This window comes from Actinopolymorpha pittospori, from assembly GCF_014873875.1.
Taxonomy (GTDB): domain Bacteria; phylum Actinomycetota; class Actinomycetes; order Propionibacteriales; family Actinopolymorphaceae; genus Actinopolymorpha; species Actinopolymorpha pittospori.
Map to the genome: position 1 here is coordinate 685,840 of NZ_JADBEM010000001.1, position 56,113 is coordinate 741,952.

57 protein-coding genes and 1 pseudogene (2 of these 58 running past the window's edge) are annotated in these 56,113 nt (G+C 67.1%); 31 read left to right on the forward strand and 27 right to left on the reverse strand.

All coding sequences use genetic code 11. From position 1 onward, the window contains the following. The 3 genes from HEB94_RS03105 to HEB94_RS03115 all read right to left on the reverse strand — a co-directional run. Positions 1 to 253, reverse strand: partial view of a FadR/GntR family transcriptional regulator gene (locus HEB94_RS03105; RefSeq protein WP_238361398.1) — the beginning only. 704 nt of this gene lie to the left of the window's left edge; only the first 253 of its 957 coding nucleotides appear in the window; its start codon is at positions 251 to 253; its stop codon lies beyond the left edge, outside the window. 48 nt (positions 254 to 301) lie between these two features. After that, positions 302 to 910, reverse strand: a complete 609-nt coding sequence (locus HEB94_RS54240) for an alkaline phosphatase family protein (protein ID WP_420481509.1) — start codon at positions 908 to 910, stop codon at positions 302 to 304. Positions 911 to 1,069: 159 nt separating this feature from the next. Continuing rightward, positions 1,070 to 3,151 carry an outer membrane protein assembly factor BamB family protein gene (locus tag HEB94_RS03115; protein WP_192748549.1) on the reverse strand — a complete coding sequence of 694 codons (2,082 nt, stop codon included), beginning with the start codon at positions 3,149 to 3,151 and terminating at the stop codon, positions 1,070 to 1,072. Between the two features lie 344 nt (positions 3,152 to 3,495). Here HEB94_RS03115 and HEB94_RS03120 point away from each other — a divergent pair, with 344 nt between their 5' ends. Further along, positions 3,496 to 3,810, forward strand: coding sequence for a hypothetical protein (locus tag HEB94_RS03120; RefSeq protein WP_192748550.1), 315 nt, complete (start codon positions 3,496 to 3,498; stop codon positions 3,808 to 3,810). Positions 3,811 to 4,134: 324 nt separating this feature from the next. Here the strand turns inward: HEB94_RS03120 and HEB94_RS03125 are convergent, their stop codons facing one another. Next, entirely contained in the window at positions 4,135 to 4,473 is a 339-nt protein-coding gene (locus HEB94_RS03125; protein ID WP_192748551.1) for a hypothetical protein, read from the reverse strand. A gap of 91 nt (positions 4,474 to 4,564) precedes the next feature. Here HEB94_RS03125 and HEB94_RS03130 point away from each other — a divergent pair, with 91 nt between their 5' ends. After that, on the forward strand, positions 4,565 to 5,749 hold the full coding sequence (locus tag HEB94_RS03130) for an IS630 family transposase (RefSeq protein WP_202896081.1): 1,185 nt from the start codon (positions 4,565 to 4,567) through the stop codon (positions 5,747 to 5,749). A 596-nt stretch (positions 5,750 to 6,345) separates the two neighbouring features. Here HEB94_RS03130 and HEB94_RS03135 read toward each other — a convergent pair. The 7 genes from HEB94_RS03135 to HEB94_RS03165 all read right to left on the reverse strand — a co-directional run bounded on the left by HEB94_RS03135 (position 6,346) and on the right by HEB94_RS03165 (position 18,141). Then, a complete protein-coding gene (locus HEB94_RS03135) occupies positions 6,346 to 9,120 on the reverse strand; it encodes a bifunctional YncE family protein/alkaline phosphatase family protein (RefSeq protein ID WP_192748552.1) in 2,775 nt (924 codons plus the stop codon). 806 nt (positions 9,121 to 9,926) lie between these two features. Further along, positions 9,927 to 10,355, reverse strand: a complete 429-nt coding sequence (locus HEB94_RS03140) for a dihydrofolate reductase family protein (protein ID WP_202896082.1) — start codon at positions 10,353 to 10,355, stop codon at positions 9,927 to 9,929. A gap of 583 nt (positions 10,356 to 10,938) precedes the next feature. Beyond that, positions 10,939 to 11,268 carry a hypothetical protein gene (locus HEB94_RS03145; RefSeq protein WP_202896083.1) on the reverse strand — a complete coding sequence of 110 codons (330 nt, stop codon included), beginning with the start codon at positions 11,266 to 11,268 and terminating at the stop codon, positions 10,939 to 10,941. Positions 11,269 to 11,423: 155 nt separating this feature from the next. Beyond that, positions 11,424 to 12,578 carry a hypothetical protein gene (locus tag HEB94_RS03150; RefSeq protein ID WP_192748553.1) on the reverse strand — a complete coding sequence of 385 codons (1,155 nt, stop codon included), beginning with the start codon at positions 12,576 to 12,578 and terminating at the stop codon, positions 11,424 to 11,426. Between the two features lie 518 nt (positions 12,579 to 13,096). Beyond that, on the reverse strand, positions 13,097 to 13,597 hold the full coding sequence (locus HEB94_RS03155) for a hypothetical protein (protein ID WP_192748554.1): 501 nt from the start codon (positions 13,595 to 13,597) through the stop codon (positions 13,097 to 13,099). Positions 13,598 to 13,642: 45 nt separating this feature from the next. Then, on the reverse strand, positions 13,643 to 15,436 hold the full coding sequence (locus HEB94_RS03160; protein WP_192748555.1) for a substrate-binding domain-containing protein: 1,794 nt from the start codon (positions 15,434 to 15,436) through the stop codon (positions 13,643 to 13,645). A gap of 14 nt (positions 15,437 to 15,450) precedes the next feature. Further along, on the reverse strand, positions 15,451 to 18,141 hold the full coding sequence (locus HEB94_RS03165; RefSeq protein WP_192748556.1) for a P-loop NTPase fold protein: 2,691 nt from the start codon (positions 18,139 to 18,141) through the stop codon (positions 15,451 to 15,453). Between the two features lie 777 nt (positions 18,142 to 18,918). Here HEB94_RS03165 and HEB94_RS48915 point away from each other — a divergent pair. From HEB94_RS48915 to HEB94_RS03180, 4 genes are all read left to right on the forward strand, one after another. Beyond that, positions 18,919 to 19,368 carry a hypothetical protein gene (locus HEB94_RS48915; protein WP_202896084.1) on the forward strand — a complete coding sequence of 150 codons (450 nt, stop codon included), beginning with the start codon at positions 18,919 to 18,921 and terminating at the stop codon, positions 19,366 to 19,368. After that, positions 19,365 to 19,898 carry a hypothetical protein gene (locus tag HEB94_RS48920; protein WP_202896085.1) on the forward strand — a complete coding sequence of 178 codons (534 nt, stop codon included), beginning with the start codon at positions 19,365 to 19,367 and terminating at the stop codon, positions 19,896 to 19,898. The genes HEB94_RS48915 and HEB94_RS48920 overlap by 4 nt, the downstream gene beginning before the upstream one ends. A gap of 300 nt (positions 19,899 to 20,198) precedes the next feature. Continuing rightward, a complete protein-coding gene (locus HEB94_RS03175; RefSeq protein ID WP_192748557.1) occupies positions 20,199 to 20,933 on the forward strand; it encodes a dienelactone hydrolase family protein in 735 nt (244 codons plus the stop codon). A gap of 343 nt (positions 20,934 to 21,276) precedes the next feature. Beyond that, positions 21,277 to 21,621: a Tn3 family transposase gene (locus HEB94_RS03180; RefSeq protein ID WP_202896991.1), complete on the forward strand. Its 345-nt coding sequence runs from the start codon at positions 21,277 to 21,279 to the stop codon at positions 21,619 to 21,621. A 136-nt stretch (positions 21,622 to 21,757) separates the two neighbouring features. Here HEB94_RS03180 and HEB94_RS03185 read toward each other — a convergent pair whose 3' ends face one another. The 7 genes from HEB94_RS03185 to HEB94_RS03215 all read right to left on the reverse strand — a co-directional run bounded on the left by HEB94_RS03185 (position 21,758) and on the right by HEB94_RS03215 (position 26,047). Beyond that, positions 21,758 to 22,189 carry a VOC family protein gene (locus HEB94_RS03185; RefSeq protein ID WP_337917449.1) on the reverse strand — a complete coding sequence of 144 codons (432 nt, stop codon included), beginning with the start codon at positions 22,187 to 22,189 and terminating at the stop codon, positions 21,758 to 21,760. Between the two features lie 23 nt (positions 22,190 to 22,212). Beyond that, complete coding sequence (locus HEB94_RS03190; RefSeq protein ID WP_192756202.1) at positions 22,213 to 23,493, reverse strand: IS701 family transposase; 1,281 nt, start codon at positions 23,491 to 23,493, stop codon at positions 22,213 to 22,215. A gap of 166 nt (positions 23,494 to 23,659) precedes the next feature. After that, positions 23,660 to 23,935 carry a VOC family protein gene (locus HEB94_RS03195; RefSeq protein ID WP_337917450.1) on the reverse strand — a complete coding sequence of 92 codons (276 nt, stop codon included), beginning with the start codon at positions 23,933 to 23,935 and terminating at the stop codon, positions 23,660 to 23,662. A gap of 227 nt (positions 23,936 to 24,162) precedes the next feature. After that, positions 24,163 to 24,480, reverse strand: coding sequence for an MmcQ/YjbR family DNA-binding protein (locus HEB94_RS54245; RefSeq protein ID WP_202896086.1), 318 nt, complete (start codon positions 24,478 to 24,480; stop codon positions 24,163 to 24,165). Beyond that, complete coding sequence (locus HEB94_RS03205) at positions 24,477 to 24,929, reverse strand: TIGR03618 family F420-dependent PPOX class oxidoreductase (RefSeq protein ID WP_192748558.1); 453 nt, start codon at positions 24,927 to 24,929, stop codon at positions 24,477 to 24,479. Before HEB94_RS03205 ends, HEB94_RS54245 begins: the two co-directional genes overlap by 4 nt. Continuing rightward, positions 24,922 to 25,443, reverse strand: coding sequence for a protein kinase family protein (locus HEB94_RS03210; protein WP_192748559.1), 522 nt, complete (start codon positions 25,441 to 25,443; stop codon positions 24,922 to 24,924). Before HEB94_RS03210 ends, HEB94_RS03205 begins: the two co-directional genes overlap by 8 nt. Before the next feature lie 40 nt (positions 25,444 to 25,483). Then, entirely contained in the window at positions 25,484 to 26,047 is a 564-nt protein-coding gene (locus HEB94_RS03215) for a TetR/AcrR family transcriptional regulator (protein ID WP_202896087.1), read from the reverse strand. A gap of 161 nt (positions 26,048 to 26,208) precedes the next feature. Between HEB94_RS03215 and HEB94_RS03220 the strand changes: the two genes are divergently transcribed. The 7 genes from HEB94_RS03220 to HEB94_RS03250 all read left to right on the forward strand — a co-directional run bounded on the left by HEB94_RS03220 (position 26,209) and on the right by HEB94_RS03250 (position 33,641). Further along, positions 26,209 to 27,129: an alpha/beta hydrolase gene (locus tag HEB94_RS03220; protein WP_202896088.1), complete on the forward strand. Its 921-nt coding sequence runs from the start codon at positions 26,209 to 26,211 to the stop codon at positions 27,127 to 27,129. A gap of 13 nt (positions 27,130 to 27,142) precedes the next feature. Continuing rightward, a complete protein-coding gene (locus tag HEB94_RS03225; protein ID WP_192748560.1) occupies positions 27,143 to 27,556 on the forward strand; it encodes an LLM class flavin-dependent oxidoreductase in 414 nt (137 codons plus the stop codon). A 251-nt stretch (positions 27,557 to 27,807) separates the two neighbouring features. Then, positions 27,808 to 28,668: a hypothetical protein gene (locus HEB94_RS03230; protein WP_192748561.1), complete on the forward strand. Its 861-nt coding sequence runs from the start codon at positions 27,808 to 27,810 to the stop codon at positions 28,666 to 28,668. A gap of 256 nt (positions 28,669 to 28,924) precedes the next feature. After that, complete coding sequence (locus tag HEB94_RS03235; RefSeq protein WP_202896089.1) at positions 28,925 to 29,278, forward strand: Lsr2 family DNA-binding protein; 354 nt, start codon at positions 28,925 to 28,927, stop codon at positions 29,276 to 29,278. A gap of 11 nt (positions 29,279 to 29,289) precedes the next feature. Then, positions 29,290 to 31,587, forward strand: coding sequence for an SF1B family DNA helicase RecD2 (gene recD2, locus HEB94_RS03240; protein ID WP_238361400.1), 2,298 nt, complete (start codon positions 29,290 to 29,292; stop codon positions 31,585 to 31,587). Positions 31,588 to 32,292: 705 nt separating this feature from the next. Then, positions 32,293 to 33,036 (forward strand): SDR family NAD(P)-dependent oxidoreductase, encoded by a 744-nt coding sequence (locus HEB94_RS03245; protein ID WP_192748562.1) that lies wholly within the window; start codon positions 32,293 to 32,295, stop codon positions 33,034 to 33,036. Between the two features lie 176 nt (positions 33,037 to 33,212). Then, a complete protein-coding gene (locus HEB94_RS03250; RefSeq protein WP_192748563.1) occupies positions 33,213 to 33,641 on the forward strand; it encodes a hypothetical protein in 429 nt (142 codons plus the stop codon). A gap of 556 nt (positions 33,642 to 34,197) precedes the next feature. Here HEB94_RS03250 and HEB94_RS03255 read toward each other — a convergent pair. The 4 genes from HEB94_RS03255 to HEB94_RS03270 all read right to left on the reverse strand — a co-directional run bounded on the left by HEB94_RS03255 (position 34,198) and on the right by HEB94_RS03270 (position 38,246). Next, a complete protein-coding gene (locus HEB94_RS03255) occupies positions 34,198 to 34,866 on the reverse strand; it encodes a hypothetical protein (protein ID WP_192748564.1) in 669 nt (222 codons plus the stop codon). Between the two features lie 1,103 nt (positions 34,867 to 35,969). Then, entirely contained in the window at positions 35,970 to 36,341 is a 372-nt protein-coding gene (locus HEB94_RS52170; RefSeq protein ID WP_192748565.1) for a DoxX family protein, read from the reverse strand. A 127-nt stretch (positions 36,342 to 36,468) separates the two neighbouring features. Then, positions 36,469 to 37,326, reverse strand: a complete 858-nt coding sequence (locus HEB94_RS03265) for an NAD(P)H-binding protein (protein ID WP_192748566.1) — start codon at positions 37,324 to 37,326, stop codon at positions 36,469 to 36,471. Between the two features lie 71 nt (positions 37,327 to 37,397). After that, a complete protein-coding gene (locus HEB94_RS03270) occupies positions 37,398 to 38,246 on the reverse strand; it encodes an NAD(P)H-binding protein (RefSeq protein ID WP_192748567.1) in 849 nt (282 codons plus the stop codon). 277 nt (positions 38,247 to 38,523) lie between these two features. On the opposite strand from HEB94_RS03270, the gene HEB94_RS03275 reads away from it, so the two are divergent. Continuing rightward, positions 38,524 to 39,021 carry a MarR family winged helix-turn-helix transcriptional regulator gene (locus tag HEB94_RS03275; protein ID WP_192748568.1) on the forward strand — a complete coding sequence of 166 codons (498 nt, stop codon included), beginning with the start codon at positions 38,524 to 38,526 and terminating at the stop codon, positions 39,019 to 39,021. A 464-nt stretch (positions 39,022 to 39,485) separates the two neighbouring features. On the opposite strand, the gene HEB94_RS03280 is transcribed toward HEB94_RS03275, so the two are convergent. After that, positions 39,486 to 39,962, reverse strand: a complete 477-nt coding sequence (locus HEB94_RS03280; protein ID WP_192748569.1) for a hypothetical protein — start codon at positions 39,960 to 39,962, stop codon at positions 39,486 to 39,488. Positions 39,963 to 40,334: 372 nt separating this feature from the next. Then, positions 40,335 to 40,730, reverse strand: coding sequence for a CBS domain-containing protein (locus HEB94_RS03285; RefSeq protein WP_273374824.1), 396 nt, complete (start codon positions 40,728 to 40,730; stop codon positions 40,335 to 40,337). Between HEB94_RS03285 and HEB94_RS50095 the strand changes: the two genes are divergently transcribed. The 16 genes and pseudogenes from HEB94_RS50095 (at position 40,729) to HEB94_RS50105 (ending at position 50,810) form a co-directional block, all read left to right on the forward strand. Next, a complete protein-coding gene (locus HEB94_RS50095; protein ID WP_238361401.1) occupies positions 40,729 to 41,706 on the forward strand; it encodes a CBS domain-containing protein in 978 nt (325 codons plus the stop codon). The genes HEB94_RS03285 and HEB94_RS50095 overlap by 2 nt on opposite strands. Before the next feature lie 195 nt (positions 41,707 to 41,901). Continuing rightward, complete coding sequence (locus HEB94_RS03295) at positions 41,902 to 42,150, forward strand: DnaB-like helicase C-terminal domain-containing protein (RefSeq protein ID WP_192748571.1); 249 nt, start codon at positions 41,902 to 41,904, stop codon at positions 42,148 to 42,150. 1,587 nt (positions 42,151 to 43,737) lie between these two features. Next, entirely contained in the window at positions 43,738 to 43,929 is a 192-nt protein-coding gene (locus HEB94_RS03300; protein WP_192748572.1) for a hypothetical protein, read from the forward strand. A gap of 8 nt (positions 43,930 to 43,937) precedes the next feature. Further along, positions 43,938 to 44,210 (forward strand): hypothetical protein, encoded by a 273-nt coding sequence (locus tag HEB94_RS03305; protein WP_192748573.1) that lies wholly within the window; start codon positions 43,938 to 43,940, stop codon positions 44,208 to 44,210. Between the two features lie 933 nt (positions 44,211 to 45,143). Further along, on the forward strand, positions 45,144 to 45,449 hold the full coding sequence (rpsN, locus tag HEB94_RS03315; RefSeq protein WP_192756208.1) for a 30S ribosomal protein S14: 306 nt from the start codon (positions 45,144 to 45,146) through the stop codon (positions 45,447 to 45,449). A gap of 655 nt (positions 45,450 to 46,104) precedes the next feature. Then, the gene (locus HEB94_RS03320; RefSeq protein ID WP_192748575.1) at positions 46,105 to 46,707 is read left to right on the forward strand and encodes a TetR/AcrR family transcriptional regulator; all 603 of its coding nucleotides are present in this window, start codon (positions 46,105 to 46,107) and stop codon (positions 46,705 to 46,707) included. Positions 46,708 to 46,892: 185 nt separating this feature from the next. Further along, positions 46,893 to 47,138, forward strand: a complete 246-nt coding sequence (locus tag HEB94_RS03325; RefSeq protein WP_192748576.1) for an RNA polymerase subunit sigma-70 — start codon at positions 46,893 to 46,895, stop codon at positions 47,136 to 47,138. A gap of 6 nt (positions 47,139 to 47,144) precedes the next feature. Next, positions 47,145 to 47,801, forward strand: a complete 657-nt coding sequence (locus HEB94_RS03330) for a Clp protease N-terminal domain-containing protein (protein ID WP_192748577.1) — start codon at positions 47,145 to 47,147, stop codon at positions 47,799 to 47,801. A gap of 68 nt (positions 47,802 to 47,869) precedes the next feature. Further along, the gene (locus HEB94_RS03335) at positions 47,870 to 48,445 is read left to right on the forward strand and encodes a TetR/AcrR family transcriptional regulator (protein WP_192748578.1); all 576 of its coding nucleotides are present in this window, start codon (positions 47,870 to 47,872) and stop codon (positions 48,443 to 48,445) included. Then, the gene (locus HEB94_RS03340; RefSeq protein ID WP_192748579.1) at positions 48,436 to 48,795 is read left to right on the forward strand and encodes an MmcQ/YjbR family DNA-binding protein; all 360 of its coding nucleotides are present in this window, start codon (positions 48,436 to 48,438) and stop codon (positions 48,793 to 48,795) included. The genes HEB94_RS03335 and HEB94_RS03340 overlap by 10 nt, the downstream gene beginning before the upstream one ends. Next, on the forward strand, positions 48,792 to 48,938 hold the full coding sequence (locus HEB94_RS03345) for a hypothetical protein (protein ID WP_192748580.1): 147 nt from the start codon (positions 48,792 to 48,794) through the stop codon (positions 48,936 to 48,938). The genes HEB94_RS03340 and HEB94_RS03345 overlap by 4 nt, the downstream gene beginning before the upstream one ends. A gap of 65 nt (positions 48,939 to 49,003) precedes the next feature. Next, on the forward strand, positions 49,004 to 49,279 hold the full coding sequence (locus HEB94_RS03350; RefSeq protein ID WP_238361402.1) for a YciI family protein: 276 nt from the start codon (positions 49,004 to 49,006) through the stop codon (positions 49,277 to 49,279). 123 nt (positions 49,280 to 49,402) lie between these two features. Next, a complete protein-coding gene (locus tag HEB94_RS54250) occupies positions 49,403 to 50,053 on the forward strand; it encodes an ATP-dependent DNA ligase (protein ID WP_420481573.1) in 651 nt (216 codons plus the stop codon). Beyond that, entirely contained in the window at positions 49,968 to 50,294 is a 327-nt protein-coding gene (locus tag HEB94_RS03360; RefSeq protein WP_192748581.1) for an ArsR/SmtB family transcription factor, read from the forward strand. The genes HEB94_RS54250 and HEB94_RS03360 overlap by 86 nt, the downstream gene beginning before the upstream one ends. Positions 50,295 to 50,365: 71 nt before the next feature. Beyond that, a pseudogene (locus tag HEB94_RS54255) lies at positions 50,366 to 50,503 on the forward strand (SRPBCC domain-containing protein); the annotation flags it as partial. A 151-nt stretch (positions 50,504 to 50,654) separates the two neighbouring features. Continuing rightward, complete coding sequence (locus tag HEB94_RS50105) at positions 50,655 to 50,810, forward strand: hypothetical protein (RefSeq protein WP_238361404.1); 156 nt, start codon at positions 50,655 to 50,657, stop codon at positions 50,808 to 50,810. Positions 50,811 to 52,413: 1,603 nt separating this feature from the next. On the opposite strand, the gene HEB94_RS03370 is transcribed toward HEB94_RS50105, so the two are convergent. Next, positions 52,414 to 52,713: a hypothetical protein gene (locus HEB94_RS03370; protein ID WP_192748583.1), complete on the reverse strand. Its 300-nt coding sequence runs from the start codon at positions 52,711 to 52,713 to the stop codon at positions 52,414 to 52,416. Positions 52,714 to 52,727: 14 nt separating this feature from the next. Next, a complete protein-coding gene (locus HEB94_RS03375) occupies positions 52,728 to 52,940 on the reverse strand; it encodes a hypothetical protein (protein WP_192748584.1) in 213 nt (70 codons plus the stop codon). Positions 52,941 to 53,379: 439 nt separating this feature from the next. Here HEB94_RS03375 and HEB94_RS03380 point away from each other — a divergent pair, with 439 nt between their 5' ends. Beyond that, entirely contained in the window at positions 53,380 to 54,333 is a 954-nt protein-coding gene (locus HEB94_RS03380) for an alpha/beta fold hydrolase (RefSeq protein ID WP_192748585.1), read from the forward strand. 27 nt (positions 54,334 to 54,360) lie between these two features. On the opposite strand, the gene asnB is transcribed toward HEB94_RS03380, so the two are convergent. Further along, positions 54,361 to 56,113: the 3' portion of an asparagine synthase (glutamine-hydrolyzing) gene (gene asnB, locus HEB94_RS03385; protein WP_192748586.1), read on the reverse strand. Its footprint extends 98 nt past the window's final position; only the last 1,753 of its 1,851 coding nucleotides appear in the window; its start codon lies beyond the right edge, outside the window — the gene reads right to left on this strand; the stop codon is at positions 54,361 to 54,363.

Genomic DNA, 56,113 nt, shown 5'->3' on the forward strand with positions numbered 1-56,113 from the left:
GAATGTCGGCGTCGAGCAGGTTCCAGTCTGTCCGCGGCCGGACGAAGGTGCCGCGCTTCTGCCGTGCCCCGACCAGCCCTTTGGCCTCGAGCACGCGCAGCGACTCCCGAACGACGGTCCGACTGATACCGAGCTCGCCCTCGAGCGCGGCGACGTCGATCGTCTGGCCCTCGCGCAGCGCTCCGGCGAGAATGCGGCGGCCGACGAACTCGACCATCTGGCCGTGAGCGCCACGCCCGTCGTATACGGCCATCGCTTGGCTCCGCAGGTTCTGGAGTGGGTTTCGTCAGAACCTATCCCGTCATCCATCTGCTGAGCTATCTCGTTCAGGGCTCGTACCCGATGTTGAGCTCCGCCGCGGAGACGTAGCCGCCGCCGCCGCCGTTTCCAGGGAACCGGATGCCGGAGTAGCGACGCGAGCGCCAGTCGCGCGCAGTGCATCGAAGAGCTCCCTCGCAACCTCCGGCTCGCTTTGCCACAGGTTGTTGCGTTCGCCCGGGTCGCTGGTCAGATCGTAGAGCTGGCCGCCCCGGTCCGGAGGGTAGACGTCTTGCCCAGCGGGGTCGGAGAATCCGCCTGAGCCGGTCGTGAACAGAGCCTTGTACTCTCCGCGGCGCACCGCGAACGCACCGTTCGCACTGTGGTGCACGAGTTCCCGTTGAGGCAGTCGAGTCGCCTCGTCCGACTCAGCGACGTCTTCGGCCGCTGTGTCACTGGTGCTACTCGGCTCGCCGGTGAGATGGTCGAGAACGCTCCGGCCGTCCTCGGCGGCGGCGGCGATCGTCGGGAGGAGGTCCGTGAGGCACACAAGGTCGTCGACGACCCGGCCGGGCCGAATCCTTCGCGGCCAGCGCGCCACGAGCTGCTCGCGGTGGCCGCCCTCCCACGCAACCCATCGATCACCGCCCACTGCCCATCAGTCGTATCCGAGGGATTCCGAGATGGTCAACGCCCTCACCCGCCGCCCCAACGAACCCCAGGCAGGCGGCGTTGGTGACGGCGGCGGTTACGAGGGGGCACCCCATGCCAGACCGGTGCGGCGACTAGCGGCGTGCGGTCGCCATCGGACTCAGTACCACTTGACCTCGAGGAGTATGCCGTTCTGCACGTAGAACTTGTTCGGTCCCGGTGAGATCGCGGCGAACCCGGTCGCGTAGTTCGGGCCCATGTCGATCAGCGTGTCCGGGTCGATCCTGCGAGTCCGGCCGTTGGTCGCGTAGATCGCCCCATCGCCCGGGTCGTACTCCATGTTCACCGCGCGCGGCTGGAATCCCGTCACCACCGACCAGTTGTAGTCGAACTCCTTCACCGAACGGATCAGCGAGCCGTCGGTCGGTGAGATCTCGAACACGGTCCCGTACGTCATGCCGAACAGCCGGCCCTGGCCGTCGAACGTCAGCCCGTTCACGCCCTGCTCCTCCGGCAACGGCGTCGACCGCCAGAGCACCGAGCCGGTCGCGGCGTCGAGGGCGAACACCTGCCCCGGATGCTTGGAGTTGTCCGAAGGGTTGCAGCAGCCGAGCGAACCGCCGTAGATGATCCCGTCGTGGTAGGTCACCGTCGAGATCTGGTTCGCGCCCTCGACCAGGCCCGAGTTCCAGGTCCGACGCTGTCCCGTAGCGGGGTCGTACAGCGTCAAGGCGCCGTTGTCCTGGCTGTTCTTGGGCGACGTGCCGATCGCTACGTACGGGCCGGCGCTCACGACGGCCCACGGACGTTCCTGCCCCTCGTCCTTGAGCTCGAACAGCTTCTTCGGGTTCGAGTCGCCGAAGGGCTGGGCCGGGTCGTACTCCCACAGCTGCGCGTTCGGGTAGACGCCGAAGTACATCTTCCCGTTGTGCGCGCTCATACCCTCGATCTGGTGCTTGAAGGCGTACTCAGTCCACTTGGTCGTCGCCGGGTCGTACGCGACGAGTCCGCCCTGGAAGTAGCCGCCGCCGTAGATGCGGCCGTCGGGGCCCTTCGCCAACGACCGCGGGGCGGTCGGCGTCCCGACGAGGCCGTCGGCGTAGGCAAAGGTGCCCTGCTTCGTGGCCGGGTCGTAGGTCCACATGTCACCGCCGCCGGTCGAGCCGTAGATCAGCTCGTGCCCGACGCGCTTGTCGACAAGCCGCGCGAGGGCCTTGCCGGCACCGAGTCCGCCCTTGTCGGCCTGCTCGGCTCCACCCTGGAACCCGGTCGGCGTCAGCGAGCCGTCCCGAGGGTCGAACAGCGTCAATTCGCTGTTGATGTTCAGGTAGACCCGTCCCTGCTTGTCGGCCTGAGTGATCGTCTGCCCCATGTAGCCTGGGATCCGCCACTTCCACTTCAGGGTCTTCAGGTCCAGAACCCAGCCGACCTGCTCGGTCGTGCCGCCGGCGAACAAGATGTACAGGTACCCGGCCTCGTCCTCCATCTGATACGTGTACTTGTCTGTCGGCATCCCCGGAGGTGGCGGGATCTCGACCCGCTTGCCGGTCCGTGGATCGACCTGGAAGAGCGCGGTTGTCTGCCCGAGACCGGCGTAGATCTTGCCGCCGCTCACCTCGACCGACCGGACGTAGAGGTACTTCGAGCCGAAGTCACCGTAGTCGCGGTACTGCCGCGTCGCCGGGTCCCAGGAGAACAGCCGTCCCGGAGGCAACGGCGCCGTGCCGAAGCCCTCGGTGGTCCCGAAGTAGAAGACCCCGCGCTGGTCGGTGTCGCCCTCCCAGGTGAAGCTCGTGCGCGGCGAGGGGCGGCCGAGGTCCTCGACCACGTTCGCTCTCCAGGGAAGGCGATACACGTGGCCGTAGCCGTAGGTGCTCACGTACACCGTGCCTCGCTTGTCGATCGACACGCCCCACGCGCCCTGCGCACCGAGGTCGGCCGGCACCTCCCCGGAGGGAGGCCCGGGCACGTAGAGCGGCAGCATGCGCATGACCCGCTTGGTGGACGTGTCGATCTCAGCGAGGTACCCGGGCTTGCCGCTGAACGCCAGGTAGGTGCGGACGGTGCCGTCCGGCATCCGCGCCGTTTCCCCGCCCGCCGCGGTCGTCGAGTACAGGGGGATCGTGCCGCGGTTCCACCACTGCGGCGTGGTCGGAGTGGAGGCGGCCGTCGCCGACAGACCGGCCACGACGGCCAGTCCCGCGATCAGCAACCGGCGCCAGAGACGGGTTCGCATGTGCATGCCCACCACCTCGGGAAGTCTTGTGGTCCTGACCGTAAACAGGTCTCGCGTGGACGTCAACGGCGATGCACGGAACTGATGTGGACCAGTTATGGACACGGACCGCGAGGGCACCTACCCACTCGGTTACGGCCCCGTCCGTAATAGCCGTTGCGATGGATTCGGTCGCTGTCCCTCGTTGAGCCCCGGAGAGGATTCCCCGTGAGGCACGGCAAGACTCTGCTCGTCCTGGTCGCGCTCGTCGCGGCCGTACTCTCATCCACTGCCGCGGTGGCCGCGCCAGCTCCACCCGCTCCCGTCGGCCCGCGGTCGGGTCGCTGGGGATTCCCTTGCAGGACGTGCTCATGATCGGCGGAACCGTGGGTTCGCTGCCGGACGGACGCCGGGTGATCTGGTCCGCCGTGTCCGGCACGCCCGCGTACCTCAACGCCGTCGACACGTCGACGGGCGCTCCGCTGCTGTCCGTCCCGCGGACGGGAGCCAACGGCGCCTACGGCGCCGAGCAGGCGCCCGACGGTTCGGTGTACGTGGGCACCTACGGCACCGGACGGCTGTACCGGCTCGCGCCCGGCGCAACACAGGCCGAGGACCTCGGCGCGCCGATCGCCGGCGAGGCGTACGTGTGGAACATCGTCGTCGCGCCCTACGGCACGGTATAAGAACCTCGCCGGGCGGCAAGGTGTTCGCCTGGAGTCCCACCACGAGGACGTTCCGCGACTTCGGCACGATGGTGCCCGGGTCAGACGTACGTGAAGAGCATCGCCTACTCCCACGGCAAGATCTACGCCGGCACCCGATGCCAAGGGTCCCACACCTGCTCAGCCCTGCGAGCCGGCCGCCTGTGGGTCGTCGAAGGCTGGCCCAAAGTGACAAACAACGATCAACGGCGACCGTTCGACCCCCGGCCAGCTGCTCGGTGCTGGCTAGACGAGCTAGAGCGAGGCTGGACGACTTAGTGGTCGACGTCGTAAGTTCGTCGGGGGTTAGTCGGTGGTCCAGGCGGTCGGGTCGTTGAGGTAGAGGCCGCAGGCGCAGTCGAGGGCTTCTTCTGCGGTGCCGGCAGGGTTGCCGTCGGGCAGGAACGAGTCTTCGTATTTGTCTTTGCTGGCAAGGTAGATGGCGAAGCCCCACTGGTTGGCGTAGCCGCCGTAGCGGAGCCTGCATAGCGGCTGGGTGGTGCCGTCGGGGAGTTGGCCGGTGATGTAGGCGAAACTGCCGTGGAAGCGGACATCGACGCTTGTGAGGGCGGGCCAGCGTTCACGGGCACGGGCGTGGACCCGGTAGGACAGTGACGCTTTGGTCGATTCCGGCGGTGTCGGCATGGGATCTATCGTGCCGTAGCCGCTTGTTTCGACGTGCCCGGCGTGTCGTACCGGCTCACGTAAGCCCCTGCAACATGATCGACGAATTCTGTTGTCGATCACGAAGTGGCTCCTCATCGTGGGTGTTTCCCAGGCCGTGCAGATCCGGCTGTCCGCCTCAGAACGTAACGGGTTGGGGAGGATCGCGCGGGGCCATAAGAGCCCGGCCAGGGACAAGCTGCGCGCTCAGATCGTGCTGGATGCTGCCCGAGGGCTACCCAATACTGTGATCGCCCACAGGTGCGGGGTGGTGGAGGACACGGTACGCAAGTGGCGTGGCCGGTTCGCGGCGGACAGGCTGGAAGGGTTGAAGGACCTGCCACGCTCGGGTCGTCCACCCTCGTTCACGCCGGTGCAGGTTGTCGAGGTCAAAGCACTCGCCTGCCAGATACCCGCTGATGCTGATGTGCCGCTGGCCCGGTGGAGCTGTCCGGAGCTGGCCCGCCACGTCGTCGCCGCCGGTGTCGTGGAGTCGATCTCGACCTCGACCCTGCGGCGCTGGCTTAGGGCTGATGCGATCAAACCCTGGCAGTACAGGTCGTGGATCTTCCCCCGCGACCCTGATTTTGCGGCCAAGGCGGGCCGGGTGCTCGACCTGTACGCCGGCATCTGGGAAGGCGAGTCATTGGGCGTGGACGAGTATGTGATCTCCTCTGATGAGAAGACCTCGATTCAGGCCCGCTGCCGCTGCCACCCTAGCCTGCCACCGGGAACGGCCCGCATGATGCGCATCAACCACGACTACGAACGCGGTGGGGCACTGGCCTATCTGGCCGCCTACGACATCGAGGGGGCGCGCGTGTTTGGCCGCTGCGAACCCTCGACCGGGATCACACCGTTCATGGCGCTGGTTGAGCAGGTCATGACCCAGGAACCGTACGTGTCGGCGAAGAGGGTGTTCTGGGTTGTGGACAACGGCTCCTCTCACCGCGGCAAGAAAGCGATCGAACGGCTGACGAAACGATTCTCCAACGCGGTCATGGTGCACACCCCAGTACACGCCTCATGGCTGAACCAGATCGAGATCTACTTCTCTGTCGTACAACGCAAAGTCGTCACACCCAACGACTTCACCGACCTGGCCGAAGTCGAAGACCGCCTACTGACGTTCGAAAAACGCTACAACGCCACCGCCAAGCCATTCCGATGGAAGTTCACCAGAAACGACCTCGACGATCTACTCACCAGAATCGACCGGCACCAGGCAGCCGAACCAGTCCTCACCAAGGCAGCCTGACCAACCCCCGATGAACTTACGACGCCGACCACTTAGTTCGCAGGACTGCGAACTAAGTCGAGGACGAAACCCGCAGATCAAGCCAGTTAGTTCGCAAGTTCGCATTGTTCGCAGCCGAGAGGACGTAGCGGCCCGCCGGCTAGTCGACTCGGAGCTCGACTACGTCATGGGCACGCCGCTTGCGGTGGCCGACCGGCGGGAGACGAACTCGGCGCTCCACTCCCGAAGAGGACCGGGGGTCAGGGGCGGCGAGCCCCCTGGAAAGACCTCGGCCTGGGATGACCTCAATCAGTCATGCGGACCGCCTGTGGCCGTGCCGGCCCGTCCGAGGACGGCCGCCAGGCCGCCCGCAGGACGAGAACGTTGAGTTATGAGCATGCCGTCGTACGTCTCCGCCGTTCCATCGTGCCCACTTGGCCTTCGAGCGCCCAGTGTGGGCCCGCCGAAGTGTCGCGTCGCATGGTTGCCCGGATCAGCCGTTTCATCCTGTCTCGGCAACCGATCTGGCAACCGCAGCGCCTTCGCGACTGGCGTACGGCCCGCCGGGAGTCCGGCGGGCCGTACGAGTCACTCTGTTCGCGTGGTGTTCACTCAGCTCAGCCGTCGGTGTCCAACCCGGGGATGGCGGCGCCGGGCACCTGGTCGGGCGTGAGGATCTTGGCGTCACCGTGGTAGGGCTTGGTCCAGCCGGTCGACTCATACCAGCTCATGCGGGCCATCAGCTCCGGCGGCGCGGAGTCGACGCGGGCGTTGTCGCCGGTGAAGTGCTGCTTGGCCTTCCAGGTGTTCCAGGCAGCGGCGACCTTCTGCTGGGCGGCCGGTGCCTGTCCGGTGGTCGGCGCGGGAGCTGCCTTCGTGTCCTGCGGAGCCGGCGTGTCCAGGCCACACGAGGGCGGGTTGTTCTCCACCCCCAGGGTCAGCGAGGTCCGGTTGGGCACCACGTCGAACGGGGTGAAGTCTGGCTTGTTGGTGAACGCCCCAGCCATCGGGGTGGCCGCGCTGTCCATCTGGTTCATCGGGTGGATCCCGAGGATCTGCTCGATGGTCCGGATCATCGTGGCCTGGGTGTAGTAGTGGCTGTCCACCACACCGGTACGCCGCGACCAGGGGCTGATGATCTGGACGGGCGCCCGGTGGCCGTCGACGTGGTCGACCCAGGCCTGGGAGTCGTCCTCGACCACGAAGATCGCGGAGTCCTTCCAGTACTTGCTGTGCGAGATGGTGTCGACGAGCTTGCCGAGGGCCAGGTCGTTGTCGGCGACCTGGGCGGGCGCGGTCGTCGTACCGCCGGTGTGGTCGTTGGGGAACCAGAACATGTTCAGGTTCGCCGGGCCATTGGCCTCGAAGTCGCGCTTCCAGATCTCGTAGCGGTAGAGGTCGGGGATGCTGAGGTCGCCGCCCGGGAAGCCGTGCACCGAGATGTCGTTGAGGGACGGGATCGCCACGGCCGAGTTCATCGGGTAGGCGGTGGTCGCGGCAGGGTTGGCCGCCATGTTCAGGGTGTCGCAGTACAGGTTCTGCCAGGTCGCCCCGGACGGCTTGCTGTTGGACTGCATCTGGTACTCACCGAAATCGCGCGCGGTCTTGCCTGCCGCCTGCGCACCGGTCCAGATGAAGCCGGAGGCCTGGTGGCCCAGAGCGTCGTTGTAGGAGTCGTAGCTGCGCGTGTACTCACCCGCGGAGGACTCGGTGTACTCCGGGTTGTCGCCCTGCATGAGCCAACTGTGACCCTCGGCGGAGTTGGTCGCCGGGTCGTAGAAGTTGTCGTAGAGCCCGAACTGGCTGGCAAGCGCGTGCTGGTTCGGCGTCACGTTCTCGCCGTAGGTGAGCAGCCTCGGGTCGTTGTCGCCGTACGGCATGTCGCTGAAGACCTGGTCGTAGGTGCGGTTCTCCTTCACGACGAGGAAGACGTGCTTGATCGTCGAGGGGTCGCCGATCTTCTTCGGGACCGCGACCGGCTTCACGCCCCGGCCGTTGCTGCTGGAGAACTGGACGGAGTTGGGCGTCCAGCCGTTCAGCTTGAAGACCTTCTCGGTCTCGGACCTGATCTTGCCGTCGCTGGGCAGGGCGAACCGCTCGACGCTGGTCGTGGTGTCGTGGGTGCCGTGGTACCAGGCCGGGGGCGGGTAGTTGCTGGGGCTGCGGGCGTCGATGCCGCGGGTGTTGGAGACCAGCACCTCGTCGCCGACGGTCGTGATCTCCGACGGGTAGTAGTCGGTCGGAAGGAGACCGACGTAGGCGACCGGCTCCCGTGCGGAGGTGAACTTGTAGACCGCGACCGCGTTGGCGCGGCCGAGCGTCACCAGGAGGTGACCGTCGTCGGTGAGCGTGACCGCGTTCGGGTCGTAGCCGACCGAGGCCTCCGGCCACGGCTGGGTGGCGATGGTCTGGACGACCATATCGGTGGTCGTGTCGATGACCGAGACGGTGTTGCTGTTGGTGTTGGTGACGAACACGGTCCCGTCCTTGGCGTAGACCGCGGTCGGGTGTAGGCCGACGTCGATGCTCGCCGGAGCGGCGGCCGAGTCGGCGGTGTTGATGACGCTGAGGGTGCCGGTGGTGGTGCCGGCGTTCGGGTCGGCGGGCACCTGCGTGCCGTAGGAGTTCTGCGTCGCCTCGCCGGGCTTGGCCGGACGCCCGCCTTCGTTGCTGACGTAGAGCTTGTTGCCGACCAGCACCATCCCGCGCGGCGCGGTGCCGACGGTCCAGCTGTGGGTCACAGTGCCGGTCGCGGCGTCGATGGCGACGACACGGTTCTGGCCGTTGACCGCGGCATAGACCGTCTTGGCGTCCGCGGAGAAGACCGCCGCACCGACCAGCGCCTGCTTGCCGCCCTGGGCGGGGATCGAGACCGTGGTCGGGTTCGAGACGCTGCCATCGGTGTTGACGGTGAACCGGGTGTAGCCGTTGGCCTGGCCCAGCCACAGCTGCTTGCCGTCCGGCGAGTACGTCGGGCCCTCCTGGCCCACGTCGTTGCCGGCGATCTTCAGATCCGCGGCGGGGTTGTTGCCGACGTACTCCTGGAGCTTGAAGTCCTTCAGGTCGGCGATGGCCATGGCCATCGCGCCGTCAGTGATGGAGCCGGCCAGGTGGGTGCCGTCAGGGCTCACCGTCGTCGACATGAACTTGCCCTCGTTGAGCACGACGGTTTCACCGATGGGGTCGGCGTGCTGGCCGTTGGCCAGGACCCGGCCCTGGTCGGTGGTCTGGCCGGCCTGTTCGAATCCGAACTGAGTGGTCTGTGCGAGAGCGATTCCGGTGCTGGTGCTGATCAGGGCGACTGTTGCGGCCGTTACGATCGGCGCTCGCCCCTTCCGCAGCGTGAGAAGGCCGGTGCGGGCCTTCTCACGGCGTTGACGTACTACCTGCATGACCATTCCTTCTCGGAGGTGGGGGAACGGTCCGACCGTGTGAGTCGAACCGTCGAAGCCGAGAGAGCGCGGGCCCATACTGTCGGCGGCAGGCACCGCCGACGTGCCTTCCCGCCACGCTGCCGTCGCGTCATGCCTCTTTCGATCCGCTTGGCGAGCGTGCCCGGCCCTGCCACTCTTGCGAGGGAACGTGTCCGCCTCCGGCAGTGTGTGTAGACGCCGGCCGAACGTAGGTAAAACCTGTGGATGGGTGCGGTGACGCTACCCATCAATGCGAACAGGCGGTGCGACATCGGGCCACCGGCGACCCGGAAGTGGACCTGTGAACCCGCCATGCGCGCAGACGGCGTACAGGGCCTCTGGACGTCGTACACCTCATCAGCGTCAGCGAAGCCGACGCGGCCCTGCTGGACGCCCCCTTCGCCGTGAGCACCCTCGCCGAGCTGGCAGAACTAGCGCCGTACACCGAGGCGCAACGGCTCGTTCTCGAGAGCGTCCGGGGCGCCTACTACGAGAAGCCGTCCGCGCCGGCCGAGCTGATGCCGAAGCTCATCGGCAGCACGCACATGAAGGTCCGGTACAGCAACTACATCAAGGAGAGGGAGCAGGTCTTCGAGGACTACGCGCTGCTGCACCTGTGGCACGTCACCCCGCGAAGGAAGCTCGCGGCCACGAGCAGCAGCCGCGGATCGGCGCAGCGGCGAGCGCAGAGGCCGGTGGATGTTGAGTTCACCCGGGCCGAGCATTCGACGGTCTTTGACGGGATGGCCAACCGGCCAAATTGTCCGACTGATGGGAGAGAACCCTCACACAGCCGGAGGCTCGGATCCCTGCAACCGGTAGGTCAGGTACGCGACCTGGCCCACCTGTTCGACCTTCGACAGCGTGAGCCGCGACGAGGGGAGATGACCAGTGAACAGGGGCTTCCCCTTCGCCAGCATCACCGGCACGACCCCGATGAACATCTCGTCCAATAGACCGGCACCAGCGAACGAGGTGGCCAAGGCGCCGCCTCCAGCGATCAAGATGTTCCCACCGCGCGCGGCGTCGACCATCGCATGGTGCACCGGGCGGACATCGCCACTGACGAAGGTGATGTCGGCTCCTGGCACCTTCGGTAGCTCCCGATGAGTGAACACCCAGACCGGCCTTTCGCTGTGCGCCTCCTGCCACTTCTCAGGATGCTTGAGCAGCTGGGAGTCTCGCAGCACGCACTCATAGGTCGCGGCGCCCATCGCCAACGCGCCAATCCCGGCGACCAACGACGACACGTCTCGATCTCCTGGATTGATGTCCTACAGCCAGTCAAGCGAGTCGTCCGCGCCGGCGATGAATCCATCGATGCTGCTGGAGACGTAGTAGACCGTCTTCGCCATGGGGAGGAGCTTCTCACCTTCCCACAGTTCGCGCACAGGCTGGGGGCGAGTAGGCCCCGCATCTGAGAACGGGTGGGCGCTCTGACGCCTAGGGCATGGCCGCCAGGATCCGATCCACGGCCTTGTGCGCGCGTATGAAGGTCGGCAGCTCCGGAGGAGCATCCCCGCGATCGTGTGCCGCCGGAAGCACCCGCATGCCCACGGTGAGCAGTTACCGGCCACTGCCTGCCAACTGCCCCCCCATCCCCGGTCGTCGTCTGCCCGCGGCGATGTGGCCGTCGGCAGCAGCTCGAGGACGCCGTAACCGCGATCTGCGAGCACGTGCGCCAGACCGGCCGGTCGGGGATCTATTCGGGCGACGGCACCTGGCGCGGGGCCTGCGACGGACAAGCTGCTAGCGCCGATGCTGCAGGGACCGGACCGGCGGGCTGTACCTGCGTGCTTACCGTAGGTGTCCTCGCTCATCGACGTGGTATGTCGGAACGCCGAGGAAGGCGTCGGGGGCAACGTCGTGGCCGTAGGCGATTTGAAGGTGTCTAGCCAGTAGGTCCAGTCCTGCATCCCTGCCGGGCTGCTGAAGCGGTAGTTCAACTGCCAGCGGAGCCATTGTCCTCGGGCGAGCCTTACGGCTGGGGTCGCGCGGCAGGACGCGCAGTTGGTCATTGTCCTCCCGGAGGCTGACGTCGACGTCGGCCAGGTCGGCGATGGTCTCCTTGGGGTGGAAGTCTTCCTGTTCCCGCATGTGCACCACGTGCAGGAAGGGTGGCGACACGTTCGGAAGGGTGAACGCGATCGGGGTTGCGTTCCGATGTGCGGCTGCTTGCCCGCCTCGAGACCGTTTGGTCCACCAGGTCCGGACCCACTGCGCCGTGACGTCCACGAGCCAAGCATGGCAGCGCCGGACTTCGGTGTTGATCGGAGGCAGGGTCAGGCAAGTGCTGCGGGAGTTGATGCCGCGCGGATGAGTGGCACCGGCTGCAGCCGGTCAGGGTTGGGTCCTAGTGCCGCGAACAGATGGGCGGGTAGCCAGCGGCCCAAAGGCTCCAGCCCATCCGGTCCGGTCGGTTCGGTGAATGCCTCGTAGAGGACACCGTTGGCGGTCGAGGTGACTCGCTGCTCGGGTAGTGCGGCGGCGTGCTCGGTGAAGGGAGGCCCGAGCCAGGTCCACCAAGTCGGCCTGGGCGGTAGGCCCATCCAACCCTCGCGTTGCACGGGGCTGATGCGGTGCTCGGTCTCCGCATCCGCCCACAGCGAGCGTCCGGACCAGATGTGGCCCTTGGTCACCTCGGCTGCCGCGTAGAAGGCTGGAAGGCTGTCGGCGAGTGCGACGAAGGTGCGGCGAAGTGCGTCGCGCCAGGCGGGCTCCCTCAGGGGTTCGGCGAGGAACCTCAGTGACATCGACCAGAAGCGATCGGGGAAACGCGCGCCGGGACCGGCGCCCAGGTGGCCGGCGACGCAGGGGCCTGAACCGGAGAAGAAGAGCGGGGTGGTCGCCTCGGCCCAGGCTGCCGCGAATCCCTCTTCCCCGGCGTCGGCGTACTTGCCCTGGAACGGCTCGTACTCTCCGAAGCGTCGGGGAAGTGCTTCGGGCAGGAGCCGTTCGGCCGTGGCGATGAACAGTCGCGCAGCGTCCTGGCACAGCTCCTCGCGCAGGCAGTACCAGTCGACGTCGACGGTCGCTACGCGTGACTCCCTCTGGGGCTTCTGGATGGTCCGGGACTGCGAGCGCGACCACACCTCGTCCGTCTGCTGGTCGACGACCGCGCCATCAAGTGCCTGAGCAAGCCGGCGGGCGAAGCGCACCGCATGCGGGATCTCGGACTTCGCTGAGCCCTCCACCGTGATCGTGTAGAAGTAGCGGGATCCGAGTACGACGCTGGCGACATCAGCGGGAACGTCCTCGTCCTCGACGCGGTCCGGGCCGTCGATGGTGAAGCAGTAGCGACGTCGCGCACCTCGGACGACGGTGGCTGAGATGACGTTGGCCTCCTCGATGTCGAGCCCGTTGCTTTGCCCGAGCAGGGTGCGAAGCTGAGCTTCATCAATGGCGCGGGGCGCGAAGACGGCCAGGTCGTACGACATGGCGGCATACTCCCATGTGCAAGGTCATCCTTGGTCGTCCTGCTGACCGCATCTCGTCGGCCAGCTCGTCGTTGGGGTTCGCGTCCAGCCAGCGGCGAATGTTGAGCCACGGCGCCGCCGCGTAGCGGTCGCAGCTGTCCTGGTCGGCAAGGACCATGTCCACGACATCGCAGCCGAGTTCGCCGAAGTACTCGAGCAACTCGGACAGTGGGAGTCCTTGCTCGTGGCGTAACAGCCCTCGACGCTAGCCTGATCTGGTAGGTCTTGGCGCCAGTACGGTTCACCGATCAGCATCATGCCACCAGGCGCGAGGCTACGCCGGAGCAGTTCGACGGTGCCTGCGACGCCGTCGCCGATCCAGGTGGCGCCGATGCACGCCGCGATATCGGCAGCTCTGTCGGCGATGTATCCAGCGGCGTCGCCATGCACGAACTCGGTGTGGGCCGAAACGCTCGGGCTCACGTTGCGGCCCGAATGCCTCGGCTTTTCGACGACATCCTGTTGACGGTGTCGTTCTTCTAGCCGGACAGCTGCGCCTCCTCGGGGCCACCGGTTCCGAGGAGATCGTATGCCTGTTTCAGACAGGTCCTGATGTCGTCCCAGTCCGCGTCGCGCGTAGGAACTCTGTGTGTCGCCTGGTAGCCGTAGACAGTCCGCCACACGTGGTCGATGCTCTTGCGCAGATCTCCTTCGGCAGCCGCTCGCTCTGACCGCAGGGATAGTTGTTGTATCGCCCGTTCACGTTCCATGGCCAGGGCCTCGAACCGCCTTGCCTCCTGTCTGGCCTGGTCGGCGTGCACGCGTGCGCGATCGGTCTCCGGGACCTGTCCGGCCCAGGCCAGGATCGGTGAGGTCACGTCCGAGACCGTCCGCGGTGGTGCACCGTGCCGCACTGTGACCACTGCCGGGGAGCTGACCAGGAACACCAGAGCTGCGGTCACCGGTGCGGACACCAACGCCAGCCACGGCTCGAACCACCACCCGAGAACGCCCGCCGCGAGGCCGAAGCCTCCCGCCAACGCGATCGTGGCGCGATCGCCTAATCGCTCTTGGAACCCCACGGCTTACCCGAAGTTCCGGAACACGCGAACGAATGCGTCGTTCACATCGAGCGGGTCTCTGGCGTCGTACTGCGCTGCCTTGGTGAGCTTCGCGATCTGTGCGAGCGTGTCGATGTCGGCGTTGTCCGCATGCCCGTAGGGAACGGTGAAGATCCGGACTGAGGTGTCCTTTCCGTGCGGGTTGAGCTTCGCGAGCAACGCCTTCGGGCCGCCAGGATAGGGCTCGGTGTTCTGGCCGTCGCTGAGCAGGACGATTGCGTTGATACGTTTGGGATCCGCGCTCTCCTGCATCAGCCTGCTGGCATCGTCGGCAGTTTGGTAGAGCGCGGTGTTCCCGTCGGCGGTCAGGCCTTGGACGCGCGACTTGAGCTGCTCACGGATATCGCCCACTCGGCGGATCGGCATTTCCTCCGTGTGCGGCGGGTTGGAGGAGAACGTCCACAAGCCCACCTCGTCGTCATCGTCGAGCAGGTCCAGTGCCCGCTTGGCCGCAGGCTTGACGAGCTCCAGTTTCGTGGAGTCTTCGGCCGTGTTCGGGTCGCGAACGATGTCGTTCATAGAGCCCGACACGTCCAGCACCAGCAGCACGCGAGCCCTGCGCCGCACGTTGTCCCAGCTGTCGAGCATCGCGGTGAGCAGCTTGCCGTCGGGTATCCGCACGAATGTCAGGCGCTGGTCCTCGGGTGTGCCCAATGCCTCCACAAGCTGGGCGGTCGGCCGGGCAGCGCCCTCGTGCGGACGGAAGCCGAGCTCGGCCAGCCGTCGCTGCTGCTCGTCCTCGGCAAGGAACGCACGGAAGTCCTCGGCCACCGCCCGCTGGGCCACGTTCGCTGACGCCAGCACGACGAACGGGTGGTCGAGCTCGAGCGTGCCGTCCTTGGGATACACGGTGCGCAACGGGTTTCGCGGTCGCCGCTCCTCGCTCATCCGCGCGGGTTCACCGTTGGGCGCGCCGCGGTTGTACAGATAGACCATCTGTTCCTGGATGACGATCGCATCGATGTAGGGGCGATAGGTGCTGGCGGCCTGTGCCTGCTCCGCTTCGTAGATCTGCTGCATGAACTGCACGGCCTCGTTGCCGTAGAGCGACACCGACGACTCGATTCCGTGCACGAACGACACGACCTCCGGGTCGTCCAGCCGCTCCTCGGTGAGGTCGCCAGGGGCCGCGACATAGGTGGCGACCGTGGCGGCGAGCCCGGAAGTCGAGGTCTCCGCATTGTCTCGGCCTAGGATGAAGTTGCCCCAGTTCGGCATGCCGTACGCCGACCACCCCGACTGAGCGAGCGCAAGCACGTCCGCCCAGGTGTCGAGCCGGGCGCCGTGGTTGGCCAATGCCTCCGCTACCGACTGTGGCATCGCGATGACGAGCGTGCTCCTGGCGATCGACGACACTTCGGCCGGCTTGGTGAGAAGAAGATCGCCGTGGCCTTCGTACTCCAGCAGCCGCAGCCACATCGACGACGTGGGCAGCCAGACGTGCGGGGGATTGCGCACTCCCGAGGCGAGCGCGATCTTCATCGCTCCCGACGTGACCGCATCCAACACGACCCGGGCTCGCAGCTTTCCGACAACTCGGTCGGCGTCGTTGTACCTGCGGACGAACTCGCGCATGACGCCGGCCTTCTCCGTGGAAGAGTTGACCCGGATCGTCTCGATCGGCGGATTCTGCTTGTCCACGCCGTCGGCGGCAGGCTCGTCGTCGCCAAGGGCCCGCACCAAGCCTGGCACCGCCGTCGCACCGACGAGGACGGTGCCTGTAATCACACCCAGCACGCGGCGGCGCTCGATCGGCACGTCCCCTCCCGTTGTCAGCGCGGCTTGGTCAGGTCCCAGGTCTCGAAACTGAATCGCCCGATTGTGCCCGTCCATGCACGATACGTTGAGAGATTATCGTGCACGGGATCCCCGGCCCGGAGGATCTCCAGTAGCCGCATCCAGATCTGGTCTGTCTCGGCCGTTCGTGCGGAGGTGGCGAGCTCCTCCACCACGGTGGTGAAACCAGCGTCGCCGGCCGCTCCGTCCACGACGTCTAGTCGGGCTGCCAGCGTCCGGCAGGATTCCGGGGCGGCGACCAGCACCGCGAGCAGCACGAGCACCGCCTGGTAGGGGCCGGCATCGTCAGACCCGATGAAGCCGTCGAGTTCTTCCTCGGAGATGGCCGCCCGCTGCAGGCGGTAGACGTTGACGAACCGCTTCACCGCGCGAGGTGTCAAAAGCAGCGGATGGAGACGCTGGATGAACCGCAGCTCGCTGGCGCGCAGCCGCAACTGAGCGGGCTGCGGGCCGCTGAGCTGGTCCGGCTGTGGTGTGGTCGCCGGCCCGCTCCCAGTCTCGGCCGACCTGGCCGGAGCGTCGGCTGTCGCCGATGCCGTGCCGGTCTCCGACGCGAGCGGCTGCGGGCCCACAGTCTCGGTCGGTACGAGTGCCTCGATGAACCGGTCGACCTCGCTGCCCATCGGCCGCAACGTGAACACCACTTGGAAGATCTTGTCGAGGTAGTCCAGGGGTGCGACGCCGGTCACCCCGTCGGTGCCACCGAACAACTCCGAGTGGTACTGCTCGAGGCAATGTCGCAGCCACTGCGGATCAACGGCAACAACAACGATGAACAGCCGCAACGCCAGCAGGAGGTGCACCGCGGCGAGCACATCCACGACCTTGCGTGGAGAGCACCGGTCGAGGTCGTCGATGTAGAGAACCACCCGCTCCAGTGGCGGCGGGCCAGCCGAACCAGCCTGCTCCCACTCGGCGAACGCCTGCTCTGCGCTGTCGCTGAGCTGGCGGAGATCGGCGTAGACCCGGCCGAGCAACCCGCGGTACTGGTCGTACCCGCCGGCCCTACCCTGCTCGATGACCAGCGTCAGTTCCCGCGTGGCGTCGAGTCTCGCCAGGCGCATGCGCGTATCGTGTACTGCCTGCCGCAGCCCAGCGGCCCGCCGCTCGGCGAGACTGCGAACCGCACGCCAGGCGGCGAGGAGGCGGTCGAGGATCGGGAACACCGCTGTGGCGGCGAGGACCCCGGAAACCAGAGCCAGCACGTCGGACCGCCACTGCCACCACGCCATCCCGGTCACGGCACCTAGCAGGACGAAAGCCGTTCCAGCCACGGCGATGCGCCCGCGCCAGGGTGCGAGGGCGGCCAGCCACAACCGCAGGCGAGCCCGGAACCGCTTGGTAGGGCTGGTGTTGGAGTCGGCGAGCTCCTCGAGGTCGTGGAGCCTCTCCCGCAACGCGGTACGTTCAGCGCCGACCTGGTACGCGTCTCGTGGCTCGGGTTCGCCGAGACCGGTGAACAGGTGCTCCACCATACCGACCCAGAGGTGGTCGTCGTTGTAGTGCCAGGCGTTGAACCGTACCTGCCGCACGGTGGTCGCGAATACGCTGTGCGCCGGGTTTCGACGGCCCTGCTCCGCCAGCCGCGCGACGCGGTTCTGGAGCTGGCGCATGAAGCTCGACTTGCCAGAACCCCACCGGCCGAGCAGCGCGATCGCGAGCGGCGGTTCCGTCGCCCGGTCGCCGATGAGCGTGGCCACGCTGTCGACGTCCTCGGCGAAACCCAGCAGGTCGACCGCGCTCTCCTGATCGCTGACGAGGCCGGCCTGCGGCCTCGGAGACCGAGACGGGGAGATCCTTGCGCCCGTGGTCAGGTCCCAGACGCCAATCGCGCCGTCCTCGGCGCCACTGACGAGCTGTCTACTGTCCGGCGTGACCGCGAGCGATCTCACCGCGCTGTTGTGGCCGTCCATCTGGAGCGGCTCGTCTGGTCGCTGCGGATCCCAGACCCAGATCCCGCCGTTGTAGCCGCCCGCGATGACCTGTCCGCCGTCCGGTGTCACCGCGACCGTGATCGCCGCGTCGTCGCAGCCGTTCAGACTGATCACCCCCGACCGCTGCCTTCGGTCCCAGAACCGCACGGAGTCGCTCGTGCCGATCGCGACACGGGTGCCGTCGTTCGAAACGGCCGTCGCGACACTCCCGGCGGACCGACCGGGCAACCGTCCCAGCTCTTTGCCCGACCAATCGGTGATCCGGACGATCGGATCGGATCCGCCAGTGACAACCTGCCGGTTCGCGCTCACCGCGACGCTGTTGACGTTCTGGTGGCCGCTGCGCCAGTTGCGGCCCGAGAGCGGCTGAAGGATCTTCTGGTCGAGATCGATGGCCACGATCTCGCCATGTGGCAGCACAGCGGCCGCCATGAGGTGGGTGCCAAGCGGCGTCAGCAACGAAGTGCCAGCCGCGAGGTCCCAGGAGACGGACATGGCCTGGCCGCACGAGACAACCCGGTTGTCCTCGGACACGGCCAGCGCGAGGACTTCGTTCTCCGCTTCGGAATGAACCTGCAGCAACCGGCCGGTACGCAGCTCCCACACCCTGAGCACCGCATCGGCGCCGCCGGTGACGATGCTGCCTCCGCCGGGCAACACGGCGACAGCTCGCACGGCGCCCGCGTGCCCCACGAACGGTTCCGGAATGCGTGCCATAGTGACCGTCGACACTATCGCCATCGTGCCGGTACAGGTCCCGGACCGTCGGTTCCGCCCTGCGATATGGGCGTCAGACGGCAGGGGCGTCCGACAGCTGGGCGTGTGGCTGAGCTGACCGGCCCGTGCCGGTGATCGGGTTCGACCTGAGCTCGCCGAAGCTGTCCTCGGCCGCATGTACGGCCCAGCCGTCCGCGGCTACATCCGCGACCGCCGGCAGCGAACGATCGCGTGGTCGCTCCGCATCACCTCAGCCAGAGTCGCCAAGTAGTCGTCCCGCATATCGCGCCCCCCGATCCACACCCGAACGCCGGCTTCAGCGCCATGCCGTTCGGCTGCGTCACAAAATGCCTGCCGCACACTTGGCAGCCGCGCGGCTGGCAGGTCTCCGGTGCGCGGCCACCGTGTCCAAGCTGTTTCTGCGGAGCCAGCTCCGCACGCGGGCCACGCTCAACCGGCCGTCGGACGCTCAGGTCCGTGGTTGCCCGCGAGTGGCCCCTCGGTGCCGAGGTGAATAGCCCGCGGATAGCACGCCGAGCACTTCGTACCCGGTACGAACGACTGCTATGAGACCTCAACCGAGGCGGCAGGTAATAAGCCTCCGGTTCTGGCCATCTGTTCCGTAGGCCGCCGACGATCATCTATCGGCGTCCGTCGCCGTCTAGATAACGCGGGACGGATGCGCTCGGCTGGCTCCTGGCGTCGGCGAGCGTCCATGGTCGTCCAGGGCTCCTGTTAGCAGCCGCGTTAGCAAGGAGCGACGCAAAGATCGTTCCTTTTCGGGCCGTCACCTTGACCTGGCTGTTCGGCGGCCTGCGCAGCGACGAGATATCCCGCCTCAGCACGGGCTGCATCCGCTGGCAGCACGACGGCTTCCCCATTCCCGGCGACTCCGACGAGGTGCTGGCGCGCGACGCCGTTTGCCTGCTGGACGTCCCCACCCACAAGACCGGCACCTCCTTCACCAAGCCCATCGATCCCCTGCTGGGCAAGGCGATCGAGGCATGGCAGGATGCACGGCCGCAGCAGCCGAAGATGCTGGACCGCAAGACGGGTGAGCAGGTGGACTTCCTGTTCGCGCACCGGGCCAAACGCCTCGCGAACACCTACATCAACACCGCGGTCATCCCTCGCTCTGCCGCAAGGCCGGCGTCCCGACCGCCGACGTCCGGGGCAACATCACCAGCCACCCGGCCCGCTCCACGATCGCCAGCCAGCTCTACAACGCCAAGGAACCGATGACGCTCTTCGAGCTGCAAGCCTGGCTCGGTCACCGGAGCCCGGAGTCCACTCAGCACTACGCCAAGATCACCCCGAACACGCTGGCCAGGGCCTACAACGACGCCGGGTACTTCGAGCGCAACATCCGCACCATCGAGGTCCTGGTCGACCGGGATGCGGTCACCTCCGGAGCCGCCGCGTCGGGCGAGCCGTGGCAGTACTACGACCTCGGTCACGGGTTCGGCACCTACACGTTCTTCGAGCAGTGCCCGCACCGCATGGCCTGCGCCCGCTGCGACTTCTACACGCCCAAGACCTCCAGCAAGGGCCAGCTCCTGGAGGCCAAGGACAACCTTCAGCGCATGCTGGCGAGCGTCCCGCTCAGCGACGACGAGCGCGCTGCCGTCGACGACGGTCAGGCTGCGCTCGACCAGCTGCTGGAACGGCTGGTCGATGTCCCCACGCCAGCTGGGGCGACACCCCGAGAGATCGGCGTTCCGGCGACGGCGACGCTCCTGCCGATCGTCGGCGTCAACCAGGGCAAAGGCTGAACTACTTGACAAATCTGATTCCGCAGGATGCCGGTTTTTCGGTGCTCGAATCGGTGGCGGACGTGCACTTCCTGACCAGTGACGGGCGAGACTCCGACGCCATGGTGTTCGGCCACAGAGCCTCCGCAAAAACCCGTTGGCGGAACCACGGCAGCCACTGCTACGTTTCCGGAGGCCGTGCAAGAGAGCGAGGAGGTGGTACCCGTGAACGTATCGACATGGGTGCTCCCCTCCGGGGTCACGGTCGGGCGATAGGTCGTCCGGGAGCGCCGTTCAATGGCACTCCCGAAAGGCACGACCATGCACTTCACTTCTGAACAGCGTCTCGACGACGCTGTCCTCGAGCGCGAATTCACCCTCGGTGAGATCCCCGGCATCCTGTGGACGCCCGCATCCGCGTCCGCACCGGCGCCGCTGATCCTGCTCAGCCCCCCTCCTCTCGGGCTGCGCAAGACGTACCCCCGGCTGGTGGCCCGGGCCCGGCACGCTGCGGCGGACGGCTTCGCCACGGCTACCATCGAGCTCCCCGGAAGCGGCGACCGGCCCCATTGGCCCGGCGCCGAGCAGGCCCGCGCCGACCTGCGCCGGGCCATGGAGGCCGGCGAGCCGGTCAGCGACGAGATCATCGACGCCCTCATCCTCCCGCTCGTCGACAAGTCGGTCCCGGAATGGCAGGCCGCCCTGGACGCCCTCCTGCCGCTGCCCGAGATCGGCGGCCCGGTCGGTTACTCGGGGGGAGTGATCTCCATCGGGACCCGGCTGGCGGTGGTCGAGCCGCGCATCTCGGCCGCTGTTCTGTTCGCCGGGAGTTTCGTCCCCCGGGCCATGTTCGAGGAGGCCCGCCAGGTCACCATTCCGCTGCACCTCCTGCTGCAGTGGGACGACGAAGGGAACGACCGGCAGGCGGCCCTGGACCTGTTCGACGCCTTCGGCTCCAAGGAGAAGACCCTGCACGCCAACATGGGCGGGCACACCGGCGTCCCGCAGTCCGCAGGCGACGAAGCGGGCCGATTCCTCGCCCGGCACCTGAAGTGACGCCGGGCCGTCAAGCCACCAGCAGACGGTAAGCCGTGTCGGCCAGGATGCTGCCCATCTAGGGACAGGTCCCGACCCTCCTCGGCTCTATACACCACGGGCCCCTGCCAGACTCTCGACAGGGGCCCGTGCTGCCCGAAGCCATGAACTGCTCGACGTCTGCAGAGCTTCGCAGGCTACGCTCGACCAGCTGCTGGAACGGCTGGTCGATGTCCACGCCAGCCGGGACGACACCCCGCGAGATCGGAGTCGCGGCGACCGCGACGCTCCTGCCGATCGTCGGCGTCAACCAGGGCAAAGGCTGAACTCTTGACAAATCTGATTCCACAGAATCGCCCGGTACCTGCGTGATCGCGAGCTGCAACGCGAGATCAACGAGGGCCTCAACGTGGTCGAATCGTGGAACCGAGGCAACCAGGTCATCTTCTTCGGCAAGGGCGGCGACATCGCCACCAACCGCCGCGATGAGCAAGAACTCTCCGTGCTATGTCTGCGAGTACTGCAGGCGGCGCTGGTGTACGTGAACACCTTGATGGTGCAAGACGTTCTCACCGACGACCAGTGGGCCAAGCGGATGACCACGGTCGACCACCGCGGCCTGACTCCATGGTTCTGGAGCCATGTCGCCCCCTACGGTGAGGTCCGACTGAACATGAACCGCCGCCTCAGCCTCCTCATCGCCCCATGACTCGCCTCGCCATGGCGCCGCGTCTAGCCCCGGTCTAGCCCTAAGCCCCTGATCGGCTGGCCGGCATCAAGGGACCGACATCCGTCCGTTTGTGGATCCCTGACCGGCACGTGTACCGGAGTCGGTGGCTCGACGCTCAGTCTGCGTGAAGGTCGAATTCGTTGCTGTCTGGGTCGGCCAGTTCGACGCCGTCAGCGAGGTCGGCAAGACGGGTCGCACCGAGCGAGACCAGTCGTTCCGCCTCGCTGGTCGGGTCAGCGGCGACCAGGTCGAAGCGCTGCCGGTTCCTTCCGGCCTTGGGTTGGATCGGCGGTCTGCCCCATGGGTCCCATGAGATCTTGGTGCCGCCGAGCGGCGACTGGACCGCGGTCTGCTCGTTCTCCTCCCACACCAGCGGCCAGCCCAGCGCGTCGCGCCAGAACAGGCCGACGTCTCGGGAACCGTCACAGGTGACCTCGCCGAGGTAGCCGGTGCCGGCCAGGTAGTTGTTGCCCGGCTCGATCACACACAGCTCGTTACCGCCAGGGTCGGCCAGTACGACGTGGTGCTCATCGGCCCCTTGGCCCACGTCAAGGTGGCGGCCGCCTAGTACTACAGCCGTAATTCGTAATCTTGGTTTCGTCGTCGGTAGTGGCAGAGTCGGGCGTGGTGTTGGTGGTGGCGGCGGAATCGGCTCCATCGGATGGTGTGGGTTAGGGGGTGGCTTGGGTGGGTGATGGTGGCTCTGAGGTGCCGGATCTCGTTGCAGGTTAGGGGAACCATTGCTCTGCTGGGGTCGGGATGGCTGTCTGGGCCTGCTTGGACGGCGAGGAAGGCGTGGGCGAGCATGGCCAGGGTGGTCCAGCGGTGCCAGGAGGTCCAGGTACGGACTTGGTGCTCGTCCAGTGCGGCGCACCCTTTGCCGACTTGGATGTTCTCCTCGATTCGCCAGCGAGTTCCAGCGACCGTGGCCAGTCTTGCCAGGCTGACGTCGGTGGTGGCATGGCACAGGAAGTAGGCCTGTTCGCCGGTGGCCGGATGGCGGCGGACCAGCAGCCACCGGTAGCCAGCTCGGCTGAGGTTTGCCAGACGGGTGAGGGCCCAGTGGTAGAGCCGTTCGCCTTTGCTGCCTTTGCCGGCCGAGGCCAGGTGCCAGTCGGTTGCCGGTAACTGCGCGGCGAACTCATCGGCTCGCATTCTGCCGGTGCCTGTGCCGGTGCTCGTGTCTGCTGGAGTGGGGATCTGGGTGTCGCATGAGACTGCCATGACGTAGTTCAGGTGTCGTTCCTCGAAGGCTTGTCGCAGTCGGGGATTGTCGCCGTAGGCCTCATCGGCGCTGACCCACCCGGGCAGGATGCCGGCGGCCAACGCCCGGTCGGTCATGGCCAGCGCCAGCTGCGGTTTGGTCTGAAACTCCACATCTTCAGGCACGCCGGCCTCCGCCAGCCGGCCCGGATCGGTTGTCCAGGACTGGGGCAGGTACAGGCCGACGTCGATGAACGCGTGCCCGCGCGGGCTGGCCAGGGTGGCGAACACCGCGACCTGGCAGTTCTCGATCCGACCACACGTGCCTGAGTACTGCCGCTGCACCCCCACCGTGTGGCTGCCCTTCTTCTGATCCCCTGTCTCATCGAACACCAGCACCACCCGATCCGGATCCACGCCGTCGGTCAGGTTCGCCGCCACGTACTCGGCCAACTCACTTCGCACCGCCGCGTCGTCCCAGACCGCACGGCCGAGCAGATACTGGATCCGATCCGGGCTGCGGTGCCCGGCATGCTCAGCCAGCGTCCAGCAGTTAGCCCTGGGCAGGCCCGCAAGCAGACCGTCGACCACGTCCCGCGCCGTCCGAGCGGTCTCCGGCCGGACAAAGCACGACCCAACCCGACGCATCAGCGCGTCCAACTCCCGCTCCCACCCAGCGACCTCTACGCTGAGAGCAGCGGCCGCCGCCTCAATGTCTATCGTCTTCACAAACGCAGACAATGTCGCGGCGGCCGCGCGCTGTCACAGCAACACGCCGAGCATCAAAACTCCGCCGACCAGCCGAGATCACGAATTACGGCTGTAGTACTAGGCACAGCGCCTTCTCAACGGTTCGCTGCTGGTCCTCGAGGCTGCTGCTGGTCAGGTGGAGATGCAGCCGTCGCGGGCCAATCTCCTTGGTGTCGGAGGTGACGAAGCGGAGCCCGACCTGAGTCTTGCCCTTGCCACCCGGTACCAACGCGCCGCCGGGCTCGGTGCGTACCTCTCGGTCGAGCAGCCCGGCCCAAAAGGCCGCCACCGCGGTCGCGTCGGCCACATCAAAGGTCACCGCTTCCAGTCCCAGAGCCACCTCTGCACCCTAGGGCGGGCTCCTGGCGTTGGCGACCCGGTTTCAGCCGCGGCTGAGCTTCGTGCGGGGCAGCGCGACCCGATAGATGCGGCCCTCGCGTACCGATTGAGGAACCTCGACCGAACGATCAGACAGTGTTCAACGGCGGCGGCGAACTCGAAACACCTGTCTCGTAAGCGGATCCTCAAACGGACACGCACGCGCAGTTTCGGCCCGCTCGGGGCAGGTTAGCGATGACCAGCTCGTAGGGGTGGTCGATCATCCGCCGAAGCTCGCTGTCTTCGATGGAACCGTCGAGTTCGACGGTGTTCCAGTGCCGGTTTCTTCTGGGGGTAACCGGGATGGACTGATGGGTAGCGAGCTCGCAGCTCCAGGGCCAGATCCGGGTCGCACTTGAGGTTCACGCTACCTGGGCTCCCCTCGAGCGGGACAAGGGCGAACATGCAGCCACCGACCTTGAACACCGCGACGCCCTCTCCGAACGGGTAATCCTCGGCAGCTCCCGGCAGGGCGGCACACAGGTCGAGCACGTCATCTCGGGTCACGAGGTCTGCGGATTGGTGTAGACGCGGCGGGGGGCGATGAGTACGGCGGCTCGTCGTTCTTCTGCCATCGTTCGGTCGTAGGTGTCCCAGTCGTTGTGAGTACCACCGGCGGCTCGGAAGATGTCCCGCAACAACAGCCTCAGGGCTTCGCTGTCGACGGCGGGATGCGGGTCGTCAGGACCGATGATCTCGGCGTCGCCCTCGACGGTCGCCCATTGCCAGCCCGCCCGGGCGACGATCGTGGCTCGGGGTTCGGCACGCAGATGGCGCAGCTTGCGGGAGCCGCCGACAGCGACGAGCCCGACAACGCGCCCTCCCCGCAATGGGTGTTCAAGGACCCCGGCGTTGACCACCGACGACTGGACACTGCCATCGCCCCGCAACGTGTTGATCACACACAAGCCGTGATCGAGAGGTACCAGCTCGGCAAAGGCGGCAAGATCAGTCACGATGAGATTCCTTTCCAGTCTTGGCCGGCGAAGTTGCGGATCCTGGCTCTGTCAGGGGGTGGAGTGCGTCGATCCAGCGTTGGATGCGACGGGTTTGGCGGGCCATGATCTCGGGTTGTCCGAGCGTGCTGGTGAGGATGGCGCTGCCTTGGTGGGCGGCGATCAGTTCGACGGCGAGGTCGTGTGCGTCGCGTCGTCCGAGGGCGCGGAATTGTTGTTCGGCCCAGTCGAGTGGGATTTGTATCAGTGTCGCGGTGAGCAGGTCTGATCCTTCGGTCTGTTTGGCCAGCTCTGATGACAACGTTCCGTAGGGGGAGCCGTATTGGGCGCCGTACTGGGCTATCGAGTCCGCGGCCCGTTCGGCCAGTACGCCCACGAGCGCTTTGAGCCGAGCCTTGGGGCTTCGGTGTCGGCGCTCGAGCTCGGCGAGTGTCGACTGGAGCTGAGCTTCGTAGGTGTGCACGACGCTGCCGGCCGCTACGACGTCGATGCCGTCGTACGACGTCCCCGACATGAGCCCGATGCACAGTATTGGACCTTGACTAATGTCAAGGTCAATGGGTGCCGCTCGGCGGGTCCGTCGAGGATGCGAGCTCGTCGATCCAGCGTTCGAGTCGTCGTGCCTGGCGGGCCATCAGCTCCGGTTGTCCGAGCGTGTTGCTGAGCAGGGCGCTGCCCTGGTAAGTGGCCACCAGTTCGACCGCCAGGTCGTGCGCGTCGCGTCGCCCCATGGCGCGGAACTGCTGCTCCGCCCAGTCGAGCGGGATCCGCATCAGCAGCGCGGCCAGCGGGTCCGTTCCTTCGGCCTGCTTGGCCAGCTCTGAGCCCAGCGTTCCGTACCGGCAGCCGTAGCGGGCGACCAGCTCGCGCCGCTCCGCGAGCGCACGCACGAGTGCCTTCAGGCGCGGCTTCGGGCGGTGATGCTGGCGATCCAGCTCGGCGAGCACCGCGGTGAGCTGGTCGGCGTGAGTGCGCACGATCGCGGCCACAATGTCATCTTTGGTTTTGAAGTAGTAGTACAGGTTGCCCACCAGTACGTCCGCGGCCTGGGCGATGTCCGCGAGCGTCGTGCGCGCCACACCCTGCCGGTACACCAGTTCGCGCGCGGCGGCGACCAACCGCGCGTTCTTGCCGGGCTGCCCGGCCGTCTCACGAGCCGCCTTTGAGTCAGTCACCACACTCACAGCATAGACACAGTACAACCTTACCGCTAGGTTGGTTAACCAACCAAGATTGGCCAGCCGGGGTCGGTCGGTGAACCGATTAGGAGAACCAGGACATGTCGAGCAAGGAATGGTCCGAGCTGCGCGAGACGTTCGCGGCGTGCGCGCCCAAGACCATTGCAGCGACCACGGCAGCCGTCATGGCCATCAACCCGGAGATCGACCTGGGTGGCGCCGACCGGTTCTACAGCCTCACCAAGGAGCCGACCGACGTCACCTACGAGGAGGTCACCGCGGCCGGCTTGCCCGCGATCTGGGCGAACCCGCTGGATTGCGACACTGAGCGGGTGCTGGTCTACTTCCACGGCGGTGGCTTCGTCAGTGGCTCGAAGGACAGCTACCGGAAAGTCGCCGCGCATCTGGCCAAGGCGGCTGGCGTCCGCGCCCTGATACCGGACTACCGGTTGGCGCCGATGAACCCGTTCCCGGCACAACTCGAGGACGCGCGGTCGCTGTATGACTGGCTGCTAGCCCAGGGCTATCAACCGTCGAAGATCGCCTTCGCCGGCGACTCCGCCGGCGGCAACATCGCAACCGGTGCGGCGCTCGCGCTCAACCGGGATGGCGCGGCCCTGCCCGGGGCGGTCGTCGTGTTCTCGCCGTGGTACGACATGGAGGCGAACGGGCCGACGTTCGACTCCAACGCGGCCGTCGACGTGGCCATTTCTCGGCAGCTGGTACACAACTTCGCGCCGATGTTCCTTGGTGGACAGTCCCCGGCCGATCCATTGGCCAATCCGTTGTACGCAGATCCGGCTGGCCTTCCGCCGTTGTTGCTCACCTGTGGCGGCGACGAGACGCTGCGGGACAGCGTGGAGCGGTTCGCCGCGCTGGCCGAGCAAACCGGCGTCGAGGTCGCCCTGCACGTTGCCGACGGTCTGCCACACGTCTACCAACTGCTGGCCGGACGGATGCCCGAGGCGGACGCGAGCATCGCCGAGGCCGGGAAGTGGCTGCGCGAAAAACTTGGCGACTGAACGGATCCCGGCCATGCGATTCGCGATATCCATCCCGCAAACCGTCGCCGGCGCTTCGTTCGATCCGACCGGCATGGACACCTACCTGGCCCAAGCCGAAGAACTCGGGTTCGACAGCGCCTGGACCGGCGAGCAGCTGCTCGGCACGCAGCCCATGCTCAGTCCGTTGGAGACGTTGGCCTACGCGGCGGCCCGCACCCGGCAGATCCGGTTGGGGTGCGCGATGGTGGTCAGCCCGCTGCACAATCCGGTGCACCTGGCCAAAACCATCGCGAGCCACCTGGTTCAGGCGATCGCGGCCGCGTGGCGTCGTGGCCAAGTCCACTCCCTCCGACCTCTTGGCGTGGCGTGGAACCACCGTAAGCAGTCGACCGACACGGTGGATCCAGGTCATGCGTCAAACCAAACCGCAGACGCGACGTGCTGATCGCCATACCATGATCGGTCGTGGGATTCTCCGTCAAGCTTGCGCCAGGCGTGCGAGTACGTGCCTCCAGCCGTGGTCTTCGAACGAGCGTCGGGCCGCGTGCCGCCCGAGTCCACTTCGGTTCTGGCCGGACAGGCTTCTCCACTGGCGCCGGGCCGGTCAGCTTCTACTCCAGCGTCGGAGGCAACCGATCGACACGCCGAGCACCGTCAACCGGGGCCTCATCCCGCGCCCTGGCCCAGGCCGCGAAGTTGGAGCAGGCGAAGGACCTGCTGGCCGCGCTGCAGAGCATCCTCGAGCTCCATCATCCCGACTTCCCCGCCGCTCAGCCTCCGGTGGCGCCTCCGCCGCCTGAGCCTGACCGCGACGCTATCAACGCGCGGCACCGCAAGGCCGCCCTGGCCGGTATCGGGATGTTCGAACGGCGGGCCCGCGCGCAGGCCAAGGCAGCCGCCGAGATGGCCGCAAGCGCTGAGATAGCAGCGGCAATCGCGAAGAACCAGCGCCTCCACGCTCAGTACCAGACAGATCTGGACCGGCTGTGGCAGCGACTCCTGCAGAACGACCCAGAGATCGTACTTGGCACTTTGGCAGAGGCATTCGAGGACAACGACGCCGCCGCGGCCCCTGTCGGCGTGGCAGGTTCTGAGGCGTCCCTCGTCGTACTCGTGCCCACTTCCGCCGCGATCCCCGAGCGGCGACCAGCCACGACCTCCGCTGGAAACCTGACCCTCAAGAAGCTCACCAAGCGTGAAATCGCTGACTTCTACAAGCTCATGGTCTGCGGATACGTGCTGGCCACCGTCAAAGAAGCCTTCGCCGTCGCACCCGGGTTGACCCACACGAGCATCGTGGCCCTGCGCGACGACGGTCCGGACGCCTATGGCCACCCCCGCGTCGAGGCGATCCTGGCCGCCCGCTTCGCACGCCAGGCCCTGCGCGATGTGCGGTGGACGACAGCCGACGCCGTCCGCATAGTCAGCGACGCCAGCGAACTGCTCACCGTCAAGCAAGCTGGCGCCAGCAAGGAGTTCGCACCACTCGACCTCGACTCCGAGCCAGACATCGCGAAAGTCGTACAGGCCGTCGATGTCAGCGACCTTCTCAGCTGACACATGACTAGGTCCTGCATCCGGGCCGTGTGACTTCTCGACGACGACCAGGACAGCTGAAGGGGCAAGTCGGTGTTCGACCACGTAGTGAGCTGGGTGCGCGAGAGCTGGCTGGCCTCGAACCGACCTGGGTGGTTGCGGCCGGTGGGGTAGTTGGTGCGGCAGCCGTGACCCGGAAGTTCCTGCGCCCCGTACGAACGATCGTCAGTTGGCTTACTCGTCGGCAGCGGCTTACTGGTCAGCTGCTCAAGCTGGCGTGTGGGATGCAGTTGGAGTACTCCGTCCCGCCCTGATCGCCGACGGGCTTGCCGATCTGCAGGTGCGCTCGTCCAACGTCCCGATCGTGTTCTGCGAAACACGGCAACTCGCCGAGGAATGGACCTACCGGTTCCTGGCCGCCCGCGCATGGGCCGAAACCGAAGATACGGCCCCCCAACGCATCGCACCTGCCGAGGCCGATGCCACCGACCTCGCCGACGCTCCGGTCGCGTCCGAGCCTTCCACCGCCGAGGTCCGAGCCTGGGCCCGCGCCCACGGCATCACCGTCCCGGACGGAGGCAAGCTCCGCCTCGAGATCTGGGACGCCTGGCGAGTCACCCACCCGGGCTGAGAGAGTCACTGATGCCCGGCACAATGGTCGCCGTGCCCGGTCAGTCCCCTTCGCCCCATGCCTCGCCGCAGGATCGGCGGAACCCGTCGGTGCTGGAGGCGGTCCTGGAACGGATCACCTACGCCAACGAGGACACCGGGTACACCATCGCCCGGGTCGCGACCGAGCGGACCGTGGCGGATTTGCTGACGGTGGTCGGGCCGCTGCTGGGCGCCCAGGTCGGGGAGAGCCTGCGACTGATCGGGCACTGGGGCTCCCATCCCAAGTACGGCAGACAGTTCCAGGTGCACTCCTACACCACCGTGCTGCCCGCCACCATCCAGGGCATCCGCCGCTACCTGGGCTCAGGGATGATCAAAGGGATCGGCCCGATGATGGCCGAACGGATGGTCGCCCATTTCGGCACCGACATCCTGAAGATCATTGAGGAGGAGCCCGATCGGCTGATCGAGGTGCACGGCCTGGGACCGAAACGGACCAAGAAGATCGCCGACGCGTGGGAGGAACAGAAGGCAATCAAGGAAGTGATGGTGTTCCTGTCCGGCGTCGGGGTGTCCACCTCGCTGGCCGTGAAGATCTACAAGAAGTACAGCGACGCCTCTATCTCGGTGGTCCGCGACGAGCCCTACCGGCTGGCGTCAGAAGTGTGGGGCATCGGATTCAAGACCGCCGACACCATCGCCAAGGCCGTCGGGATCCCGCACGACAGCCCACAGCGGATCAAAGCCGGGCTGCAGTACACCCTGTCCCAGGCCGCCGACAACGGACACTGCTACCTCCCCGAGCCAAACCTGATCACCGACGCTGCCAAGATCCTTGAGGTCGACCGGCAGCTGATCGGTCCGTGCCTGGACGAACTTGCCGCGGTCCAAGGGGTTGTCCGCGAGCTGGTGCCCTCCGATCCCAGGGCCATGAGCGGCACCGTTCCGGCGGTCTATCTGGTGCCCTTCCACCGGGCCGAACACTCCCTGGCCACCGGACTGCTGGACCTGCTGAACTCCAGGCAGGAGCAGCTGCCCGCCTTCACCGGCGTGGATTGGGACAAGGCGCTTACCTGGCTGCGAGGCCGGACCGGCCAGGACCTGGCACCCGAGCAACAAGACGCGGTCAAGCTCGCGCTGAGCAGCAAGGTCGCGATACTCACCGGCGGGCCAGGCTGCGGCAAGAGCTTCACCGTCCGTTCCATCGTGGAACTCGCCGCAGCCAAGAAGGCCACGGTGGTGCTGGTCGCGCCGACCGGGCGGGCCGCAAAACGGCTCGCCGAGCTGACCGGGCACGAGGCCTCCACAGTGCACCGGCTGCTGGAGCTACAGCCCGGCGGCGACCCCAAATACGACCGCGACAACCCATTGGATGCCGACCTGGTCGTGGTCGATGAGTCCTCGATGATGGACGTCATCCTGGCCAACAAGCTGGTCAAGGCGATCCCACGCGGTGCCCATCTACTGCTGGTCGGTGATGTCGACCAGCTCCCCTCGGTCGGCGCCGGCGAGGTTCTGCGTGACCTGCTCGCCGCCGACACCATCCCGCGGGTGCGTCTGACTCAAATCTTCCGCCAAGCCCAACAGTCCGGCATCGTCGTCAATGCCCACCGCATCAACTCCGGCCAACCCCCGCAGCTGTCCGGCTTCGGCGACTTTTACTGGTTCGCCTGCGACCCTCCCGAAGACTCCGGCCTGCACCCGGCCGAGGAGACCGCCAAGTTGGTGGTGGACATCGTCGCCCGCCGCATCCCCACCAAATTCGGGCTCGACCCGGTCCGCGACGTTCAGGTGCTGACACCGATGCACCGGGGCCCCGCCGGAGCCGGCAATCTCAACACCCTCCTCCAAGAAGCCCTCACCCCCTCACGAGAGGGGACACCCGAGAGGCGGTACGGCGGGCGGGTGTTCCGAGTCGGCGACAAGGTCACCCAGCTGCGCAACAACTACGACAAAGGCCAGGCGGGTGTCTTCAACGGCACCGTCGGCACGGCGACCAGCCTGTCCCTGGAAGAGCAGACCCTCACCGTTCTCACCGACGAAGACGAGACGGTGGACTACGACTTCGCCGAACTCGACGAACTCGCCCACGCCTACGCCGTCACCATCCACCGCTCCCAAGGCAGCGAATACCCCGCCGTGGTCATCCCCGTCACCACCAGCTCCTGGATGATGCTGCAACGCAACCTGCTCTACACCGGGATCACCCGCGCCAAGAGACTCGTCGTCCTAGCCGGATCCCGCCGCGCCCTGGCCCAAGCCGTCCGCACCCCCGGAGCCGGCCGCCGCCACACCGCGCTCACCCACCGACTCCACATCATCGAATAGACCCAAGCGACCGACCTCGACAACCAAGCAGGGCCACATCCTTTTGCAGGCGCGTCCGGTCCTTCATCTACTGGCACAGCAAGAACATGGGCTCTCCCCTCCTCGGGGGACGGGTCAAGCCTTTCGACCTCACCAGAAACCTGGCCACGGACTCAAGCTGGAGCTCCTGGTCCAGGAGACCACCTCGCCCCGCAGGGCATGGGTGAACGGGGTGGCCCCATCGACGCCGGCCACCCCGTCAAACTGCAGCTGCTACTTAGACTACTTCGGGTCGAAGGTGCACTTCGGCGGTCATGTCGTCGCCATGTACGGCCACGACGACCACGACGCCTACCTGGTGGACACCGACCAGCAAGGCGGAGCGGTGTCCACCAGCCTGACCTGCCTCGCCCAGGCCAGGGCCGCGCGCGGCCCGATGACCGCCAAGCACCGGTCCTTCACCCAACACCGTGCGGGTAGACGGTACCGGGCGCCCGCGATGGTTGAACACCAAAGTCCGGGTCGAGGTCAGGCCCCTCATCTGGTGCGCACGTCTCCCGCTCGAGATCGCCACGAACTGCAACCGCCACAACGGCCAGGTCAGGTGCGCCTGCTCGCCAACGGCGGCTGCCGATGGCCGGGCGGCGCGGTAGCCTGGCGGGCCGTCGGAGGGGCGGGCCTGCGCGGCGCAGGTCGCGGGCACGGGGGAGGCAGACAGGAGGGTCCATGACCGATCGAGCGGTACTCGTCACCGGTGCTTCGCGTGGCATCGGTGCGGCGGTGGCTCGGGCTTTCGCCGAAGCCGGTGACCGGGTGGCCCTGCACCACCGCGCCTCACCCGCACTCGTGGAATCGGTCCGTACGTCCCTGCCGGGCAGTGAGCACTTCGTCGTCCAGGCGGAACTGGCCGATCCGCTCGCCGTCCAGGCCATGGTCCAGGACGTCGCGCGAGAGTTCGGCCGGATCGACGTCCTGGTCAACAATGCCGGCATCTACGTCGAGCACCGGATCGACGACGTGACCTACGACGAATGGCAACGCGCCTGGGAGCAGACACTTGCGGTGAACCTGGTGGCCCCGGCGAACCTGTGCTGGTGCGCCCTTCGCCACATGGGCCCCGGCGGACGGATCATCAACGTTTCCTCCCGGGGCGCGTTCCGGGGCGAGCCACGCCAACCCGCGTACGGCGCGAGCAAGGCCGGTCTCAACGCGCTCAGCCAGTCCCTCGCGCGAGCGCTCGGGCCACGTGGCATCGCGGTGACCACGGTCGCCCCCGGGTTCGTCGAGACCGACATGGCCGCGGAGGCCCTCTCCGGCGCCAGAGGCGAGGAGATCCGTGCGCAAAGCCCACTCGACCGGGTGGGCCAGCCTGAGGAGGTCGCGGCCGCCGTGTTGTATCTCGCGTCCGCTGACGCCGAACTCGCCACCGGCGCGGTCCTCGACCTCAACGGCGCCTCCTACCTGCGTTGACGCGCCCCCAAGTGCAACCTCAACCGTGTTGGCGACAGTCAGTTTGGTGCTGGCTCTGGCTCAGGTGAACATCAGCGACACCAGGGGTTCGGAGCCGATCCGCTCGGTGAGGGCCTTGATCGCACGTCGCCACGGTGCCTGGCCCCGCCGCCGCCAACCCTAGGGCGGAACCGATCTTGAACACTGTGCTGTCGCAGCTCTGGGCGTTGAGGCGCTTCATGGCCAGCGAGGTGAAGGCAGAGAGCTTCCCCGGTATCGATCGGGCCATTGGGTCCGGTGAAGGCGCTCCTGAAGGCGTCCTGCACCTTCTCCGGGGCCCGCCCGTCCCGGTCGACGAGCCGGACCAGGTTGTCTTCTGCATACGTGGTGTACGCGAGCGGTGGCGGAACGGCAATAGCCTCGCCGCGCCGTCCTGGAGGACGGGCGCTGCGGTAGAAGAACTGCTCCCGCGGCTCCTACCCCCGCTGGCCGAAGCCGATCAGGTCACCCGACTCATAGAGGTAGCCGCCCGCGAACCCGTAGGGCGTGCGGTGGACGTCACTGTGCTCGAGAACCCAGATCTCCCCACCGGGAAGTACTCGTCACCGATCCGGTGGGGTCGGTGACGACGTTGGTGTCGCCCTGCAGATCCTCGTGCAGGAAATACCGCTGGTTCTCCGGTGCGCCACCGGACATCACTCGCTCGCCACCCGGTCGGCGCCTGCCCAGATGTGCTTCCAGGCATTCGTGCCGTTCTCCACGGCGTGCCACTGGTTGACGAAGGCGGTCTCACCTCCAGCCGCGTTCGATCCCAAGGTGCCCAGACTCGTCGTGAGTCTCTGTTGTGGTGCTGCCCTGATCAGCGAACGTAACCACGCGGTCGGCGGCCTCCCAGTCGACCGAGCGCTTCTGACCGGTCTTCTCGGAGGTCCACCCGGTGAAGTTCCCCTCGAAGTCGTGGCTGTAGCTCCGCCCATCGGCGTGGGGCAGCCGGCGCGAGGCGCCGGCGCCGGTCTAGGTCATGGCCCCTCACGGCCACCTCGCGGTCGAGCGGGCGAAGGAACGGGCCTCCGCCGGGACCGCCGTGTACCATCTCGGCCAGCAGAGGGCCGAGATGGTGCTCTTACCGGTGGTGGTGCCGGGCGGTCGCCCATGCCGCATGTGATGCTCTTCGGGCGGCGCTCATTGTTTGCTGAGGCTGCCGATACTCAATACGAAGCTGCCACCCCGCTCATCGATACCGGTCACGAACGATGTTTGATTCGTTCCGTCGCTTGCTATTGACCAGAATTTCAGTGTCACGTTGGATTGAGGGAGTGTGCAGGTTTGGATAGCTGGGTCTAGCAGGGCGGTGTTTCCGCGAACCGCCAGCATCCATACGCAACCGTCATCGGTTTGGGCCGCGATTTTGTGGTCGCGTCGCCTGGTGAAGGTTACGAGTCCACGCTGTGGTGATTCGACGACCTGCTCATCACCGTATGGTCTTTGGTATCTGGAGACCCGGATGTTCACGCGGGACTGAGGATCCGCCGCGTCGTACGCCCAAGTACCCAAGAATTTCCGCGCTCCTGGGCCGGATTTTTCGGGGGCTTTAGTACGTCGCCCGTTCGCCAGCACGAAATCGTAGTCAACGGTTGGCCGATGGCTCCTGGCCTCGATGATTTCGCTCTCGTGGCGACCTGACACCGTGACTGACCATCTGGTTATCGTGTAAGTCAGTCCGCTGTACTGGTTGAGGCGACTCTGGGCTGCGGGGTCCAGCTCCATCGCGTCGGAATCCACCTTGAATTTCCAGGTGCAGCCCTGATCTGTGCGGCCCACCACCCTGCCGTCCGAGGCCTTCGAAAACACGATATCGCCGATGTTGGGGACCTGGAATGAGAAGCCACCTTCGGGACACCCGGGCTTTGTGGCCGGACAGCCATCACCGCGATGTTTCGCATACCCGCGCGATCAGGCTGGTCGTAATTCCACCTCCCGATGTACTTCTCTGGCTTCGCTGTCCGCGGTGATGTCGTTTCAGCTCCAGCGGGTTGTACCGGGCCAAGGGTCACCGTCATACAAGACAAGGCGACTACGAGCAGAAGCAGGCGTGACGCCCGGCCTCGCCGACGAGCCACGAGGTAGGAATGCTGCATGTGAGTCCTCCGGTCAAGGGGAAGGGTCCGGGGCGCAACGTTTCGGTCGGCCGGAACGAGACCTCCCCGATCGATGCCGTACACGCTGCCAGCGCTGCATGGGGTATGGCATCCCACTCCGAGCGCATCTTCGCTGGACCGATCTGCGCCCACAGGCGTATGAACGATGCCTCCGGCAGGCGCTACTGGCGGTCGGGTCATCGTCGGAGCCGTGTTTCCGGGCGACCTTCACAAACGCCGCGCCGCCTCCGACGGGCGCCAATGTGGGGCAGTCGGGGGTGATGCAGCCCGATCACGTTGATACGTTCCCGAAACCGCCCGGCCCCTGGAACGGGACGCAGAAGGCACGCCTCATCCGTTGACTGCGAAGGGCCATCGGCGACTTGCCGTCCGCGAGCCCATCGGCCGCCGACAGCGCCGACGGCGTCAACAGCGGCCGCAACGGTCAGGTCGCCTATCGCCGGTGCATGCGCGAGCACGGGCTGGAGGAATTCCCCTACCCTGACAGCGAGGGGCGCCTCACTCTCCGAGCCGGGCAGCGGTCTAACCGACCGGGCACCCGCGGAATCCAGATCCCCGAACGTGCCCGGCCCCGGGGCCGTCAACTCCCGATACAACTCTTGGTAGCCCACCTGCGGCATGTCGCGGCGGCGTCGGCGCCACGCGTTGACCTTCAACACACACGCCCACACATCAGCGGCCGAACGCAGCAGCCTGAAGCAGGGCCGCCGCTGCCCGGGTGTCAGCTCGGCGAGATCGCGTCGCGTGCGGCGAAGGTGCGGTCCATCGAACTGCACCGTCGCGGCGTGCGGAGACCTAACGGGCCAGGCCCAAGATCAGGGTGGCGATCGCGAGTGGAAGGAAGAAGCAGGAGCCCAGGAAGAACTGGGACGAGTAGTCGCTCACCCGGAGGTGGGTGTAGGCCGCGCAGACGAAGTACAGGATGAGGCCGATCGCCGCGGCCGTCCCGACCAGCGGCACGCCCAGGAGTCCGAGGAGCAGCCCCAGCGCCCCCGCGACCTTGAGGAAGCCGATCGGAAAGACCAGCCAGGATTCCAGCACGCCGGTCTTCTGGAGCGCCGGGCGGAGGGTACGCATGATCGGCTCGAACCGGGTCATCGCGGCGATGCCGGAGAAGGCGTTGACGGCGACCGTGACGAGCCCGACGACGAGATAGGCAGTGTTCACGAGGGTCCATTCCTTGGATGCGCTGCCGACGAACCATGGGCAGCGGTCGAACGTTCGGGTCGGTTCAGGAACGTGGCGAGAGTGGATGCGCACTGGTCGCCTGCCGCCGGAGCATGGCCGCGACCGGTCAGCTCCGGAAGGCGTCGGCGTGCTCGGCAGCCCACTGGGCGAAGGTGAGCGCGGGCCGGCCGAGGATCCGTTCGATCTCACCGGTGACCAGGCCCAGCTGCCCGTAGGACTCCGCCTGCATGCCGAGGTACCCGTCAGCAAGCGCCGGCGCATGCCCGGCCCGCACGAGCCCCTGTCGGGCAGCCTCGGGCGGCACCTCCAGGAAACGCAGCGTCCTGCCGAGCGCGGCGCCGATCGCCGCCACCATCAGTTCCTGGTCGAGCGACTCGGGTCCGGTCAGCACCGGCCGGCAGCCCAGCAGTTCGTCGGTGCGTAAGGCCCAGGCACCGACCGCCGCGATGTCTCGTTCGTGCAGCGGCGCCCAGTGGGACGAGGCGTAGGGACCACGTACGACATCACCCCCCGCGCGGATCTGGCCGGCCCACATGTTGATGGCGTTGAGGGCGTACGAGCCGGATCGCAGGGCGACCCAGTCCAGCCCGGACGCGACGGACGCGGCCTCCACTTCCCGGTTGTATTCGCCGCGCGGCCGCGACGGCTGCCGGTGGTCGGCGAAGTCGACGTTGAGGGCCGACATCGCGACCACCCGCTCCACCCCCCGGTCCCGGGCGAGTGCCAACAGTTCCTCGGCCGCGGTGCCGACCGTTCGGGGGTTGAGAAATATCGCGGTGACGCCACGCAGCGCGTCCCGCATCGTCTCCGGCTGTGCCGGGTCGCCCTCGACGACCTCGACCTCGGCGGGCAGGCCCGCCGCCGTCGCGTTGCGGGTGACGGCGCGGACGTCGACATCCTCCGCGCGTAGCAGGTCGATGAGTGGGTGCCCGACACTGCCGGTCGGTCCGGTTATCAGGATCATGGCAGAGCCCTTTGCTGGGCGGACGCGAGCCCGCGCTGGTCCGGCCGGGATGAGGTTGTCGCCGCATCTGGTCAACCGGTGAAGGCGGCGGCGTGGTCGGCGACCCACTCGGCATAGCTGCGCGGGCGCCGGCCGAGGACGCTCTGCACACCGGTCTCGACAGCCGCCGGATGGCCGGCACCGGCGGCCCACAGCGACAGCATCGTGTCGACCATCTGCTCGGGCATGCCGTGCGCGACCATGTTTCGCTTGGCTGCCTCGGCCGGGATCTCCTGGTAGCGCAGGGGTCGGCCGATCACCTGCCCGATCGTGGCGACCATCTGCTCGCGGGTCAGTGACTGCGGGCCCGTCAGCAGGATCCGCTGCCCGCTACGTTCGTCGTCGAGCAACGCGCGGGCGGCCACCGCGGCCAGGTCCGACTCGTGGATCGGCGCGTCCGTGGACGACGCGAAGGGGCCGCGCACGATGTTCCCGGCACGGATCTGGGCGGCCCATTGGAGGAGTGTGTTCGCGGCGAACATGCCGGGCCGCAGGATCACCCAGTCGAGATCGCTGGCGAGGAGCGCGTCCTCGACTGCCCGATGGTGGGTGGCGATCAGGTTCGGCGGCTGCGCCTGAGCCTCGACGGCGAGCGCGGACAGCAGGACCACTCGCCGTACTCCGCGCTCCCTCGCCAACGCCAGCAGCTCACCGGCCGAGCCGCCCAGGGCGGCCGGGTTGAGGAAGACGGTCGTCACCCCGTGCAGAGCGGCGGCGATCGAGTGCGGGCGCGACGGGTCGCCCTCGGCGACGTCGACGCCGGCGGGCATGGCAGCGGCCAGCGGGTTGCGGCTGACGGCCCTCACCTTCACCCCCGCATCGATCAGCGCATCTACCAGCGGGCGGCCGACGGTGCCGGTCGCTCCGGTGACCAGAAGCATGGGGTTCCTTTCCGTAGCGGGTTGGGTGGGCGCCCAAGGCTGCGCCGCACATGTCCAAACCGTATCATACGAGTTTCATACATTATCCGTTACGGACGATGCTGGAGACCGCCACAGGGCGCCCCACCTCTGCGGCAGCAGACGGCGACCGCGACGACCTGGGCGAATCAGCGCCTCCGAAGGTCCCGCTCCTCGGTACGGGTTGTTTCCCGTGGCCTCCGCCAACGGGCCGTAAAATATGGAACACGTAGCAGATCGGATCAGGGAGTATCGCAGGATGGCGTCGACCACCCCAGAACAGGCCACGGACAAGCGGCGCCGACGGCGGACCACGACCGAGATCAAGGAGTCACTGCGCGCGCTGAGCATCCAGCTGTCCCTGCTCAACCACCAGATCGGCGCGCACCTCGACCTGAAGGACGTCGACTTCTACTGCCTCGACCTGATCAACCGGTTCGGGCCACTGAGCCCGAGCACCCTCGCGCGTCGAGCCGGGCTGCATCCCGCCACCATGACCGGCATCCTTGACCGGCTCCAGCGGGGTGGCTGGATCACCCGCGAGCGGGACCCGGACAGCCTCGACCGCCGGGCCGTCGCCGTCCGCGCGCTGCGCGACCGCAACGCCGAGCTGTTCCAGCTGTACTCCGGGATGAACGCCTCGATGGACGACATCTTCGCTGGGTACGACGATGCCCAACTGGACCTGCTCGCTGACTTCCTCCATCGCGCCACCGAGGCAGGGCAGAGCGCGACGGACGAGCTGACCCAGGGCTGAGCGGTCCCCGACCACCCACAGATCGCCCGAGTCGTGAGGATGTCGCCATCGCGCCGAAGGCGATGATGATCAATTCTTGATAGCGCGGACTGACCTGCCTTGGGACGTGCCAGGTCCAGCGAAGCAGCGACGCTGGACCGGCTGACCTCTCCGATCGGCCCCTGCTCCCCTCCGTCAACAAGGTCGATTCGCTCACCTCTGGCAGCGTCGAAGTATTGCTTGCCACATCAGGCCCCTCCAGACCGTCCTCTAGAACGAACTCCGCCACTGGCCGGCGAGGTGTTGCTGGGACCTCAGGTCCGTACCCGAATCTCAGGACCGCCTGGCTTGCGGACCAGGCAGTGCGTGGATCCCGCACCTGCCAGCGCAGGTGCTGGTGCTCCAGCGGCTGGTTCAGCGAAGAGGCAGACAGACCGTGGAGCGTGGGGACGAGAAAGATCCGCTGGGGGCTGCCCGGCGGCGAGCTAGTCCGTGGGACCGTCGTGCGGCGTTGACAACACACCCAACGTGGGGTGCCGCCCGAAGTCCGCCTTCTCGCGTAGTTGATCCGATGGTGCCACCGCAAGGTCGCGCACCGGGCTGAACACCTTGGTGGGGCGTGAGCCCAGAGCGCTCGACGTTATTCCCTCGCGGTCCCGCTGGCCGCCCACCCAGCGTCTCCGCTCCCGAAGTCGCCGTGACTCGTCCGCGTCCGCGAACCGTGCCTCGAGAAGTATGTCGTTCAGCCAGCCGAGCCGGTAAGGCTTCTCGATCCACTCCAAGGCCGCTCCCTCCGCGACCACTGCCTGCTCAAGCTCCGACCGAACGGCAGCAGGCACAGGCCGGTCCTCGAACGGCACCCGACTGGTGCGGCGGCGACTCACGTACGGCAACAGCTGGGCCAGGGCGGTTTCGCCCTCGTCCGGGTCGCCGGGCTCCAGGGTCACCTCGGCGGCCAGCATCGGGTTCCGTCAGGCAGTGCCACGGTGGACGTCCTTGAGCCCAGGGACGCCGCCGCCACCCTCAGGTTGAAGACCGCTGCACCCACGCCAATGAACGTCATCCGACCGTCAGGATCCTCTGCGGGTAGCTCGTGCCACGCATAGCGATACACCTCGATGGTGGCCGCGGAAACAAGACAGCCAGGGGCTGCGTATCGTGCATCGAAGGAGCCTGGATGGCGCTTTTCCACTAGCAAGCCGCGACTTGCCTGATCCAGTACGAACATGGCTGCAGCACCTCCGCCCACAGCAACCATCCACCACCAGTGTCTGGGACGACCACAGCACCGGTGACATGCCCGAACTCTGAGGGTCACCCTGCCGAAGGGCCGGTCAGTCCAGCGTGACGACCTCGACGAACTGCCCCACCTGACTCCCGGAGAGGTGACGAGCGAGGTCCGCCTCGCTGATCATCCCGAGGACTCGGTCATGGTCGAGCACTGGCAGCCGATGGATGCAGTGGTCTTCCATCGTCTGGAGTACCTGGTCGACGCCGGCGTTCGCGTCGATCGTGTACGTCGTTCCTTGAGCCAACTCACCGGCGGTCATGACAGCCGGATCACAACTGGCCGCCACGCACTTCACCACGATGTCTCGGTCGGTAATGATCCCGTGCAGCCGGTCGTCCTTTCCGCAGATGGGCAGGGCCCCGATGCTCAGGTCACGCATCGTTTGGGCCGCCGCCCGAAGCGTCTCGTCCTCACCCACGCAGGTGAGGCCTGCATGCATGATGTCTCGTGCGGTAGTTACCATTTGCGACTTTTTCGCTACGCCCGAAAGGTCGCACGAGCGCGCGCTCGGCTCGCTGGACGTCGATGTCGATGTCGATGTCGATGTCGATGTCGATGTCGATGTCGATGTCGATGTCGAACTGTGCACCATTCCAAAAAATGCGCGTCTACAGTCAGCCCACATGACGCTTTGCGGATCTTCCCAGAGGAACACGATGACTGGTCATGTGACATTGGGCCGGTCGTTCGGCGTCTCATGCGCCCAGCGAGATGGCGAAATCCCTCTTTACCATCAAGGCCGCCGCGGTGTGCGATCAACAATGCAAAGGGCCATCTTCGGTGAAGGAGGCGCTGGCATGCATGCATCGATTGGCGACCAGGTCCTGATTCGTACCGGTACGCTCGATCGTCCACCTCGACACGGCGTCGTCAGAGACGTACTCGGCGATCCGGACTGCGAGCACTTCCTCGTCGGCTGGGACGATGGTCACGAGTCTCTTCTGTACCCGGGCCCAGATACCCAGGTCATCCCCACACCGGTCCCCACCCAGCGGGCAGAAACGACACCAACGACGGCGATGCCGGCCGCCGCGCCGCACCTTGCGGACCGGGTCGAACAGATCATGAGCACCCCGGTGATCACCCTCGACGAGCACGACTCGCTGCGGGTTGCCGCAGCTACCCTGGCGGATGCCGAGGTGGGCGCCCTCGTTGTGCTGTCCGGGACCACGCCCTTGGGCATCATCTCCGAGCGCGACGTCGTTCACGCCCTCGCGGCAGGGGGCGATCCGGACGAAGTCTGGGCCGCCGACGTGATCGGGGTGACGACTGTCTGGGCGGCCCCCACCGACACGATCAGACGGGTCGCGGAGCTGATGAGAGACGCTGACATCCGGCACCTGCCGTTGCGCATCCAGGACAGGGTCGTTGGGATCGTCTCTGTTCGAGATGTTCACAGGGTCATGCTTGCCTAGCGACCACACCGATGCGCCTATGGGCGACCAGTGACGACAAGCCACTACAGATGGCCGACACGAGGACGACTCGTGGGACCTTCCGCCGCGAAGTCGGGCCATCGCCGCTTCGTCGGCCTACGCCCGAGCGGCCGTGGTGAGGGTAGTCACCTTTCACCACGCCTTGTGAAGACAGTCGGGGCAGAGGTTCGTGTCATGCCTACTAGCGCCCTCACGGACACCGAACGAGAGGTCCTGGTCCGAGCCGCGATCCTCGCCCCATCCATGCAACAGGACGCCGACGTCGTGATCCTGCTGCGCCGGGATGACTACTACAACGCCGAGGATCGCCACGGTGAGGCCGACCTGATCGTGGCCAAGAATCGCTCCGGACCGGCCTGGACTGTCGCGGTCGCGGCGGCCCTGCACCGATCGACGTTCCGCACTATGGCAAGCACGGCTTGACCCTCCGGGGTCACCGGGAGCTGTCGCAGAACTGAACCATGGGTCCGGTCAGCTCCGGTCCGGATACGGTGGCACGCACCATCGAACCGTCGCCGCCGAGGCCGAACGCGACAAAGCCGTAGCCGCTGTCAGGACGGCCGAGCGGACAGCTCAGAGTGCAGATCGAGATCAGTCTTCGGGCGAAGCACCTCGCGGGAGGCTTCGGGGTTGGTCGGTGCAGGTGGGCACGGAGGACGGCTTCGGCTTTTGCAAATCGTTCGATCATCAACTCCGCGGCGCGCTGGCGTGGGTGGGCGTAGGCCTGAAGCGAGGCGGTGACGGCCCTCGGTTCAGCAGCGGTTCGCCGAGCGGATAGGACGAGGTGGCGGTGTAGATGATGCCCACGCGGACGCACGCCACCAGCTCGTCGGCGGGAACCGCGGGGTGGGTGTGCTGGTACGCGGCGACCAACGTCGCCAGTCAGGGTCGAGCAGCCCGAGCCGGAACTGTCCTTCGGGCTGCTGCATGCAGACGACTTGTGCACGGGCCTCGGGTCGTCCAGGCCGCCTCTGGCGTGCTTTGCACGAACTCGCGCGGGTAGTGCCGAGACGCCGAGTGGGTGCTGCAGGGGCCCGCACTGTGAAGTCTCAGACGACAAGGAGGAGCCGCCTACGCCAGGTGATTGATGCGTGAGACCCTCGGGGCCCTGGCGTAGGCGGCCGGGGCTGTGGCCGCACAGAATCCCCCGATCTGGAGTCTTCCCGCTGTGTGGGCGCGCCAAGCGCTGGCAGGGGGAAGGCTGACACCAGGTATGGGGGCGTCGGTGTAGGCCTTCTCGTGGAAGACCTGTGCCGCTGGTGGGTCCGCCCGCAGGCAAGGATGATCGGCTGCAGGCGAGGCGGACCCGTGTCACACGCCTTTCCACCCGCCCGGAGCCGTCACCCACGAGTCGATGATGATCTTCTCATGTGGTGCGGGTCGCCTACGCCGGCGAGCGCGGGCAGGCGGGCGTCTGATGTAGGCGACCCTTCGGGACACGAAGGGTCGCCTTGTGAAGTCTGCCCGAGGATGAGGGGCCGCTAACGCTGGCAGCGTCCGCCCTTACGCATGGACTCCGACGAGCCCGTGCGCTAGGTCGTAAGTCCCACCTCCTCGAGGCCTATCGAGTCGTGTACTCAGCCAGCTCTGCTGCCTACGGTTTTGACGAGGTGCGCGGCGTGAAAGTCCATCAGAGTGCTTCCGGCAATGCGGCGCCCGCACCCACAGCAGTGGCCGGTGTAGCTCGGAGGGCGGGATACGCCGGCCACCGCGTACGCGTCCTGTTCGCTGCAGAGCTGACATTTGCAGCGGCCGATCCAGGGCCGTTCTTTCTGAGCGCCGGACATCTAGGTCGTCAGACGCAGCCACGGCCTGCTCGCCCAGCGGCCCCACTCATCGGCTGCTCCTCGGCAATTGCACCACCCCGAGCGCCTGGCTATGAGCCCTCAGACCGGCGCTTGCGGGCGCGCTGTGTGCTCGCTTGATCGGTGCGAAAAGGGGTATCGCATATTTGTTGCGCGGCCCGCGATAGGCGCGGCCGAAGTAGCTGGGCATGAACAGGAGTTTGGGATGGCTGTAGATGGTGTCTGCGGTGCCGGGCTGTCCGGGCAGGCGGTAGCCAGTGCGGTGGGCACCGCTCGCGTCGTGGTGGCTTGGCTGGTGGGCGGCCTGACCGGGTTCACAGTCGACAGCACCGCTGAGCGCAACGCGTGGGAGGCGACCTGCGCTGACCTGCAACGCCGTACCAGTGGGGAGCTGTGAGTCCCACGATGCACTCCAGCGCGCCAGGCGACGCAGAGCCATCGCGCATACAGGAGTTACACGAGGCGATCCGGGAACGGGAACGCGCACACGCCCAACTGCGCCAAGCCACCGCCCAACTCCTCCAAGACCCCACCGCGAACAGCCTACGCGCCGCCGTCGCGGCAGCGATGGTCAGAGAGTTGGTCAGCCGTGTCCGCTACGCCGCGGCACTGAAGCCACTCGGATGGCCCGTCCCCGACCACCTCCTCCTCGACATGCCACCAGAACACCACCCCTGACCCAGCACAGACCGAACTTCAGGCCCACTCACGGGCGCCCCCGGGCAAACCGTGGCCGGAGTCGGCGCGGCTGGCCGGGCGCTCTCCTCCACGTCGGTCGCGCGCCGGTTATCTCAACCAGTCGTCGTTCTCCGCCTGCGCAAAGCGCAGGAAGGCGATAGCTACCGGCAGAGCGGATGTGAGCTGGATTCTGCGTCCCCTTCCCCGCAGAGACGGCACAGGAATTCACCTCCGGGCGAACGTCGACCGGTGTAGGGCGGCCCATCGTCGGGGATACCCGTCGCCTCGCCCGACGAGGCGCCCGCGCCCTGGACGGTGCAGGACGCTCACCCGACGCGGCAAGACGTCCAGCGCGTTCGGCGAGCACCTGGTCCGTGTCTCTCCGTGGTGGCCGCCGCGGCGAGGATGAGCGGGGCGAGCGCGTGGGACGGTGATGTCCGGGCGGAGTTCGCCACCCGGTCGTAGCGGCGCGTTGTACGGGGGTCGCGGTGTCCAGCCATGTCCTGTCCGCGCTGCAGCTGGGCGCCCGGTTGGGCGAGGGCGGTGCTGGTAGCGGCGACGCGAAGCGAGCACCGGGTGGGCCGCTGGTCCGACATCACCGAGCACCCGTCCTGGATGGACGACACACTGCTCCCCCGCGACTACTTCACCCTCTGGCTCGACCACGGCGTGGACCCGGACCAGGCGACCTACGCTACATCCTGCTGCCAACCGCCGACGCAGAGACGACCAGGCAGTACGCCGAGCGGCCGGGAACCGCGATCGTCGCGAACTCGAGCCGGGACTTGCCGTGGTGAACGCAGTACCGCATCACCCCGAAGGTCCCCGCAGTGCGTATCCGTGGGCGCTTGAGCGCGGTCACCGGCGTGGAAGCTGGCGGGCGCCACCGGGGTTAGGTTTGGTTGAGCGACGCCAACCATGCTGGGCAGAACCATGGCCAAGAAGTCGAAGATCGTCAAGAACGCCCAACGGCGCGAGATGGTCGCCCGTTACGCGGAGCGCCGCGCCGCACTCAAGGAGGTCATCAGCTCGCCCCATTCCTCCCCCGACGAGCGGTCTGAGGCACAACGGGCTATCCGCCGGATGCCCCGTGATGCAAGCCCCACCCGGATCCGCAACCGCGATCTGGTCGACGGCCGGCCCCGTGCGGTTTACCGCGTCTTCGGGCTGTCCCGGATTCGCCTGCGCGAGATGGCTCATCGGGGCGAGTTGCCCGGAGTAACGAAGTCGAGCTGGTAGCGCGTCCCAGCAGGCTCCGTGACTGTTGCGACTACCAAGGCCAGGACTGGGGAGCCGCAAGCGAAACCGCGATTCGACTCCTCGAGGTCGCCCAGGACGAGGGGCTCAGCGGCGAAGACGCCGCCGAGCGGGTGAGGGAGTTGGTCCGAGCGGAAGGACTCTCCGGCAAGGACGTGCGCGCGATCAGGTGTCTGGTCAGCATCTTTGACGGGCGATACGAAACGAAATAGCTAGAGACCTGAGACGCCACTGGCGGCGGAGGTCAGGCGCAAAGTAGCTGTCCGGGGACCCTCACCCGTGACCGTGCTGCGGATGCTGCGCGAGCACGAGGAACAGGCTGCGGCGGCGGCAGAGAGCGCATGACCACGATCACCAGAGGGTGGGAGGCCACCCTTACCGCCATGCCGCCCACTCCTTCACCGCGAACCGGTCGCCGACGCTCCTGCACCTCGGCCGCGCCCGGCCCGCGTGCAGGCACGATCGAAGTGGCGATCCCGAAGCTGCGAGGGCTGCCGCGAGGTCTTCTCTCCGCTCGGCCGGGTCGTAGACCAACGTCGGCATGCATCAGTGCGCCAGGTTGGCGTCGACGTGTCGCCATGACCCTGTTGGCGACATGGTGACGCCAAGATGTGCGCGAGCCAATCGGAGGGAGACCATGCCGCGGATCAGCGCCTCGACCGTCGCAGAACACCGAGCCAGACAGTGCGCCGACCTGCTCACGGCTGCGCGGACGATCCTGCTCCAAGAGGGGGCTCACGCCGTTACTCCCGCGGCGGTCGGGCGTCGGATAGGACTCGCGCGCACCAGCGTTTACAAGTACTTCCCGTCCAGCACCGAGATCCTGCTCCGATTGGCCGAGGACGCACTGTCCACCTGGGAGTCCCGCCCGCGACCAGCAGTGGAGGGCGCACCGGACCCGCATGCCGCGATCGAGGTGTTCGTCCGCACCTCACTGGAGATGGCCGACGATGGCGAGCACCGTGTCGCGGCGACCGTCGCCGCCGCCGGACTCCCCGACTCCCGGCTACGGGAACTCGGCGAGGCGCACGACCGCCTCTTCGAGCCCCTCCGCGCAGCCGTGCGGCAAACGGGCGATCCGTACCCGGACGTCACCTCGACGTTCGTGCAAGGCGTCCTGGATGGCGCCGTGCGACTGATCGACTCCGGGGAGACCGCGCAGTCGGTGAACACTCACGCTCTTGCGTTCCTCCGTCACGGGCTCACCCGAGCTGCCATCGATGTCCACATCAACCGATGAAACACCACCCGAGAAGAGGAGAGGTCGCGACCACTCATGTTCGTCGCGATGAACGAGAGGGGCCCCTCGGTAGCGGTCTTCAAGAACGCGGACCTTGACGTCCTGAGCGGCGGTCTGACCAGGGTGCCGGCCAACCCGGTCAAGCTAGGTTGACCGCCGACCGGAGTCAAGCTAGGTTGACCAGCATGACTGAGGTGCTCCCAAGCGAGGTGACCAAGTTGGCAGACGCGACCCGTAGCCAAGATCCAGAGGTCGGCCTGGCGGCCGTCGCGGCGCTCCGCGGGCTGGTCGAGGTGCTCGAGGCGCTCCAGGTCGACAACGCCCGAGCCAAGGGCTGGACCTGGAAGACCATCGCCGAGCGACTCGGCGTCACCAAGCAGGCCGTCCACCAGAAGTACGCCAGCGGCCGGCTCTTCGGACGAGGCAGGTAGAGCCCCATGTTCGAGCAGTTGCCCCAGCCAACCCGGCAGGTTATGGAACTGGCCGACCAAGAATCGGACCGGATGCGGCACAGCTACATCGGCTGCGAACACGTGCTGGCCGCCCTCGCCCGCTACCCCGCCGACGCCGCCGCCGTGCTTGCCAGGCATGGACTCGACGTCGACGCTATCCGAAGCGACCTGGAGCGACTGGTCGAGGAAGGCATCCTGCCACCGCCATGGCGAAATGATGCCGACCTCCTGCGCAGCCTCGGCGTCGATCTTGCCGCCGTACGCCACAACATGGAGTCGACCTTCGGTGCCGAAGCCTTGGAGCGAGCCACCCGCAAGGCCTCCCGCCGCACCGGCTGGCACGGCTTGACCGGCAAGCCAATCCTGTTCAAGCGAGCCCTCCAGCTCGCCGGCGAGGAGCGACAGCGACTCGGCTATACCGAGACCACGGCCGAACATATCCTCCTCGGCGTCCTCAAAGACGCCCAAGACCCCATCGAGAAGCCGCGCTGCTTCAACAACCCCTGGATGCGACGCAAACGTGCGCAGATCGGACTTCCACACCGAGGGCCAAGCCCCGTCAAACTCATCGTCCAAGCACGAGGCGCCAGCCTGCCAGACCTCTACCAAGCCGTCGCGGCGGAGTTGCACGCACCCGCCTAGCCCTCGACTTGCGACTACAGGTCCGTCACCGAGCCTCGGCGATGCCCGACGCCAACGGTGACGCCAACATGACGAGACCCAGCCCGGGGCCGCGTGAGCGACTACTCACCGCTGGTCAGCACCTCTTCTATGCGCACGGCGTCGCGGTCGGGGTCGACGCACTCCTGAAGGAGGCGAAGGTCGCCCGCCGGTCGCTCTACGAGCACTTCAGCGGCAAGGACGGGCTGGTGGCGGCGGTCCTGCACCGCACGGCCGAGGAGGACCTCGCGTGGTACGACGCCGCGCTGGCAGCCGCGGACGAGCCGCGCGAGCGACTGCTCGGCCTCTTCGACCGGCTCGACGAGCTCGTCGCGAACGACGACTTCCGCGGCTGCCGGTACTTCGCCAGCGACGTCGCCCTCGAGGATCCCGACCATCCGGCCCATGCCGAGACCGAGGGGTTCCGCCGGCGGCTTCGTGAGCGCCTGATGCGGGAGCTGGAGGCGATGGACCACGCCGACCCCGAGCACGCGGCCGACCAGCTGCACCTGCTGATCGAGGGCACCCTGGTGATGGGAGCGCCCCAGGACGACCGGCATCCCGCGCGCGCCGCGCATGACCTGGCAGCCCTCGCCCTCGGGTGGGGAGGTGCGTCATGGCGGTGATCGAGGATGTTCGCGCACTGGGCTCGCAGCTCGAACGCTCCTATCCGGTCTACGTGCGCGGCCGGTTGAAGTTCCGGGTCAAGCAGATCGTCTACGTCGCGTTCTCCCTCGACGAAGCGGTGATGGGGTTCGCGTTCCCGAAACAGGAGCGCGGCGCGCTCGTCGCCGGCGAGCCGGAGAAGTTCCGGCTGCCGTCGGACTCGGACATGCGGTTCAACTGGGTCCACGCCGAGCTCGCTGCGCTGGACCCGACCGAGGCCCGCGAACTCGTCGTGGACGCGTGGCGGATGGTGGTCCCCCAGAAGGTCTCACGCGCCTACGACCTCACCCATCCCGGTGGTCCGGGATGACGGCTCTGGGCCGTCGACGTGCCCGCACCGGCTACATCTCCGGCGCGCTGCTCGGTCCCAGCACCAACGGAAGCACCAACGGTGGAGGGCACCTTGCCTACGTGACGATCCAGGTCTACCGGCTGGCCGGGCGCCCGCAGTAGGCAACGGCCTGAAGTCCCTGACCGGTACACCACACTGCCTTGACACCACAGGAGATGATCTTCAGATGCAGTACCTGGTTTGCGTGATCGATGACAAGGGCAATCCCGGCAGCACCGACACGCAGCCTGCCATCAGCGCGTTCAACGAACGACTGATCGCCGAGGGCTACTGGGTTTTCGCGGGCGGACTCGCAGACACCACCGCGGCCACGGTCATCGACAACCGGGGCGAGCAGGCGGTGTTCAGCGACGGGCCTTTCGTGGAGTCGAAGGAGTACCCGAACTCCGCCTCACGACCCATGTCAGCAACCACGAGCACACCCTCTCCAGCCACCGCTTGAAGGCGCCAATCGGCGCGCTGAAGACTTCAGTCAACTAGCCGCGCGCTGGCCACAATCCGGCGCAGACAGCTCCGTACACATCTATTCGCGGCGCGGCACACCGCTCGGCGACGCCTTTCCGAGCTGGTCGGCGCGCTGTACGCCTACCTGCCTCCCGGGACGATCGTCGACCCGGAGATCGTCCTTCGGCGGCACGGCCGGCTCGACCTCAACGCGCTCCAACGCCGCTATGCCCAGCGCCGTCACGCCCGCGAACTCGCGGGCACACAGCCTGTCCACCTGGTCGTCTTCGACGTGCTCGAGACGGCGCAGGACGGTGCTCTCCGCCGCCGCGGGCTGCGAGAACGGCGTGCCGTCCTGGAGCGGCTGTTCCGTCGCGTCCCCGCCCGGTCGCCGATGACCCTTGCCATGCAGACGTCGGACCCGGCCATGGCCGAGGAGTGGTTCGACACGATGGCCGTCGCCGGCGTCGGGGGCCTAGCGATCAAACCGGCGAACAGCCCCTACGTCTCCGGTGCGCGGGTGTGGCTGAAGCGCACGTCGCGGCAGACCACCGACGCCGTGATCGGCGGAGTCACCGGCAGCCTCCACCGCCCGGCGGCACTACTGCTCGAAGTGGGATCTACTCTCGGGTCCGATCCGCTTACGTACCTGGACGGTTACGTAACTGCCTTGGTACATTCACGCCATGGAAGCTGTCTTGCGGGCACTGGCGGACGAGAGCCGGCGGGCAATGCTGGAGACCCTGGTTGGTGGTCCGGCCACCGCGGGTGAGCTGGCGGCGCTGCTGCCCATCGCCCGCCCGGGGGTGTCGCGGCATCTTCGGGTGCTGCGGGAGGCGGGGCTTGTCGAGGTCCGACGGGAGGCGCAGCGGCGGGTCTACGGGCTTAGGCCCGAGCCGCTCGCTGAGGTAGATGAATGGCTGGGCCGGTACCGGGCCTTGTGGGAGCAGCGGCTGGAAGCCCTGCACACCGAGGTGGCCCGCGGAAAACGCGACCGAAGGAGCGCCAGATGAGCAGCAACACCGGTGGAGGCGGCCGCATCCTGGGCAGCCTGCGATCAGCAGATGGCAAAGGCATCGTGCGCATGCAGGACCGCTTCGACACCGACATCGACGACCTGTGGTCGGCAATCACCGATCCCCGCCGTCTCGCCCGCTGGATTGGCAAGGTAGAGGGCGACTTGCGGCCCGGCGGCGACTTCCGCGCACATTTCTTTAGCAGCGGATGGGAAGGCACCGGGCACGTGGAAGCGTGCGAGCCGCCGCAGCGGTTGCTGCTGGTGACCAAGCACGCGGGCGCCCGACGAACAGGAGATCGAGGTCACGCTGACCGCCGACGGCGGCCAGACCATCCTGGTCTGGGAGGAACGGGGCATGCCCGTGGACCTGCTCGCCGCCTACGGGTCCGGGATCCAGGTCCATGTCGAAGATCTCGCCGCCCACCTCGCCGGGAGTGAGCGCTGCGACGCCAAGGCGCAGTGGGACGAACTCCTCCCCGCCTATCAAGCCTTGGCCGCCTGTGTCGACTAATTCGAACGTGAGGTCCACCCCCGGAGCGGTGCCGTAGAAACCCTCGCGCCCGCCGGCCGCGCCCACGGGGGAGGTGGGGCGGGCACTTCGGAAGGCACCCCGGGCGCTGGGGGGATCTGCGCCGTACGGTGGCTGGTCATACCGCATCACCCGATGTACCCCGCAGTGCGTATCCGTGGGCCGCTTGCGACGCCGTGGTACCACGACCACCGCATGGACTTCACCGGCCCGAGCGTGTGGCGCGGGCTCGCCGGGTTCCACATCCTCCACGACCCCGACGAGCAAAGACTCGGCCTTCCCTCGGGCAAGCACGACCTGCCGATCATGATCACGGATCGATCGTTCGCGGCGGACGGAGCGCCAGCCGACCGGCCATCACCAAGTCGCCCGCTCGTGGCCTCCAAGACGATGCCCACGCGAACGCGGTTCACCATGACCACCTGCACCTGGGCGCCGACGTCACCGCTCACCAGTAGCCACAGCCAGGCATTGCGCACAACCCAGATAATGCCGACTCCCAGCCGTCCAGGACATCGCACCCGACGAGGTGCCTCTAGACCTGGACCTGGAGGCCTGATCCAGCGACGACGTGGATTCAAACCGATGTAGCCCCCGCACTCCTGGTGGAAGGGTGGAAGGGGGGCTACACCGGCCACTTATGGGCGGTCGGGCGCCGCGCTGGGGGCACGTCCGGCATTCGATGTGACGACGCCTCGCACCGCTTCTGGACCAACCTGACTAGCTGCCGCCATCCCGGTGGGAGCGCCGACAGGTCGGCCTTGTTGGGCGGACCGTCGTGAGTGATGTCGAACAGGCAAGCAGCAAGCGCGTGCCCGGGTTCCACCCAGTGACGGTGATACCCGGCCCGTTGGCACGCAGGGTCGTTGCAAAGCTGACCATCACTCGGCGGGCCCGCAGACATTGATCCTCCGTCGTCTACCCGGTGTCGTCTACCCGGCGACTGTAGGCACCGGCGAGCGGCGAGAGCGGGGGACGATCGTCCCGACCAGGCCAGGACTCACGTTGCCAAGCCCGGAAGCCACCTCGTGGTCGACGGACTGGGTCAAAGCCCGATGAACCGGACCACTTCTGACCCTGACGCTCGAACGAACCGCCGGCAAGCGCACGGAGGCCTCCACCTCCAGACATACAACGGCACCCGCCCATAGAGGTCAGGGGCCGTGGTCATGCTTGCCTCAATCCGGCAGGATGACGTGCCGGTAGGAGACGCCGCCAACCACCCTGGCGATGGTGTTCCGACTCACCCCGAACTCGGCCGCGAGCGCCCTCCGCAGCTCGGTCAACGCGCGCCGCCCAACGCGGCGGTATGCCGGAAGAAGACCGTGGATTGCGGTGCGTCTCTTAAGCCCGGATGCACCGACGATCTGCGCGTGGTGAGCGGGTCGGGTCGTGACGCGAGAATGCCCTCGCGCCTTGGGATGATCGGACTTGTCGAAGGCTTGAGCTGTCCAGCACGGAAGGGCATCTCTGAACTGGTACGACACGAGGTCGCATGTACAAAGTGGCTCGCTGCGGCCGGGCACGACTAGCCAGGAGGATGCGGAGAACTAAGGCCATCCGCCCGTGAGCGTATACACGTCTTTCAGGCCAAGGCTTCTCCGCGTACCGCCAAGGGGCTGGACTTCGCGGCGTAGGCGGGCGGTGTCGGCTCGAGCCATCGTAGGAACGTCGACTTGACCATGAACGCGAACAGATGGTTCCCCGACGGCGTGTAGTGGCCGTTGTAGTAGCGGCGCCGATACTCCTCCGGTGTGATCGAGAAGGCCGCGTAGTCGCCACGGTGAGCGGACAGCGAGTCGACGTAGGGGATCCCGAGGTCGTCGAGCCCGCGAACGAACTCCTCGTCCGGTCGAGGCTCGCCCGCGCAGGCATCCGAGACCACGTCGCCGGGATAACTCAGCTCAGCAACACCAGCAGACGCTTGCCCTGCGCGGTGAGTTCCTGCCGGGCTCGCTGGACCAGCAGCGTCGATGCGCGGAAAGCACACCAGTCATAGAACGCCTCCGCTGAACGCCGGCACGCCTCCTCGGTGCTCAGGTCGAGTTCGACGTTGTCGGCGCTCGCCTCGCTCGCCTCCTCCCTGCGCATCCGCCGACACGCCTGCAGCACGCCGTAGCCCCTACGCGTCTACGACACGCCCATCAACGAGCGCGTGCCGTACTGCACTCTGATGGACGCCACTGCCGACACCGCTCGCTCGGCCCGACGGCCACCACCTGCCACAAGACTTCAGCGACGTGATCGCCTCGGTCACAGGGTTCGCAGACCCACTCATCACGCCCGAACAAGCCGGTGTTAGTTGGAACGCCGACCGGTGGCGATGGATCTGCTGATCACCGACGCGGAGGTGACGGGCGGCTACTTGGTCCGCTGCGGCTAGCGCGAGCGCCGACCAGCTCGGGCATGAGCTCGGCCAGCAGGGCAGCGGCATTGTCCACACACGCCGCGGCCACGCTCCGACGGGCTCCAGGTGGTGAGTTGGTCCCGGGACCAAGTATCTCCCGCCGGGCCTAGCGGCCGACAGCTGACAAGCGGGATCATTTTCAATATGTACGATGACCAACCGACTAGCTCCGCAGCCACGCCGCTGCAGCAAGCAGACCGGTTCTCCAGCGACACCGAAACCCACCTGCACCGCGAGCACCCATATGTCGAGGAGATCAACGGTCGCCCGCGGCCGGTGCTCGTGCACGAATTCTCACCCCGTTCCCCTCTACCGGACGCTACGACCCTCGCGCTTGTCCCCGGCGGCAGCTTCGCCTCCGCCACCTGCTACTACGCCCTGGCGCCGCGCCTGCTGGCGGCCCGGCACGGGGGCCGATTCCTCTTCGTCGACCCACCTGGCACTGGTGGCAGCGGCCGCGATGTGGCCGATCTCGACCAGGCCGCGCACGCCGACCTCATGCTCTCCGCGCTCGCGAACGTGGCCGACAACCATCGGCTCGTGCTCGGCGGGCACTCGATGGGCGGCGCCTACGCCCAGGTGATGGCACGCCGGCAGATGCTCCGGCCCAAGGGCCAGCCACGGATTCGCGCGCTGCTGCTGCTCGACCCGCTGCCGCTCGGCGGTTCTGGCCTGCTGCGCACCGGGTGGAAGCTGGCACTGTCGGGACCGTCAGCGGCTGGTGCCACAAGGCGCTTCTTCCGGACGTCGCACGCCACGGCCGACGACATCGCCCTCCTCGAGCGCGTCCGCAGCGACTTCTCGGTGTCCCTTCGCGCTGCGCTCGCGTGCCTGCGGGGACACGGCTTCCCGGACGCGACGCACCCGTTCACCGGCCGAGTCCTCGTGCTCGGCGCCGCCGATAGCATCGCCGTCGCGCAGAACCGCCTTGTGGCCATGGCCGCGTCGGCGGCCTACACGCGAGCAAACTACGAACGCATCGACGGCAGCACGGCCGGTCTCGCGGGTCACTGCGACTTCCTCGACCTGCCAGCCACCTCTGCAGCGTGCGTGCAGTTCCTCCGCAAGGTCGACGAAGAAGGTGCTTCGACCGCGTGATGGCGCCGGGCCTCCGGGTGGGCCGGCTTACCCCAGCCGCAGCTCGGGCCGGTAGAGGTCGATCCAATGGTAGAGGTCCAGAACCCGTTCGATCCCGACCCGCTGCGCGGGGCTGACCTCGGTGGGGTCCAGCCGGGTGACCTTGTCCAGCCAGACACGGTCAACGATGTCGAAGACCGCGCTGCCGTGCTCGGACAACACATCCGCGGCCTGGCGCTGCAGAGCCTGGGCCACCTCCGGGTCAGGCGGCGTCGGGTATGGACTCTTGACCCGGTCGATCACCGACACCGGCAGCAGTGGCCGCACTGCCGCCCGCAGCAGGCTTTTCTCTCGCCCGTCAAAGTTCTTCATCGACCACGGGATGTTGTAGACGTACTCGACGAGGCGGTGGTCGGCGAAGGGCACCCGCACCTCCAGCCCGACCGCCATCGACAACCGGTCCTTGCGGTCCAGCAGCGCCCGCACGAGCCGGGTCAGATGCAAATGGCAGATGGTGCGCATGTGGCGCTCGAACGGGTTACTCCCGGGAAGGTGCTCGACCGCCGCGACCGCCGCACTGTACTGGTCGGCGATGTAGCCGGCCACATCGAGCCGCTCCCGCAGGCCCGGGTGCAGCAACGCCGTGCGGTCAGTGGTGATCGCGTTCTGAAACGCCAACCAGGGGAAGGTCGGCGCGTCACGGGCTGCCGGAACGTGGAACCAGAGATAGCCGCCGAACAACTCGTCGGCGAACTCCCCCGACAGTGTCACGGTGGCCTCCTGCCGGATCCGGCGGAACAGCAGGTACATCGAGGAGTCAATGTCGCCCAGCCCGATCGGCATGTCCCGGCAGGCGACGACGGCGCGGCGCAGGTCGGGGTCCACCAGCTCCGCCGGGTCGAGGACCACATCGCGGTGGCGTGAGCCAACCTTGGCCACCACCTCCCGCACGAACGGGGCGTCCGGCGTCTGCCGCATCTCGTCGGGCCGGAAGGAGTCCTCCAGACCGATGAAGTCCACAGTGAACGTTCGCAGCTCCGAGCCGCTGCGGCGGGCCTGCGCCGCGGCCAGCGCGGTTACGGCGCTGGAGTCCAATCCGCCCGAGAGCAGGCAGCACAGCTCCACATCGGACACTACCTGTCGGCGGACGATGTCGTGGAGCAGCGCACCGATCCGGTCGGTGGTGGTGTCGAGATCGTCGGGGTGTTCGGCCGCCGCCAGGCTCCAGTAGGTCCGCTCCCGCATTCCGGCCCGGTCGATGGTGACCGTTGTCGCGGGCAGGACCTCGCGGATGTCCTTCCACAACGCCCAGCCGGGGGTCTTGGTGAACCCGATCAGTTCGTGCAGGCAGTCGAGGTCGACCACCCGGGGCACTTCCGGGTGGGCGAGTATCGCCTTGGGCTCCGACCCGAACAACACGCCGCCGGGGGTGCGCCGGAGGTAGAGCGGCTTGATCCCGACCCGGTCGCGGACCAGCACCAGCCGCTGCGCCGGGCCGTCCCACACGGCGAAGGCGTACATGCCGTTGAGGCGTTCGGCGACCCGGTCGCCCCACTCCTGGTAGCCGCGCAGCACGACCTCGGTGTCGCTGCGTGTGGTGAAGTGATGCCCCCGCGATACAAGCTCGTCGCGGAGCTCGACGAAGTTGTAGACCTCGCCGGAGTAGACCAGGGCCACCGGCCCGGCCGGGGTCCGCGCAACCATCGGCTGCACCCCGCCCGGCACGTCGATCACCGCGAGCCGGCGGTGTCCGAGCGCCACGTACCGGTCGGTGAAGATCCCGCCGGCGTCCGGGCCTCGC

What these genes read in the sequence shown, in the direction of transcription:
- HEB94_RS03115 (WP_192748549.1), bottom strand. Translation starts at nt 3,151, where the DNA reads ATGCACATGCGAACCCGTCTCTGGCGCCGGTTGCTGATCGCGGGACTG.
- HEB94_RS03120 (WP_192748550.1), top strand. Translation starts at nt 3,496, where the DNA reads ATGATCGGCGGAACCGTGGGTTCGCTGCCGGACGGACGCCGGGTGATC.
- HEB94_RS03125 (WP_192748551.1), bottom strand. Translation starts at nt 4,473, where the DNA reads ATGCCGACACCGCCGGAATCGACCAAAGCGTCACTGTCCTACCGGGTC.
- HEB94_RS03135 (WP_192748552.1), bottom strand. Translation starts at nt 9,120, where the DNA reads ATGCAGGTAGTACGTCAACGCCGTGAGAAGGCCCGCACCGGCCTTCTC.
- HEB94_RS03140 (WP_202896082.1), bottom strand. Translation starts at nt 10,355, where the DNA reads ATGGGCGCCGCGACCTATGAGTGCGTGCTGCGAGACTCCCAGCTGCTC.
- HEB94_RS03150 (WP_192748553.1), bottom strand. Translation starts at nt 12,578, where the DNA reads ATGTCGTACGACCTGGCCGTCTTCGCGCCCCGCGCCATTGATGAAGCT.
- HEB94_RS48920 (WP_202896085.1), top strand. Translation starts at nt 19,365, where the DNA reads ATGACGCTCTTCGAGCTGCAAGCCTGGCTCGGTCACCGGAGCCCGGAG.
- HEB94_RS03175 (WP_192748557.1), top strand. Translation starts at nt 20,199, where the DNA reads ATGCACTTCACTTCTGAACAGCGTCTCGACGACGCTGTCCTCGAGCGC.
- HEB94_RS03190 (WP_192756202.1), bottom strand. Translation starts at nt 23,493, where the DNA reads ATGCGTCGGGTTGGGTCGTGCTTTGTCCGGCCGGAGACCGCTCGGACG.
- HEB94_RS03210 (WP_192748559.1), bottom strand. Translation starts at nt 25,443, where the DNA reads ATGTCGGGGACGTCGTACGACGGCATCGACGTCGTAGCGGCCGGCAGC.
- HEB94_RS03220 (WP_202896088.1), top strand. Translation starts at nt 26,209, where the DNA reads ATGTCGAGCAAGGAATGGTCCGAGCTGCGCGAGACGTTCGCGGCGTGC.
- HEB94_RS03225 (WP_192748560.1), top strand. Translation starts at nt 27,143, where the DNA reads ATGCGATTCGCGATATCCATCCCGCAAACCGTCGCCGGCGCTTCGTTC.
- recD2 (WP_238361400.1), top strand. Translation starts at nt 29,290, where the DNA reads ATGCCCGGCACAATGGTCGCCGTGCCCGGTCAGTCCCCTTCGCCCCAT.
- HEB94_RS03245 (WP_192748562.1), top strand. Translation starts at nt 32,293, where the DNA reads ATGACCGATCGAGCGGTACTCGTCACCGGTGCTTCGCGTGGCATCGGT.
- HEB94_RS03265 (WP_192748566.1), bottom strand. Translation starts at nt 37,326, where the DNA reads ATGATCCTGATAACCGGACCGACCGGCAGTGTCGGGCACCCACTCATC.
- HEB94_RS03270 (WP_192748567.1), bottom strand. Translation starts at nt 38,246, where the DNA reads ATGCTTCTGGTCACCGGAGCGACCGGCACCGTCGGCCGCCCGCTGGTA.
- HEB94_RS03275 (WP_192748568.1), top strand. Translation starts at nt 38,524, where the DNA reads ATGGCGTCGACCACCCCAGAACAGGCCACGGACAAGCGGCGCCGACGG.
- HEB94_RS03280 (WP_192748569.1), bottom strand. Translation starts at nt 39,962, where the DNA reads ATGCTGGCCGCCGAGGTGACCCTGGAGCCCGGCGACCCGGACGAGGGC.
- HEB94_RS50095 (WP_238361401.1), top strand. Translation starts at nt 40,729, where the DNA reads ATGATGTCTCGTGCGGTAGTTACCATTTGCGACTTTTTCGCTACGCCC.
- HEB94_RS03285 (WP_273374824.1), bottom strand. Translation starts at nt 40,730, where the DNA reads ATGCATGCAGGCCTCACCTGCGTGGGTGAGGACGAGACGCTTCGGGCG.
- HEB94_RS03295 (WP_192748571.1), top strand. Translation starts at nt 41,902, where the DNA reads ATGCCTACTAGCGCCCTCACGGACACCGAACGAGAGGTCCTGGTCCGA.
- HEB94_RS03300 (WP_192748572.1), top strand. Translation starts at nt 43,738, where the DNA reads ATGGCTGTAGATGGTGTCTGCGGTGCCGGGCTGTCCGGGCAGGCGGTA.
- HEB94_RS03305 (WP_192748573.1), top strand. Translation starts at nt 43,938, where the DNA reads ATGCACTCCAGCGCGCCAGGCGACGCAGAGCCATCGCGCATACAGGAG.
- rpsN (WP_192756208.1), top strand. Translation starts at nt 45,144, where the DNA reads ATGGCCAAGAAGTCGAAGATCGTCAAGAACGCCCAACGGCGCGAGATG.
- HEB94_RS03320 (WP_192748575.1), top strand. Translation starts at nt 46,105, where the DNA reads ATGCCGCGGATCAGCGCCTCGACCGTCGCAGAACACCGAGCCAGACAG.
- HEB94_RS03325 (WP_192748576.1), top strand. Translation starts at nt 46,893, where the DNA reads ATGACTGAGGTGCTCCCAAGCGAGGTGACCAAGTTGGCAGACGCGACC.
- HEB94_RS03330 (WP_192748577.1), top strand. Translation starts at nt 47,145, where the DNA reads ATGTTCGAGCAGTTGCCCCAGCCAACCCGGCAGGTTATGGAACTGGCC.
- HEB94_RS03335 (WP_192748578.1), top strand. Translation starts at nt 47,870, where the DNA reads ATGACGAGACCCAGCCCGGGGCCGCGTGAGCGACTACTCACCGCTGGT.
- HEB94_RS03340 (WP_192748579.1), top strand. Translation starts at nt 48,436, where the DNA reads ATGGCGGTGATCGAGGATGTTCGCGCACTGGGCTCGCAGCTCGAACGC.
- HEB94_RS03345 (WP_192748580.1), top strand. Translation starts at nt 48,792, where the DNA reads ATGACGGCTCTGGGCCGTCGACGTGCCCGCACCGGCTACATCTCCGGC.
- HEB94_RS03350 (WP_238361402.1), top strand. Translation starts at nt 49,004, where the DNA reads ATGCAGTACCTGGTTTGCGTGATCGATGACAAGGGCAATCCCGGCAGC.
- HEB94_RS03360 (WP_192748581.1), top strand. Translation starts at nt 49,968, where the DNA reads ATGGAAGCTGTCTTGCGGGCACTGGCGGACGAGAGCCGGCGGGCAATG.
- HEB94_RS50105 (WP_238361404.1), top strand. Translation starts at nt 50,655, where the DNA reads ATGCCCGTGGACCTGCTCGCCGCCTACGGGTCCGGGATCCAGGTCCAT.
- HEB94_RS03380 (WP_192748585.1), top strand. Translation starts at nt 53,380, where the DNA reads ATGTACGATGACCAACCGACTAGCTCCGCAGCCACGCCGCTGCAGCAA.